Below are 57,671 nucleotides of genomic sequence, written 5' to 3' on the forward strand. Positions count from 1 at the left end.
GGAATTTGAAATAGTAATGGTACTCGATCCGGCTGCCGGTTTGTTGCAACCCACTATTTTCAAGGTGTGCCAAAGGAACAAATACCGTGGGTGCCATGGCGCCACGCATGGCTGTTTGTCCAGGTTGTGCGATGAGTTCTCCACTGATCGTAAAATTATTTGTTCCCAATTGAACCGAATCGCCTACCTCCGCATCATATTGTATCAGGAGTGTCTTCTCAACAAGAACTTCCGGCTCCTGTCCGAACCTTTTATAAGCATCGTTTGGGAGGGTTTCCAGGTTTCCATAGAATGGGAAGTCACCTGTTAAAGCACGGACTTGCACTAAACGCGAACCATCAGCTTTTGGAAAACGGATCATCGACATAAACCGCTCTTCGATTGCCATTTGTTCGCTTAAGTTCTTGATAGAATCAATGAAAGCTAATGTGGAGCTATCCGGTTTTCGTGTGCTCCGTAAATCTAGATCGGCGCCGATAAGCAGCGCGGCCTGTGTATCTATATCTCGTTTTAAATTTTCATTAAAGGATTTCATCGCGACCAGTGCAGCGATACCAAATACAATGGACGAAATGAAAAGCAGTAGCCTGGATCGGTTCTTTCGGCTATCCCGCCATGCCATCAGGAAGATCCAACGCCAATTCATGCTATCGTTCCTCCTTTAATAGGGATAATGCGCTGTGTTTTTGCCGCAAGTTCCATATCGTGCGTAACAACGACTAATGTCGTGCCTGATTCGCGGTTAAGTTCGAAGAGCATCTCTTCCACTATCTTACTCGTTTCTGCATCTAGGTTTCCGGTCGGTTCATCCGCAAATAGTATCTTGGGGCTGTTGGCAAATGCACGGGCTAAAGATACCCGTTGCTGTTCTCCACCAGATAGCTGCGATGGATAATGGTCGGCTCTCGTTGATAAACCCACTCGATCTAATAAAGTTATCGCCTTATCTTTCCTATTTCGCATGCCGCGCAATTCCATCGGAACCATTACATTTTCGAGTGCAGTGAGCGTAGGAAGTAACTGAAAGTTCTGGAACACGAATCCGACATGTTCATTGCGTACTTGTGCTAATTGATCTTCCGTAAGCCCGTTAAGTTTGATCCCATTCAAGATAATTGTTCCCTCACTGCTCTGATCCAATCCTGCACATAAACCCAGCAAGGTTGTTTTGCCACTACCTGAAGGCCCAACTATAGATCCGGTATCGCCGGTATTGATCGTAAAGCTGATATTTTTTAAAATAGGGATGACGGTATTGCCAAGATTGTAATTTTTAGAAACTTGGTTCAATTGTAAAATAGTGGATGCCATAGTTGTTTTTAGAGTAAAGGTTCTAGAACAGCCCATACATTATGTGCCAGGATTTTTTGTCCTTCGGCGGTCGGGTGCACTGCATCTGCTTGATTTAAGTCTCCTATACCCGCTACATTATCTAATAGAAAAGGCACTAGAACCATATCATATTGTTTGGCCAATCGGGGAAACAGGGTTTCGAATTCATTAAAGTATTCCTGCCCCATGCTAGGAGGGACTTTCATTCCTGCAAGTACTAATTTACACGCAGGGTTTGCTTTCCGTACTTTCTCTACAATATCGCTTAGATTTTCGTAGGTGGATGCTGTGGATACTCCTCGCAGTCCATCATTGGCACCGAGTTCCAATACAAATATATCAACCGGTTGCTGTAATAGCCAATCTATACGTTCTTTTCCTCCGGCGCTTGTTTCTCCGCTTAATCCAGCGTTTATGCAACGGTAGGGCAGGCCTAAGGAATCAATCTTTGCTTGTATTAGTGCGGGGAATGCTTCCTGCGGATCATCTAAACCATAGCCCGCTGTTAGGCTATTCCCGAAAAAAAGAATGTTGCGAATGGTTTTTTGTTCTGCGGAGGTTTCTTGCTCTTTTTTTTGGTCGTTTTTGTTTTCACCAGTATGTGATGTTCCATTGTTACAGGACAACAACAGCATGCCAAAAAATAAATGGGAATAACGTCTTAAAATATGAATCATAACACTAATTTTTCTTCGTCCCCGTAACATAAGGAGTTAAAATAGGAAATTATTATAAAAGAAACAATATTTTATAGTTAATGTTCCGGTTTACTCGTCATCTTAATGGTTGTGCGACCAACAGAAACTTGAAGCTTTTTTAAGTCCTAAATTTTAAATTATTGACTTACAAATCGTTTGTGTTTTTACTTTAAATATGTAGCAAAACGAGTTTGTGGATTTAAAAATATTGTTTAATATTGCACCCGTCAATCAGGAGCAATGATTTGTGAATTGCTTGACAGAAACAAAAATAAATTCCTGAATAGCTCAGCAGGTTAGAGCATCTGACTGTTAATCAGAGGGTCGCTGGTTCGAGCCCAGCTTCAGGAGCAAGCCACGGAGAATATCCGTGGCTTTTTTTATAACCGTGTTCGGATATATCTTTTTTTTATTTTTTTTTGGATATATAAAACGAAGCTGTATCTTTGTGTCACTTTAGAAAATCGCATTAAAAGCGGTTTAAAGTACAAAAATTCCTGAATAGCTCAGCAGGTTAGAGCATCTGACTGTTAATCAGAGGGTCGCTGGTTCGAGCCCAGCTTCAGGAGCTCATCAAAAAGCTGTTTTTCGATAAGAAAAGCAGCTTTTTCTTTTTTGTCATAGCAAATGCCGCATCTTGGCATACAAATGGTTGAAAGGTAATTACTTCTGTTCCAAACGTACATCTCTTTGCCCCATCTTGACATACAAATGGTTGAAAGGTAATTACTTCTGTTCCAAACGTACATCTCTTTGCCCCATCTTGACATACAAATGGTTGAAAGGTAATTACTTCTGTTCCAAACGTACATCTCTTTGCCCCATCTTGACATACAAATGGCTAAAAAGTAATTACTTCTGTTTCAAACGTACATCTCTTTGCTTCATCTTGACATACAAATGGTCGAAAAGTAATTGCCTTTGACGTAAAGGTAATGTCTTTTGGCTCAAAAGTACGTCACTTTGGTTAGTGAACACTCACTAAAAAATAGGCGCTTATAAGCCTTTAAACCCTGTTTTTTACGTAAAAATCAGCTCAAGGGGGCTAATCGCGTCACAACTATCCGGAGTTGGCCGAAAAGTTGACCCAAATAGCCCCCCTCTTCAGAAACCTCCTTTCCTATATTTGACGGATTAATTAATGGAAAAATGTAAATTTGTATATGGGGCAACCGACTTGCGGCGCCGGGCGTTGCCCCGTTCATTTATCTTCGTTAAATAAAGGAAGTCTATGTTTTTTCAACATGTATACGATAAAAGTTTAGCTCAAGGCAGCTATTTTATTGGCTGTCAAGTCAAAGGTGAAGCGATTGTTATCGATGCCCAAAGAGACATCGACGTTTACCTGGAAATTGCAAAGAAAAACAATATGAAGATCACTCATGTTGCGGAAACACACATTCATGCGGATTACCTTTGCGGTTCGCGGGAATTGATTGCCGTAACTGGGGCGGAATTATATCTGTCTGACGAAGGTGGTGAAGACTGGCAGTATCAATTTCCGCATATTGGACTAAAGCATGGCGATAAGGTCCAGGTTGGGAACCTAACGTTAAACATTCTTTATACGCCCGGGCATACGCCAGAAAGTATCAGTTTTCTGTTGACTGACCACCTGGCAACCGACAAGCCCGTAATGATATTTACGGGCGATTTCGTTTTCGTTGGAGATATAGGACGTCCAGACTTGTTGGAGAAAGCTGCCGGAATAATCGGAACGCAAGAAAAAGCAGCCAGACAGCTGTACGAATCTATTCAATATTTTGCCACATTACCTGACTATGTACAGGTATGGCCGGGACATGGTGCTGGATCGGCATGTGGTAAATCCCTGGGCGCGGTACCCAGTTCCACAGTCGGGTACGAAAAAATCCGTAACTGGGCTTTCCAATATGAAAATGATGAAGAAGGCTTTGTAGAATACTTGTTGGAAGGACAACCTGAGCCACCAAAGTACTTCGCGATGATGAAATATCTGAACAAGGTCGAACGTCCGTTGCTGGTGGAAGTCCCCAAGCATCCAAAATTGACAAGAGAACAATTTTTGAATGCTTATAAAAATGGATTAACCGTAATCGATGCTCGGAATAAAACGGAATTTGCAAAGGGTTTTATCCCTAATAGTATCAATATACAGGGGAATAATTCCTTTTCTACCTGGGCGGGGTGGTTGTTGAATTATCAAGAACAGTTTATACTGGTTACGGAAGATAATAGAATCGACGATCTCACGCGTAAACTGATGCGTATCGGCCTAGATAATATGTATGGTTATATTTCAGATATAGACGATTTGGGATTGGAATTGGAAACAGACGACATTATTGACATACAAGAGTTCCAGTCTTATGTTGGAAATCCGGATGCGCAGATCGTCGATGTAAGAGGATATACAGAGTATGAGCGTTATCATGTAGCAGGTGCAGAGAATATCTTTGTGGGAACATTGGCCGATAACCTAGACAAGTTTAACAAAGAGAAGCAGATTGTTGTCCATTGTCAAAGTGGAGACCGGGCGACGATTGCCCAATCAATATTGGCCAAGAACGGATTTAAAAATGTGAAAAACTACGTCGCAGGAATGGAAGAGTGGAGAGCGCTAGTCCCATAGCACGCTTAAAAAGCGGAAAGAATACAGCAGATGACATTTTAAATGAGCTTGCTGTATTCAATTTTAGCATGATGGCGGGGGTCTCTCGGCAATTGCTGGAATTTTACTGTCGTTACCTTAAATGGTAGTTGTTGAAGTTCTGCTAGTACCTGCTCCTTTATGGATTGCGTTTCCGCTGTTAGTTCAATAAATGCACTTATATCGGTGCCGTCAGAAAGAATCGTTCCCATTTCAACGCCGTCGATAGACTGCACGTAGTTTTCAAAAACAAAAGTAGACAACCAATGGCCGTCCTGTGCAATAAGCGTATTACACCTTCCTGTGAGGAAGAGGCGTTCATCTCGGATATAACCACTGTCACCGGTTCGATGCCAGTAGACGTCATCGATGAGGATTTTATTCGCCCGAAGGGCGTGTTCATTTTTATAATATTGTGCGAGCACATGGGGGCCGGCGACAATGATTTCTCCCCATACACCCTCCGGCTGTTGCATACGTTCAAATGCTTCCAAAGAAATATCGAAAAGCGGTTTATCTGTAATCGGAATAATCTTTACCTGTGTTTTATGAAAGATTGCACCGACCGGTATACCTCTTTTTAAGTTGAATGTAGAGGTTTCGGATGCCAGTTCCTCAACGGCAATGGAGCTAATAGGCTCGGCTTCCGTAGAGCCGTAGAGAATACGAACATTTTTAGTCGGGAATGCTTTGTTGTATAGTTTCGCTTCTTTTAAAAATACAGGTGCGCCACCGGTAAAGATATCGTTCAGTTCCGGCAATGAAATTTTATGTTCGTAAATGTGTTCGGCAATACGCTTGATAAAATACGGGGAAGCCACCAGTCTAGTAACCTGATAATTTAAAAGCTGTTTTATTATTCTTCGAGGCTGGATTTTCGTAGGTTTGGATGGGTTGAAATCAGCAATCACCGAAGTCGATCCCACGGCAAGATTGATAAGCAAAACAATAGGTAACACGGACATGTCTACGTCCGATGGCTTAGCTCGGATCTCCTGCTCCAGCGCTTTAAACTGTTCGTATAAAAAACCATGTGTCCGTAATGCTGCTTTTGGCGTTCCGGTACTGCCTGTCGTAAAGGTAATAAGTGCCGCATCTTTCAACGGTGTCTGACACATTTGGTCATTTTCCTTTCCAGAATAAGACAATCCTAACTTGATCGGAATCTGCCGGATGCCTTTAGAAAAGAAACGCAGCATATGGGCTTTCCAACTACCGACAAATGCTTTGCAATCCGCGATTCGACAACAGGTATCCAGACGATCTATCTTGCTCCATTGATCGACAAAAACGACGGTTGCTCCCAGATAGAACAGCGCCAGCACATTTCGGTATAGGTCAATGCCCATCGGTACAAACAGTAAAACCCGATCACCTTTTCGGATTCCTTTTCGTTTGAAGTAATTTGCCGTTAGCCGAACATGCTGTGCGAGTTCTGAAAAAGTAATTTTATCACCGTTTTTATCCCAGATAGCGGTTTTGTCAGGATACCTTTCGGCGTTATGTATAAACAGATCAGCGATGTTAAATGGATTTTCCATAGAGCGTGTAGGTTTTTAATAGGTGTCCATCGTACTGATCGGATAGGGGAGTCGCATCTCCCTCGTCAATCATCAAAGCATAAATAATCTGTTGATATTTTTTCGCTACGGCTTTTTGATAAAATTCATCAACTAATACTAATCCTAGACCCCGATATAGTCGTTTGGGACTACGGGCAAGTGTTTTGATGATTAAGGTTTTGCCAGCTCGGTTTAAAAGATCATCTGTGCCCAGCAGAACGCCGACGATTTCGCCCTCGTGTTCCGCAATTTGGACAAACTCGGGTTTCAATACAGATTGCAACGGTAGGTATTTTTCCAAAAAAGACGATTCGCTGATCGGGCTGTACAGAAAGTTCTGTTTAAAAGAGTCGTGTAAAAACGGGTGTAGCTTTTTTAAATCAGCCACGTAATTTTCCCTATCTAATCCCCGAATGATAACCCCATCACGAAGCAACCTGCTTTTTAACTTGTCAATTTTTTCATTTCGGCGTGGAGCAACGGCGGCTATGGCCGAATAATAATGTGCTATCGGCTCGAAGCCTATTGATTTCCACTGCTTGGTATAGTAAGGTTCGTGTTTCATCTCCATAAAAAACAAGGGTTTTTCGGGAAGATCATGAAAGCGGTAGTTTTCCCAGGTAGAACCGTTCATTGGACCGATAAGGAAATCTACGCCCTGTTCTTTAGCTTGTTTTTCGATGGTCTGAAACAGTTTCTGTACCGCCTCCTCGTTTTCTTGTGCCTCGTAAGCACCTACCAGCCCAACGTTTTTCTCTTCATAGAGAATCCCCTGATTTAAATACAAAGCGGCTTTTGCGAGATGAACACCTTGCTGTTTTACCGCGATGCCTGCATAGTAATGATCCGTGGGCATACGTTCATTCCCCTGCGATACATTTATTTGGGCAAATGTGTCGGATTGCTCTTTGGTATAGATTTCGGTGATCATTAGATTATCCATGATTGTGTCAATAACATACTCGCGATGACTGTAAACGGAATCGAAACGTTATCGTAGCCGTCCCGGCTGACGGCCTCGGCGATAGTAGACCATAATGCGATGAATGCGAAAGCGAGCACTTTACTCGTATTCATGCCAGATAAATACAGGTATCGCCAACTGATGACAGCAATCAAAAACGCACTGATAAAGAAGGCTAGGGATCCTGTTGCGGTTTTCGTAGCTCCAGCTATTCGATAAGAACCCCACGGCCATTTTTTGCCACACAATGCCGCCAAAGGGTCACTGATAGCGAGTATCATGATGGGAAGATAATAATAGATGTATTGATGTCCTTGATGGCTGTACGAAAGATAGCAACCATAAACGGCTACAGGATAGGCTAAGCTACCTACTGATTTGCGGTCGATTGCGTTGATAGATTTTAGCAGATTGAAGCGTAGCGAACAGATTAGTATGACCGCAAATGAAGCACACAATAACAGTACCCACCAATGGTTGTCCAGTAGTACAGGGAAAAGTAAGGCCAGCAGTCCAGTACCGAGATGCACAAACTTTCTTGTCAACTCGACTTTTACTTTCAGGACGTGATACAAGAACTCTCCGAGTGCAAAGAGTACGAGATAGCATCCTGCGAGGATAAGTGTATTTTTTAAGTTCGTTTCCATTACTTTTCTTCCACGATAAATTGATTGTAAAAGAAGCCGTTGTCATCCGCTGTCAGCTGCTGGGACAATTTGCTCAGATAGCGTACTTCGGACGGAAAAATGCCGGAGATACGGCGCGGTACCATCAGATTCCAGTAGCCTATTCTGCCACCATCTGCTAACAGCTTTATCAGTTTTTCCGCCGTTTCCGTAAAGAGGCTTTTATCCATGTATTCGAATATATTGGATAAATTCATGCTATCAAATTGTCCATAATCCTGGGCTACCTGCTCGGCAAATCCTTGACGGATAACCAAGCTGTCCAAATTACCTTTTATTTTATGATAAGATTCCGGTTGCAGATAATGGGGCAATAGTTCGCCGAAATTCCCTGTTAGGTTATAACGCAATATCGGATTTTGTTGGGCACCGACTTTTTTCAGCTGTTTTTCAGCTTTCTTGAAAATATAAGCAGAAACGTCTATCCCTACTTCTTTTAGGAACTGCGGATCACGTCCCCATTTCCCCATGACCAAACGGCTAAAAAAGATATTGAAGAATAAACGCCAACGCCAGCTATTCCATTTTTTGTGATAAAATTGGATTTGTTCCAATTCGTCCTTTGGTGCCAACAATTGCTCCACCCGTCCTTTACTGTGGATGAAAGGCAATACGCTTTTGGCAAACAGCTGAAAATACCGCTCGAATTTCCCTTGATGTATAATGCCTCGGGTTATTGTATCGGTATGTCGTTCCCAATATTGACGTACGTCAGCGGTTAATTCCTGTTTTAACTGTTGGAATAGTTTCAGTCTGTCTGCCCCTTCCTGAAAACCTAGAAAGACAAGTACATCGTCATAATCCAAAGAACGGATAGCAGCTTTCTTCAATTCTACGAGATACAGTTGCGTCAGATTTACGTCTACCGCAACCACCAGTTCGGGATCAGCGGTAAGTAAAGAAAAACTGTTGTCACCAGCGGAAGCGATAGATAAAATTTTCGAACCGTTTTTAGGAACCAATCCTTGGAGCAGTATTTCCGGATCTTCCCAACAATTGGCGTAGCGGATAATGCTAAAATCAACTCTTTTATCCAGATTACCCATGCTGGTGACGTTCTTGTGCTTCGTCCAAAATCTTGATTTCACCTGTACTTCCATCCATCTCGAGCCAATCACCTGTTTTAACACGGGACAATAGACCTGTTACACTGACAATACAGGGAATCCCCATTTCCCGGGAAACGATCGCCGAATGACTCAGTAGGCTGCCACGTTCCACAATGATGGCTCCGGCGCTGGGAAAAAGCGTTACCCATCCGGGGTCGGTACTGGTTGTCACCAGAATATCGCCATCCAGGGAGTTGATTTCGTTTGGATGGTGTACGACACGGGCTCTCGCTTTGACCTGTCCCGGACAGCAACCAATTCCTTTTAGGTCGCTTTCGGCTATTTCTATCTTACTCTTGCTATAAAAATCATTACTTTGGTACACAACGCCGTAAGTACCAATGCGTTCGGACGGCATAGGCATCTGGTGAAAGCGCTCGTGCTCTTCCTTGCGCACGGCAACGAGTGATTTGAGGTCGGTCGTTAAGCTCCGTCCTTCGATATAGGCAAAAATTTCTTCTTTGCTCAAAAAGAAGATATCACGATCAAATTCCAGTATATCTTCCTCGTAGAACCGCTTGCCGATATAGGTGAAAATCTCCCGTACAATCCCAAAACCTCTGGTTCGTTCATAGCGTAGGTTTTCGCGTGCACTCACCAAATCACGGGTGCGCTTCAATGTTTTCTTAAAAATCCATTTTTTGAGCGGCTTATGGCGCAGCGCCTTTTTCATAACAGCTTCCGCGTCTGTCCGGAGCTTTTCCTCGATTTGATTTGAAGTTTTAGCTGTTGTGATTCCCGACTCGACGTATGATTTCAGCACCTGCACAAATCGTGATGGATCCTGTGTATAGGAAATGGTTTCCAATTTTAACTCCCCAACACATCGCTCCCCAAAATCTGTTATATACTGTTCAATCATCTGTTTTGTTTTCTTGCTTTCGGGGAGATGGTCGTATAGCAAGAACTGCCAGATATCCTCGGGCGTTTCGCGGAGGAATACTTGTTTTAAATAGGGTGTATCTGAAATATAGGTCGCCATCTCGACACTGCGGTGGATTGGTTGTGTGGAGATAATGTCAGCACTACCGCATAAAAGATCGTTATGGATATTCGGATGGTTTTCTTTCGTGTATTCTTCACAACGTTTTTTGAGTAAACCAAACCATATCATTGCAAAAAAATCATTGAGTAGCGGCGCTTTCCACTGATGGAGAAGTGTCCGTTCGAAATGCAGATACAGATTCATCAGTTCGCTGGCGTCTTTTGATTGAAAATCTATTTTTTTGTATTTGTCGATCGTGCGATCCAACAAATTTTTAAATGCTATCCGCTGTTTAGGCAAGGTTCTGAAATGTCCGTACATTTTTACGATCATTTTCAAAATACGTCTCCATGCCTGTCCTTTTGATAATAGATAACTTTCGGGAACATCGAAACTCTCCTTAACGCCCATCATTTGCTCCATGAAACGTGCATTTAGACTGTACCCCGGTAACATGGCCAATAAATGATACCAGGAGCGTAAATTGTAATATACCCGACCGTTGATGAACCCGAGCATATTCGCAAATACACGTTGATGGCGATGGATTGTCTGCTCATCTACACCCAATATCGATACAAATATTTTATAAGCTGTTTCGTATGATTGGCTGATAAAAGAAAAGGTCAACGGTGTGGTTACACCGGGGTATGATTCCACAATATTACTGTTGTCCCATACGATGTATTCGCTGGTTGGATCGGGCAATTTGGAAAGTCCGGTTATCGGCCGCGTCTGTAAGATATACAGGTTGTCGTCCTTCACCGCAAATTCAACATCCTGATACAATCCGAATGCTTTTCTCAACTTGTTCAATAGTCGATCCAGTTGCCAAATAACACCATCTGAAATCGCTTGGTCATTCTGGTTAATTCTTGGTACATCCGATAATACCACTCCGCCTCTGCCATCTGGATTTAGTATCATTTGCTGTTTTTTGCGAACGGTTTGTCGGTCGAGACGTCCATTTGCAATGATATAGTTATCTGCTTCCAATTCCCCGGAGACCAAACCCTCGCCCACACCAAATACAGCCGATATGAGTTTCTCTTTCCGGTGTCCATTGACGGGATTTATGCCAAAAGCGACTCCCGCGGCATCAGCCTCAATCATTTCCTGTACAATAACGCCTATGCCCAGACTTGGACCGAGACGATTTGCCTGTCGGTAAGCATGCACACGTTCCGAAAAAACGGAGCGCCAGACATCCTTTATGCGCTCCAATACCTGCTCTTTTTTGACGTACAGATAGCTTTCAAACTGTCCGGCAAAAGAGTGTTGTCGTCCATCTTCGTCCAACGCAGAAGAGCGTACCGCCAAATAGGTAACCTCCGCGAACTGTGTATTTAATTCTGCTTGTACGACAGGCGGGAAGACATATCGGTCGATAGCATGCAATACATCTGTCGTGCGCTCGATGGAAGACACGTCCTTAAAAACCTCTGCAAGAAAATCAGCCGGCATTACGGCCCATTTCGGAACATGCAGACCTAACTGACCTAATTTCAGTAGATTTTTAGCTTTGCCGCCTATCGCCGGATGCTCTATATATTGATATTGATTACCTTGAATAAAAATCATTTGTTTCTTCTTTTTGAATGCAGGTTGTTATCCAAACAAGCGTTCCAACATGGGTACACCGCCCAAACTGAGATACATCGCAATTGTCCATCCTGCCGAAGTTAATTCAATCATTTTTGCACACTTACTTGACCTGTTGTTCATAAACAGAACGGCTGGAATACAACTCCATATAAATATAGCGGTTAAAATGATATAAGCAAGTATACCGTATCCGGCATAATACGATGCAGCTATACTTAACAGCCACGTAACGAACAAAATAAATATCCATAATCCTGTCGCTTTTTTAGCACCAAGCATATACGAATAGGTTTCTACACCAACTTTTTCATCGGATGGATTTCTTATTTTCCGACCAATTTCGAGCACGATGCCGTTCATAAAAGAAACCGCAAAAAAGAACAGCAGTCCTTTTGGCGCATCAACACCTGCCAACAACCAATCCAACCCGCTGGCGTAGATATCAATCAGTGGAATAATCAGCATGTGCGAAGTCACGTACCAAAAGGGACGCTTTTTCAGCCAATCTGCTACAAAAAACTCTTTGCCCATCAAACAGAGGTAAAAAATTACAATGCCATAAATAATTAGCATTTTGGGAAAGAAAATAAGATTGATGGCGATTTGCGCTAAGAACAGTACGATACCCACTAATCGCAGTTCTTGAAGGGAAATTAACCCACGTGGAACAGGTAATTCCTTACGGTACATCGCATCTTCTTTGGCATCCTTGAACTCGTCAAATATCCTAACCAGTAAAAAAAGTGTAACCGTGGTAAACACGCCGACCAAAAAATGTTGCCAGGAGATAAAACCCTCCACACCTCTAGAAATTCTGGAATAGGCTATTGCCGAAAAACTAAAGGCGCTAATCAAAATTCCGTGTGCCAACAAAGGAAAACGCTCCCGTTGATATATCCAGAAACGCTTGAAGAAAGAAGCGTTGTTTTCTTCTGGATTGCTGTATTCATTTTGTTGTGTTTTCATCCTAAAATCTTACAAATAAACTAGCCAAAAAATTGCTCCTGCAAAAATGAAACTGTCAAACCTGTCCAATACGCCGCCGTGTCCAGGGATAAGGTTGCTATAATCTTTTAAATTACACCGACGTTTGTACCAAGAAGCAAGGGCGTCGCCTACGAATGCCGCCGTACAAATGAGTAGTGGCGAAAATCCTATCGCATATCCCCACATATTCAGCCACTGCATGACAAACAATCCCGTAGCGATTCCCATGGCATATCCACCAACAACACCTGCTATAGTTTTGTCTGGACTAATTTTGGGCAACACTTTTTTCTTTCCAAAAAGCTGACCTGTAATTTGGGCAAATCCATCAAATGTAAAGACGATAGTATAAACGTATAATACCCGCTCTAAGGCGACTTGACTAGAAAATTGATAAAAGCAAAAAGCTAAGGCCATATAAGATAGGATGGATAGTCCTAAAAACAATACTCCCTTGTTTGACGAACGCCAACCCCCAACAATTTCATATGCACCAATGATCAGTAATACAATCGCCAGATAGCGCATAATTCCATATTGGATACACCAAACGGTTATGCTAACGGCAAGGAGGTAGAAGACATACTTCACCCAACGTGCTTTCCGTTGCTCAGCATCACTCTTCCTGTTGAGTACGAATATCGCTATCCCACCGATAGTGAAAAATATGACGATTATATAGAATAATGTCCAAAACATAATCTATGATATTTTTTGTCGAAAGACGAAGAATGCACTCTTTAGATTGGAACGTAGCTTGGGTAGTGATGCAACCAAGAGCAATTCCTCCAGATAAGATAAGCAGCTGACGACCAACATAAAATAAAAATAGGGTTTCCAAAAGCCAAAGAGAAAAAAGGTGAATATAAATATGCCTTGAACATACCCGACGGCCTTGCTTGACCATAAATGAAAGCTGGGAAAACGTCCAAACCGAAATAAAGCCAACAATTGTGGAAGGAACCATAATCCTATCAACAGTATAAATTCAAACCGATATTCTTCCACGAAATCTCGTTCCAGTACAATCATACCTACAAAAGCCATGATATAGGTCCCGATATCCGCTAAAGAATCCAGCCTTGCGCCCAGCTCGGTCTGCAGTTTGAAAGCGCGGGCAATCCATCCATCCAAAATATCCGTAATCAGATTAATGGATAGGAGGGTGATGAACAAATTTTTATCTCCGCTAACAATAGTGTATATAATAAATGGTAACGCTAAGATGCGGTAAGCAGAAAGTGCATTCGGCACATTCCAGATATTTTCCTTGTTGGTTGTCATGGCGGTCTATTTTTTTCGTCCAAATTTCTTGTGTGCCTGCGTGAAATGTCCGGCAGATAAAGCTGCGGCAATCGAAAGTTCGCCTGCCAGAACCAGTGCTCCACATATTTCGGCGAACTTCCGGGCTTTACCCGCACCATAACAATCCATCATCTCTAAGCATTCCCGTTGTGTAGGCAGATGAGTTCCGCCGCCTACCGTGCCTACTACCAAATTAGGTAACGTTACACTAGCATATAAAGACCCGTCTTTATTTAGCTCCATCCTGGTAATGCCGGTAGCGGCTTCTGCCACACAAGCAACATCTTGGCCGGTAGCTAAGAATAAAGCTGCTAATCCATTAGCATAATGCCCCTGTGCGCCAATTGCGCCACTCTGTATAATGCCTATAGTAGAGGAACGCCAATATTCGGCCATTAGTTCCGGTGTGGTTTTGAGAACCTTATTGACAATTTCCTCCGATAACACAATCTCGGCTGTCACTTTTTTTCCGCGGACATTGGTGAAGGACAAAGCCGTTGCTTTCTTGTCGCCCGAATAGTTACCTTCAATAAACCACAACGTGGGTTTGGTTGGACATTGTTCTACGATATATTGGCAAATGGCATCCGTACAGATCGTCACCATATTTTGTCCTGCCGCATCACCTGTATGATATTCCAAGGTTACGATGAGATGATTGCCTTCGATTTGGATTTTGATATCCATCAATTTGGCAAATCGACTGGTCTGTCCAACGATTTCTTTCAACTTGTCAACTTGTGGAAGGAGCCAAGCTACAAATAGTCCCAGATCGGCTATATTCTCGAATTTGAAAACCGGGCTACGTTGTACGCCCTCTAACAGACAAATAGAGGTGATTCCGCCCGCCATGGAACAAGCTTTTGCACCTCGATGGTACGAAGCGACTAAAGCGCCCTCACTCGTAGCCAATGGTACATAAAAGTCGCCTTGGGCAGATGAACCGATAACATTTAACGGACCGATAACACCTGTCGGAACACGGGTCATGCCGATATAGTTTTCGATATTACCGTTCAAAACGGCGAGATCTTCAAAGATTTTATTATCGATGAGGTGGGGAGCATGCCTAGCCGTTTTATTTTCTAAAAAGGTCTTTCGTTGCCGAACGCCATCTGCGCTTACCTCCGGTTCGAAGGGTAAGGTGTTTTCCTCGCTAGGTGTGGAAACTTGACGATTCCTAATATTTCCGATAATATGTTCCATCTTCTGCACGGTATTGATGATGTGCAGTGCAGTGCTTGCTTTCTCTATTGATGATGCCATGTTCTTTTTGTTTATAATTCAAGTCGGATCCCGTTAAACAAATATCTATATTGTATGTCGAGAATTGTATCCCTAGAATCAACTATTTTTTTATTTATCTACTTACAAATGTATTGTGTTTTTCACGTTAGCATTTGCGGTAAAAAATATTTTTTTGTTTTATATTTGTGATTATCGCAAAAATATGTATCAAGAGATCCTTATCAATACCATACGTAAGAAAATCGACGAACATAAATCGATCATTGAGGAAGTAGCAGGAGCATTGGATATCAGCTACGATGCAGCCCATCGGCGTATATCAATGAAAAGCAAGTTTTCGATAGAAGAAGGCGTCCAATTGGCTAATCATTATGGTATTTCAATGGATAAGCTTTTCCAAGGAAGCGATAGCGTATTGGTTAAGAAAACCAAAGATGTACAAAGCTTTGAAGGTTTAAGCCAATATCTCGAAAGTTCGTTTAAATATTTAAACGCACACGCCGCAGACAGGAATACATCGCTGTACTATTCGGCAAAGGATATTCCGCTATTTTATACCGTAAATACCGATTTACTGTCGAAATTCAAACTCTATGTATGGCTTTATTTACTGAATCTCGAAGATATGAATACATCTTTTGATGTCTTTTGTACCAAAGCACCTATTATCGATCATAGTCAGAAATTAACAACGTTCTACGCTTCGGTGCAGACAAACGAGATATGGAACGATACCACCATCAATAGCACATTACAGCAGATCATTTACTTCTTTCATTCGGGCTTGTTGTCCGGCGAACACGGAAAAACACTTTGTGACGGATTGAAAGAGCTGGTATTTCGGTTAGAGCAAAAGTGTACCGACAAAAACGATCAATATCGTTTATACTATCATGATTTGCTTATCTTGAACAACAATGTGCTCATTGCAGATCAACAGAAAAAATCGCTTTTCGTGCCATACACCATGTTAGGGTATTATATTACACATGATGAAAATACGTGTAAAACGGTGTATGATTTCTTTCAATATCAACTGAAAAACTCCAAATTGCTCAATACAGCAGGCATAAAAGACAAAAAAATGTTTTTCAATCGGGTGTATCAGAAGATCGATTTCTACAAAAACCAAATGACGGTTTTTCCAGATATGTTGTAGTATCTTTGGCAGTTTTTGTTATTATTAGTACATTCTTATACCTTTGTGTCGCTCTTTCAGCGTTAACAATAAAAAATTGAATATGAGTTTAGTAATTGTAGGTACAGTGGCCTTTGATGCCATTGAAACACCTTTCGGAAAAACCGATAAAATTGTAGGTGGCGCCGCTACATTTGCCGGTCTGGCAGCTTCATACCTATATAATAAAGTAAAATTAGTTTCTGTCATTGGAGAAGACTTTGGTGACGATAATCTGGATATTCTCCGATCGAAAGGGATTGATGTAGAAGGAGTGGAGATGGTGAAGGGTGGAAAATCGTTCTTTTGGTCAGGGAAGTACCACAATGACATGAATAGTCGTGATACGTTGGTAACCGAACTGAATGTATTAGCGGATTTTGATCCGAAACTTCCCGATTCTTATCAAGATTGTAAATATTTGTTGCTCGGTAACTTAACGCCTCAAGTACAGATAGCAACCTTAGACCGTTTACAACATAAACCGAAGTTGGTCGTTTTAGATACGATGAATTTTTGGATGGATGTGGCGTTAGAAGACTTGAAGGAGGTGTTGAAAAAAGTAGATGTTTTGACAATAAACGATGCAGAAGCACGCCAGCTTTCTGGCGAATACTCCTTAGTGAAAGCGGCACAGATTATATTGGAAATGGGGCCCAAATACCTTATCATTAAAAAGGGGGAGCACGGTGCTTTGTTATTTGGTGAAGGGCAAATATTTTCTGCTCCTGCATTGCCATTGGCAGATGTTTTTGATCCGACGGGAGCAGGTGATACATTCGCGGGTGGTTTTATAGGGTATTTGGCAAAAGTGAAATCGATTAATTTCACCAATATGAAAAATGCCGTTATTTATGGCTCAGCACTGGCGTCGTTCTGTGTGGAAAAATTTGGAACAGAACAGTTGCAACAATTATCGCCAACTGATATTGGTCAAAGGATTCAGCAGTTTATTACGTTGTCTAGATTCGAATTGATAGACGAAAAGTAAAATATAAAAAAAATGCCCAGTTCGGGCATTTTTTTTAACTGAATTTATAGGTGCTGAGTGTTTTTTTCATGACTTTACGTGCGACGTGAATACGGGTTTTTACCGTTCCTATTGGGATGTTCAGATGATCCGATATTTCATGATATTTATATCCTTCGAAATACATCGTGAATGGAATATAATAGTCCTCTGATAAGTTTGATAATGCATGATTGATATCTTCCATAACGAATTTATTCTCGCCCCCATTCTTTGTGGCAGAAACGACCAGATTCGCACTGGTAATTTCTTCCTCTTTTGTAATAAAAGAATTTGTTTTTACCACGCGACGGTAATTGTTGATAAACGTATTCTTCATGATGGTGTATAACCAGCCTTTGAGATTGGTGCCTTCTTTGAAGTTCTTAAAATAAGTAACAGCTTTCAAAAGAGTATCTTGCACTAAATCATTGGCATCATCCTGGTCCCTAGTGAAATTTCTGGCGTACGCTTTTAGTGATTCTGATTGTTGAATGACCAAAGTGTTAAATTGTAGTTTGTTCATATTAGACTGGATTAAAAAGTTTACACTGCACTAAGTGAACAACTTCCGTTCAATTAGCTATTTTAAGATAGTATTTCATTTACATGAACTACGGTTGCACTTCAAATTATGCAAATGGCGTGCTAAACTTTTTGATTATCGTTAAGTCTAAATGAATATATTATTAAATCTATCGGCTTAAAGTAGGGTCGTCCTTAAAATAACTCTTTAGATGCCAATAGAATAAGGGGGTGTTTCTGTTTTCCACAATTTAGATTCACAGTTGTTGAAAACTTTTAGAGAATATTTACTTCTCGTTCTAGCATAATTCCGAATTTTTTATAGACATCGTTCATTATTTTAGACGATGTTGCATAAATTTCTGAACCACTGGCATGGCCTAAATTAGTGATTACCAACGCCTGATTTTTCCAAATAGCTACGTTCCCATCTACTTTTCCTTTCCACCCACACTTTTCGATCAACCAACCGGCAGCAAGTTTGATATGACTGTCGTCAACCGCATAAAAAATAATATTTGGATATGCTTGCTGTAGTTCCTTAAATATATGGATTGGGATGATGGGGTTTTTAAAAAAACTGCCGGCATTGCCAATAGTAGAAGGATCAGGAAGTTTTTCTACACGAATATGTGACACTACTTCGGCAATATCCTGTATAGTAGGAGAGGAGATACCTCTTTTTTGCAGTTCCATATTGATAGCGCCATAGGCAGAATTGATCGTATGATGCAAACGTAATTTATAGGTAACAGAGGTGATGATGAAGCGTCCTTTGTAGGTAGATTTAAATATACTGTCACGATATGTAAACTTACAATCCTCGTTATGGAAAGTGGTAAACTTGCCGAGCGTGGTGTCAAAAGCTTGGCAGGAATAAAAAACATCCATGAGCTCCGTTCCATAAGCGCCGATATTTTGAATGGGAGAAGCGCCCACTGTACCTGGAATAAGTGCCATGTTTTCAATGCCGCCAAAATTATGTTTCACACAATACCAAACGAAATCATTCCAAACTTCACCCGCTTTTGCCGTGACATAAATAAAATTCCCCTCAATAAAATGACTAATTCCCTTGTTGCCCATTTGTATGATTAAACCGTCGTAATCTCTGGTGAACAGCACGTTACTGCCAGCACCCAGTACGAAGAATTTTTCGGAAAATTTACCATCTAGGAATAAGGAAGATAGTTGATTCTCGTCTGTGATCTGTACGAAATTTTTACAGAAAACCTCGATGCCAAATGTGTTGTAAGTTTTTAAGGAAATATCCCGCTGGATGGTGTTTGTCATTTTTTTGTAATGTCTTAACTTGACTAATCCTTTTAAAAAATCAAAAAAAGAATTAACTTTATAATATGGCTGTAAAGATAATATAAAGCCGAGTATTTCCTCTATAAAATAAGCCTTCAAAGGCACAGGAGAGCGAAATAAATTCATTTTATATAAACGCGCAATTAAAATTGCATATAAAATGAATATATTTAGGTTATAAATAATAAAATAGATGACTAAGAACGTTGATGTAAAGAGAGCAAAGATACTTGATGTAGCGAAACGGCGTTTTGCACATTTCGGGATGGCAAAGACCACGATGGCAGAAATAGCCAAAGATCTTTCCTTTTCGAAAGCATTGTTGTATTATTATTTTCCAGATAAGCACAGCCTATATACGGCCGTTTTAGAACATGTCATTAATGAGATGATTAACAAGGTAGAGGTATATATGACGAAAACTTCTAATGTAGCAGAAATTCTTTTATATGCAGTGGAGAGTCGGATGGTGATTATGCGTGAAAATTATAATTTATTTGAGTATTCTTCTTCCCAATTTGTTCAAAATCCGGGAGAAATGGGAAAAAATATTGGTCCTTTTTTTGAACGTATACGTGATCAGTACAGCCGAATCTTGAAAAAGGGTGTCGAAAATAATGAAATCGAAGTTGAGAATTTTAACGAAACAGCAGAATTGTTACTTTTTTCTTTAATGGGTATGCGTGTGGGTATTTTAAGTAAGGACTTGAACGATTGTCTTTTTCCTACGCCGGATGAATTCGAACTTATCCTGACCAAACAACAGAAGATGGTCAAGATTTTTCTTCGAGGTTTGCGCAGTAACTAGCGGTCTGTTCCAAAATATGTTGCATAATCATGTCCGCATGGATTCTGGAGTTTTCTATAAACCAGAGATGGGTGTTCAGACCACCACATACCACACCAGCTAAGTATAACCCCGGTATATTGGTTTCCATCGTTTGTGGGTTGTGTGCTGGAATCATAGGAGATTCATCAGGTATATCTATTCCGACTTTTCTTAAGAAATCAAAATTCGGACGATAGCCCGTAAGTGCAAGTACAAAGTCGTTTTCGAGCTTTACTGTGCCATCAGGTGTCAAGATTGTAACAGTATTCTCTTTTATTTCTATCAGCTGACTTTGGTAATACACATCAATTTCACCTAATGCAATTCTATTTTCTATATCTGGCCGTACCCAATATTTTACCCGAGGGCCGACTTCCGGTCCCCGAATAACCAAGGTTACTTTTGCTCCTTTTCTATAGGTTTCCAGAGCTGCGTCTACAGATGAGTTACTTGCACCGACAACCACTACCCGTTGATTCGCATAGAAATGTGGATCTCTATAGTAATGAGAAACTTTTGGCAGTTCTTCTCCCGGAATATTCAATAGCATAGGTATGTCATAGAAACCCGTTGCGACCACCACATATTGAGCGGTATATTGTCTTTTTGTCGTGGTTACGATAAAAACGCCTTCCTCTTTTTTTACACCTATTACTTCTTCAAACAGCTGTGTGTTTAAATCAAATTTTCCATTGATACGGCGATAATACTCTAATGCTTCCGCTCTTTTTGGTTTGGGAAGTGTTGTTACAAAGGGTGTATCACCAATCTCCAGACGCTCTGAAGACGAAAAAAAAGTCATGTTCAGTGGATAATTGTATAACGAATTGACCAAACAGCCCTTCTCTATAATAATATGTGATAAATTTGCTTTTTGTGCCGCTATGCCACAAGCTAGTCCTATAGGACCAGCACCTACAATTAAAACATCAACGTGACTATCCATTTACTAAATTTGCTGTTTCTTTATGTTCGACTTCTGCCATGCGCGTCATAAGCTGCTGGGCGACTTTATGTAAATCTCCTGAAATTTTACTTAAAAACTGTAATTGTTCCGTAATTAATTTGCCATCTTCGTCCTCATCGGTTACGACTTTAAGATTTGGAAAGTCCTCATCAGGATCAAACTCCTTTTCCTCGTCGGGAGGAGAAAGCAAGGCAACAGCCTTATGCAGATCGGACAGTGCTTTCTTCAATAACCGCACGTGTTCCCGGCTATAAGAGCTAATGTCGGCTTGATGGACTTGGACTAGTAAATTTGCGGCGTGGGACGACAAAATATGGTCGAGAATAACAAACCGGTTGACTTCCTTCGTGTATTTTTGCCGCCATTTGGGTTCTGTTAACATCCGTTGGAAGGTAGAGCCCATATTGGCAGAGGCAATATATACTTCCTTTCGCGAAAGCTTGTATGCTGTAATGGTTAACTGTTCTCCTGCAAGGATACGGATTGCTTGCGCAAGATAATTGTAATTGGCAATAAGTAAATTACGCATATTATCCCTAAATTGAATGCTTTCCCAATTCGGAAAAATAACATAGCTTGAGACAAACGCGATTAGTCCGCCTAGAAAAGTGTCAATTACCCGCTCAGTAACCATTTCCAGCGTATCCATGCCGTGGAAACTTAACATGATCAATATATAAGGTGTAATGAACATGACGGCCACAATATAGTTTAGCCGGAACAGACTGTAACCGCTGAGGAAAAAGAAAATAAGGAATATAAAACGTATTGTCACATCGTCAATTGTAAAAATGACAGCCGCTCCAATAATGCCGCCAATCAATGTGCCAATCAATCGTTGTGCATTCCGTTCTTGCGTAGAGCCAAAGCCTGGCTTAAGAATCACCATGATTGTTAACAAGGTCCAGTAAATCCCGTTGGGACTGAAATTTATGAGGTTAAGCGTGAGATAAGTTCCTGAGAGGACAATGGCCATGCGTAGTGCGTGGCGGAAAACCGATGACTGTAAGCTAAGGTTACTTCTGAATTTTTTCCAGTCGATCTGATCCCGTGTGATAAATTGGGAGGCCGAATCTATCTCTTCTTTTGGAATATTGGGTCCTACATTTGTAGAGTTATAGCTGTATATATTCTCGAGATATTTGATAATGCTTCGGATGTTGATAATAACCTTTTTCAGCGGAATGGTGTTGATGCCTTGCTTATCGAGTTTCTCCACAGATTCGCGCAGACGATCCATATCGTTTTCGAAGGCGTAGGTGGGTTTGGGTAACTTGTTTGCATTAATCGCATAGGCAATATTATCCAACTCATTGGTCACTTTGAGTATCGTATGTTTAAAGGGCATCAGTACGCCATATTGCCCGTAAGCAGATTTAATCGCGTTATAATCGTATTGGGTAGTCAAGCTTTGTTCAAAAAGATCAACAATATCAGAAAAAACCAACGTGAGATAACGCCCGATTTTAGTCGTATCCTTGATCGAACGTTTGCTTTGAAAAAGTGTGTCTCGAACTGATTCTTGATGCTTGTTGACTTCCACCTGTTTTTCAATTAACTTGAGGTAGTTCGTGTCAATATCGACATTGGGATCGTAGAAATTCGCTTTCAGCCGAATATAATCGGCTACATAGCGTATGGATTCCGATAGTTCCTGCTGGGCGATACGATAAGGACGAATCTTTAATGTCCACATGCTGATTGCCATGTACCAAAGGCCGCCGATGATGACTAATAAAAGATGGAGCCATACATTGCCGGCTGTGACCGCATGTTGTACATTAAAGAGCATCAAAAGCGTACACATGGCTCCAACAGTAGCGGCACGGGCATTAAAAACCGCAAACATGGCAAAAAAGAAGCTCAATACCGCTATGGCAATGGTGGTTAAGGGTACGGAAAAATTGATGGAAACAATAATGAGGTATGTTAAGATACCTAGGCCGATGGTAGATAACATCCCTAATCGGCGATGAGAAGGTGCGCCAGGTGTATCAGACAGCCCTATTAAGAGTGCACCAAAAGAAATTAACGTGCCTTCGTTCACGTAGCCTAAATACATGCATACGAGTAGCGGGATAATGCACCCCAATGTAATCATCAATCCTTCCGCAAAATATTGGCTGTAGAAAAAATGACTAATTTCTTTGGTTCTTTCCATGGAAAAAAAGTATGAACAAAGATAGTAAAAAATCACCCATGAAGCTTTGTGTTTTTGGTAATGAAAATCATGATTTCATATTTTAATCATACCAAAAAATTGCTTTTGTTGTGAAAAGTGCATATTTTAGTCCGATTCGAAATTTAATGTTTTCGAAATCTATAGCATTCCTTAATTTTTAACATGAAAGTAAGTCAAAAAAAATCTGTTTTTCACAATGAAGTCTTAACGCGCTTTGATTTATATAAAAGCCTTTTTTTAACGTTACCATTTCAAAGTGTAAAGCATACTGGTACGATTCTTCCTTTTTTTTCCACCCATTGTGAAAAAGGCGTGGAAGCAAAGTTAACGCCGGAAGATATTATCCAGAGCTTCTTTGGACAATATGAACAATATGTACAGGAAGAGGATCAAATCGATTTTCTCTTTCGAATTGTCCAGTATATTGAACGCCAAGTCGTGCTTTTTGATGCGGTGGAAGATTCTGCGTTTCAGTCAGTAGGTAAAGCGGATGATTCCGGTGTGTTGCAATCTCTATTCCGTAGTGCGCAGGACAATACGGAGCTTAAGAAAACGATTTTAGAGAAATTACATAATTTTTCCGTTAGACTCGTGTTGACGGCACACCCCACGCAGTTTTATCCGGGGCCGGTGCTCGCTATTATTACAGATCTAATCGATGCATTAAAAAGAAATGACCTGCATAATATCCAGTTATTACTACAGCAACTGGGTAAGACTCCGTTTATTAATAAAGAAAAGCCCACACCAGTTGATGAGGCTGCCAGTTTAGCGTGGTTTTTAGAGAATGTTTTCTATAAAGTGGCGTCCGAAATCCAATCAAATATAGATAGTGAATTGGAAGTGCCTCTCGACGATGTAAAACAACTGATTGAGCTGGGATTTTGGCCGGGAGGTGATAGAGATGGAAATCCAAATGTAAACGTAGAAAGTACCAAAAAGGTGGCCAGCATGTTGCGGACGATTTTATTCCGTTGCTATTATCGTGATTTTCGTTTGGTGAGACGCCGGATAACCTTCCGTGGAACACAGAAGTATTTGGATATCCTGCAAGATCTATTTTACGACAACAGCTTTAACCCGATAGAAAACCCCACCGATGATACGGCAAAGATATTAGAGAACCTCCACAATATTAAAGAGGTATTGAACACGATGCACGAGGGGCTTTTTGTGGAGTTGGTAGAAGACTTAATTCGTAAGGTTTCTACTTTCGGCTGTTATTTTACAACATTAGATATTAGACAGGATAGCAGTGTATTGCGAAAAGCATTTAATTATTTAGTAGAGCGGTATCCCGAAACCGGACTTGATCTGAAGGAGGTTACCGTCTCTGAAGCTGAAAAAGAAAAACAAATCGCTTTTAACGCCTTGAATTTGGAGGTGGAGAAGGATGCGGATGCGTTGGTCATCGATACGTTAGAGGTTATTAAATTAATTAAAGACATTCAAAAATCAGGTAGCGAGCGGGCAGCACAACGTTTTATTATCAGTAATTGTCAGCAAGCATCTGATATACTAGGCTTGATGCAATTATTCTTATGGTCCGGATGGAAAAAAGATGATCTAACGATTGATTTTGTGCCTTTATTTGAAACGGTTGACGATCTTTCGCGGGCAGCTGACGTCATGCGGAGTTTATATGCTAATCAAACGTATGCGGAACATATTAAACGTCGCGGAAACAAACAGACCATCATGCTGGGATTTTCCGACAGTACGAAAGACGGTGGATACTTAATGGCAAACTGGTCTATCTATCGGGCGAAAATTGAGCTGACGGCTATCGCGCGTGAGTATGATGTTGATTTGGTGTTTTTTGATGGTCGAGGCGGGCCTCCTGCGCGTGGAGGTGGAAAAACGCAACGTTTTTACGCCTCAATGGGTAAAGAAATTGCCAATGAACATATCCAATTAACCATTCAGGGACAGACTATTAGTAGCCAGTATGGCTCCTTAGAAACGGCAAAATATAATATCGAGCAACTTTTGCAGGCAGGAATTATCTCGGAACTTCAACAGAAAGACGGGGATACGTTGACTAGTAAGCAAAAAGAAGTGATTGATCAAATGGCGCATCAAAGTCATGATAAGTTTATGTCGCTTCGTAAAAACCCACTATTTCTGAAGTATTTGGAAACGTTGAGTCCGTTGAAACAACTAGCGGAGGTTAACATCAGTAGCCGTCCGGTAAAACGAAATTCGGGTAAAGAGTTACGTCTGGAAGATTTACGAGCGATCAGTTTTGTCACTTCATGGAGTCAATTAAAACAGAATATTCCGGGATTCTATGGTGTGGGTACCGCTTTACAATGGGCGGAGGAAAACAACCTGTGGCCTAATGTCAAGAATTTGTACGAAAATTCAGGTATGTTTAAAACCATGATGGATAACTGTATGATGTCCATGACAAAATCAAATTTTGATATCACGGCATATATGCAATACGACGAAACATTTGGAGATTTTTGGAGTATGCTGCGTGACGAATTTGAGTTGACAAAGCAATATCTTCTGAAGTTAAGCAATTCATCTGTATTGATGGAGAATTATCCGATAGAACGGGCGTCTGTCTTAGCTAGAGAAAAGATTGTGTTGCCGTTGCTAACGATTCAACACTATGCCATTCGGACAATGCTCAACAAGAAGCTTTCGCCAGAACAAGAGGCTGTTTATCGGAAGCTTATTGCTCGTACAATTTATGGTGTCGTAAATGCGGGGCGAAACGTTGCTTAAAGCGTAGTAAGTTGTTTATTTTAAATATGGAAGTCGATTATTTTTTTATTTTTGTAGCATAAATAGAAAAGAGATGAAATTAAATACTTTATTTGTTGTTGGTGTGTGCGCGAGCACGTTATTCGTGTCCTGTAATCCGAAGACTGCACAAGAGAATCAGTTAAGCTTGACACATACCTCGTTGGTGGACGGCGATGCCTATCGTTTTTTTCAGCTAGTAGGTGCCAAAGTGGTATATGAAAATGATTACGCTTCTTATGCAGCAAGCGTGGCAGGCTCTTCGCAAGCAAAACAACTTGCTGTGAAAACGCAAGAAGTATATAGTTCATTGATTCCGGGATTAGATAGTTTGGCTATCGCGAAACAAATCGATTTTCCAATTAAAGGAGCCGCGAAATATACAGCATCAAACGAAGTAGAAACGGTTGTAACGGTTCAGGAGGAATTAGCCGAGGATGACGCTGATACAACGGATGTAGAAGAAGTAGCTGTTTCTCATCAGACTTCTTCATCTTATTCAGATGAGGCGTATATTCATCATGTACAGCACGAGGCGGCTGTTGTGAAAGAGCAGCTTCAACGTATGACCCGTAATACGGACAAAGATGTACGAGCATTTGCGATGGCTAACTTGGAAAAGGTGGCAGAATTGTTTACGCTCGCAGGCGGTAAGGAAGACGCACACGCTCATCATTAAAACTCGTATTTACGATATATCGAACTAGTCAAAGGAATGCAGACAACTGCATTCCTTTTTTTATGAAAAATAGCTGTGGTATTGCAAAAAAAACTTTCAGGTTAAGTATATTTGTTATTCGAAATTTGATTGTTAATTTAAAACTAACCGTTTATGAATCGAATATTACAGCGTTTTTCTGTTCTTAATTTACCGTGGTGGAGCCTGAAGATAGGTTTTTATATTGTTTATTTTGCTTTTATTCAGATTACGAATAGTGGTGGAGAATCGGTCCTTGAAAATGTGTTTGTTAATACCGTGATGGTGATAGTTATGATCAGTATCATCGAAGTCAGTCAATACTGTCTTGCGCTATTCTTTTTCCAAAAGCGGTATCTGGAAGCATTTTTGAAAGGAAGCGCAAATTACATAACATTAGCTATAATCGGCTATTATTTCTTACATGAAAATGATAACGTCGTTTCGGCACAAATTTGGAATAAGGACATTGATGCGTCATGGGGTATGTTTCTGAAGAACTTTAGCAAGTTTTATTTGACGTTTGTTAAATATGCCGTCATTCTAACACTTCTAAGACAGGTGTTATCTTTTGTTCGGAAAAACGTTTATAAAGGAAAACGAATAGTCTCATTGGTTGATAGGAACAATCAAGAAACTGGTGATGTACCGACAGAACGTCCGAACGAATTTGAGTTTTTTTTTGAGGGTCATCGCACAATGAAATTTAAAGCAGGAAAAGAAGCGTATGTTATCGATATAGCGACCATAGTATATTTGGAAGTTAAGGACGAGAAAACGACTATCTATAGAGTGAGTGGTGCTCCTTTAGAAGTTAAAATACCATTATCTACGTTCCACGAATGGCTCCCCGAGGACAGATTCTTCCAAATACATAAAAGTAGGATCATCGCCATCAACTATTTTCTATTTGAAAAGATTGGACATGTTTATATGAATTATTATGAAAAGACACCATTGAAGTTAGGGAGCCAGAAAAGATATCCGCAATATAAAGCGTGGAAAGAACGCAATTTATTACAAAATAACAAAAAAAGGTTTTCAAACGGGGAGAATGAAAACCTTTAGCTAACCAATTATAAACCTAAATTATGATGATACAAATGTAGTGTGTTTTTTACACTTATGCAATTTTTTTTTAAAAAAAATATAAGTATCCTATAAATTTGACGCCGATACATGAAAAATACCTTGCTCGTGAAAACCGTAACGAATAGCGTTGATCGTGGTTGATTTCGTATCGAAACCTGTAAACAAACTGAAGGCAGGTAAAATAATTTGTTGTGCCGAGACAACAAAGCAAGGAAAGGTCATTGTTCTTTTCGTAGGCATTCGTACACTGATTCCTGGATGTACATGCCCGCTGATCGTATGAAAGTCAGTAATAGGAGAAGCCTGATGTGTGAAACAAACGTTGTCTAAATGCCAATCTTGATAGGTTTCGTGAATACCCAGTTTTTTCCATCGTTCATCAGCGAAGCGATCATGATTTCCCTTGATCAAAATAAATTTGACGTGCGGAAACTTGGCGATGAATTGCCGTAATAGATCGACTTCTGTGTTAGCACCTGCATGAATTAAATCGCCTACAATAATGACTTGTGCAACGGAGAAATACTGTATCAATTGTTCCAGACGTTGCAAATCCCGCAGTGTTACTTGTGTGGGAAGGGCAATGCCGTTTTTTCTAAAATGCGCCGCTTTACCTAAATGTAAATCAGCGAGAATAAGCGTGCTATGTTCTTTCCAAAACAATACACGTTGGTTTGTCAATGTCAATGATGTATCGGAAAAGGATATGTCTTGCGTAATAATATTCATCGTTTTTTTCTGGGAGACTTCCAATTGCTCTGTTGCAGTCTTTGAATACGGCTTGTCAGATCCTCACTTGATAAGGATTGCCGCAAACTATCTACTTTGATAGGAAAGCTCAATGGTGTAAATCCAGTTGCAAATTTATAAATGATTTTGCTATGATGTATCCGTTCAAATGCAGCTACCAATCGCGGCTCTTCCAATTGTTGGTTGAATACTTCCGCGTACGCTTGGCGCAGCAGTAGATTCTGTGGATCATGTTCTTCCAAAACTTGAAAAATAATGCCTGAAGAAGCTTGTAAAGACTTGTTGTTTTGTTGCTTTCCGTGTAGGTTTTGAACCACCATACCCGAAATGACGGCAATATCCCGAAACTTCCGCTTCGCCATTTCTGTAGCGTTAATGCTGCTGATTACGTCTTCCATCAAATGTTCCCGACGGAGAATTTTTTTTAGTTGAGATTCATCTATTGCGATTTCTGAATCAGAAAATAATTCGAATCCGTAATCGTTCATTGCCATAGAAAAACTTATCGGAATCAACAGACTAATGCGGTAGGCGATCAAGCTCGCCATAACTTCATGTACCAACCTCCCTTCAAATGGATACATAAAAAGATGGTACCCTTCTTTGGTATGGATAGACTCCACCAAAAATTCGTCTTCTGCTGGAATATGCGAATGTTCACTTTGTCGTGCGACCAAAGGATGTAAGAATTGCAGTTCTTTTTCACGGCTATCGGGATGTCTGGCACGTGCCAGTTTTTGTCGCAAGAACTGGCTTAAATTAGAACTCAACGGTAAGCGGCCGCCTAACCAACTTGGTGTAAAAGCTCGGCCTGAAGAGCTTCGAACATATGCCGTCATCTCTTTCACGCGAATAAGTTCGAGCACGCGGCCAGCTAGAACAAATTTATCACCGCTATGCAATCTCGAAATAAAATATTCCTCCACCATACCGATATAGCCTCCGGAAAGAAATTTGACTCGCATCATCGCATCGCTTACGATAACGCCCATATTCATGCGATGTAGCATAGCAATGCGTCTTTTCTCCACCACCAACATACCGTCTTCCTTAGGTGTAACTTTATGAAACTCTTCATAATTCTTGCCGATAGCGCCCCCCTGCGTGATGAAAAAGATACACCAGTCCCATTCCTCTTCGGTTATCTCCTGAAATGCGAATGTGTTTTTGATAACCGGGTAGAGGTCGTTGGCTTTAAAGCTGCCGCCTAAAGCGATGGTAACCAGAAATTGAACCAATACGTCAAACGTAAGTACCATCGGATCCCGGTTTTCGATGGTTTGTGTTTTGACAGCCTCTTTTAAGGCAGCCACTTCAATCAATTCCAACGAGTGTGTGGGAACAAAATAGATTTTGGATAGTTCGTGGGGAGAATGCCCGCTACGCCCCGCACGCTGCATAAAGCGGGCGACGCCTTTACTGGAGCCAACTTGTACAACGGTATCCACGGGTTTAAAATCTACGCCCAAATCGAGAGAAGAAGTGGCCACAACAGCTTTTAGCCTCCCTTCACTCAAGGCTTCCTCTATCCATTGTCGGATATGGCTGTCAATCGAACTGTGATGTAACGCAATTTGTCCGGCAAAATCGGGATGTGCTTCCAACAACAGTTGATACCACATTTCACTTTGGCTTCTGGTATTGGTGAAAACTAATGTTGACTTACTTTCCAAAATAATAGGCACAACCTCCTCGGCTAACTTGCCACCCAAGTGTCCTGCCCAGGGCAGTACTTCCACTTCTGTCGGAAAGACAGGAATAATGGCAATCTTCTTTTTCTCACGCGCAACAATTTTTATTTTTTTCTGCGTAGTAGGTATGAGCACCTCCATGGCTTCGTCTAGATTGCCAATGGTGGCCGTGATGCCCCATATTCGAAGATTTTGCTGTTGATGTTTTAGAAATCCTAACGCTAATTCTACCATCACACCACGCTTTGTTCCAAGTAATTCATGCCATTCGTCTACGGCTATGCATTGCAAAGCGTTGAAGAAACGTTGGCGGCCTTTTTGTGCCAGTAACAAATGCAGGCTTTCGGGTGTCACTAATAATACATCGGGCATCTGTCTGCTTTGCCGCTGCTTTATCTTGATGTCCGTATCACCATTCCGAACCTCTACTACCCAGTCTAGGCCAATCTCATCAATGGCTTCTTGCATGGCACGGGCTAAATCTTTTGCTAATGATCGCAACGGAGTGATCCATAATAATTTTAACCCGTTTTGATAACGGGAAGGGTTATTCATAAAATCGATCAATACCGCAAGAAAAATGGAGAAGGTTTTCCCAAATCCGGTAGGAGCGACCACCATGCCACTATACCCATTGCTGTATTTCTTCCATGCTTTTTCCTGAAAGCTAAAAGGTGTATTGCCTTTTTGCCGCATCCAGTCCGTGATAATGGTATAGCCTTCGGTATGTTGCCTGTTATTTTTCAAATCAATGAATCATTTTTTTGATTTCTTCAATATCATCGATATCTGCAACCGTTTTGTCCGTTCGCCACCGTGCGATTCGAGGGAAACGTAATGCCACGCCCGATTTATGTCGGTTGCTGAAAGCAATCCCTTCAAAAGCAATTTCAAATACCAGTTCGGGTTTAAGGGTTCGCACCGGGCCAAACTTTTCCAGGGCATTTTTGTTGACAAAACGGCTGACCTCTTTTATTTCCTTGTCTGTTAGTCCGGAATAAGCTTTTGCAATAGTGACTAAATTCTCACCATCCCTCACGGCAAAGGTATAATCCGTATAATAGGCACTTCGTCGCCCACTTCCCTTTTGGGCATAAATTAAGACAGCGTCAATCGTTAATGGATCGATTTTCCATTTCCACCAATCGCCTTTCTTCCGTCCAGTATGATAAAGAGACCCTTTGTGTTTTAGCATGATGCCTTCACTATTGATGGAACGGGCGTTTTCCCGAATGGCTTGTAACGCTTTCCAGTCATCAATAGTGATAACCGTGGATAACTGCAAGTGAGGAGAGGGATTAAGAAGGAATAACGATTCCAATTGTTTCCTTCTTTCCAACATACTTTTGTGTCGCCAGTCGTCGCCTTCCCACTCGATGAGGTCGTAGGCGTATACCTGAATAGGAAATTCCTCCAATAACTTTTTGCTAATCGTTTTCCGGTTTAATCGTTTCTGTAACGCCGAAAAATTCATCACTTCCTGTTCTTTTACGACCAGGATTTCGCCGTCGATGACAAAATTTCCCTGCCACTGTAGCAAAATATCCCGTATTTCCGGAAATTGATCAGTAACTAGCTCTTCGCCACGTGACCATATAAACACTTCTTCGCCACGTTTGATAAACTGTCCGCGGATACCGTCCCATTTGTATTCAATTTGCCAATCTTGCACGTCGCCCAGTTCATTCGATTCTTTTTCCAACGGGTATGCCAAACAAAAAGGGTAGGGCTTAGAAAGCTGTGTATCCGTATAATGACCCTTTATGAGATTATCAAACGTCACTTCGCCCATTTTCCAGTCGCCCATAACACTATGTGCCACTGCACTAGCATCCATCTGATAATGTTTCGCCAAAGCATTAATAAGTGTTTTGGAAGAGACACCTAATCGGAAACTGCCGCCTAATAATTTATTAAAAATAAAACGTTCCGTGGTAGGTAGGTTATTCCAAGCTTGCAGGACAAATTCTTTTTTTTCGGCCTCGGTACTGTCTTTCAATGCCATAATCCTATTCATCCATTCCGTTAACGTTCGATCGATGTAATCGGGGGCTTGTGGTAAAACCAACGCAATAGTTTCACCCAAATCGCCTACAGAGGCATAAGATTCTTGGAATAACCATTCGGGAATTGCTGCAACTTCGATCGCCCATTGTTTCATCAATGCGGTATTGACATTGCGTTTCGGGCGTTTTCCTGTGAAGAGAGCAAGAAACCATAGTTTGTCATTGTTATCGGCTTCATTAAGAAAACGGTCGATAGCCTCCAATTTTAAATTGGTTTTGTTGGTGCTATCCAAAGTATTGATTAAGGTGGCAAAGGCTCTCATAATTTTCTTGCTTCTGTTTCTTCCATTTCTTCTTCTTCATTTCCAAACGCTGTCTTAACCTCTTCTGCTAATATCCCGATTTCATTCAGATATTTAGTAAAAACAGCTGTTTGTCCATGTGTTATATATATTTTTTCAGCTTCCGTCGTCTTTATAGCATCCAAAAGCCCATGCCAATCTGCATGATCACTTATGGCAAAACCTGCATCGGCGCTCCGCCAACGGCGGGATCCTCGAACTTGCATCCATCCCGAGCAGATAGCGTTTGCCATATGGGGTATTTTATTGATTATTTTGGAGTCCGCCAAGGCAGGCGGAACAATGACAATACCCTTATCTACATGCTTGATATCTTCCTGGAAATTGATAATATGATAGGCCGGGAGCTTAACACCCGCACTTTCATAAGCTTCATTGAGTTTACCAATGGAATAATGTACATGTAGAGGGGAGATTCCTGCAAGTGCTTTCATGATACGTTGGGCTTTACCCAGCGAATAACCAATAAAAACAGATGTTTTGCCGTTTGCTTGGTTCTGTAAGACCCAATTTTGCATTTGTTGATTTTGTTGTTCCACCGACAACCAATTATAGATGGGCAATCCGAAAGTGCTTTCGGATACAAATTCATGGCATTTGATAGGCTCGAAAGGGGTTGATAGACCATCGTTTTGTATTTTGTAATCTCCAGAAACAACAGCTACTTTGCCTTTATATTCCATTCTGATTTGAGCAGAACCTACAATATGTCCAGCCGGATGCAACGATACCTTGACGTCATTGATATAAAGCGACTCGTTATAGGAAATACCTTGTACAGCAATATCATTCCCAATACGGCTTTTTAATATGGGTACCGTAAAATGATGGCATAAGTACTTTTTCATACCCCACCGCGCGTGGTCGGCATGGCCATGGGTTACTACAGCAAAGTCTACCGGCAGCCATGGATCGATGTAGAATTTGCCCGGTATACAATAGATACCTTCCTTTCTAAATTGTAGCATATTAATAAATAACCAATTTTCTGCCATTATGTTTTGGCTAAAAAAATTAGTATTTTTGTTTTATTATGCAGCGGATTGAAGAAAAACTAAAGATATTGGCGGATGCGGCCAAATACGATGTAAGCTGTAGCTCCAGCGGTAGTACGAGAAAGAATAAGGGTGGAATCGGTGATGCTTCGGCATCGGGTATCTGCCATACCTATACCGAAGACGGACGTTGTGTTTCCTTGCTAAAGATTCTATTGACCAATCATTGTATATATGATTGTGCTTTTTGCGTCAGTCGTAAAAGCAACGATGTGAAAAGAGCTGCCTTCACTGTGGAGGAAGTGGTAGACCTCACGATGAATTTTTATCGTCGAAACTATATTGAAGGACTTTTTCTAAGTTCCGGTATCTTCAAAAATGCGGATTTTACGATGGAGCGCATGTTGCGTATTGTGAAAAAGTTGCGACAGGAAGAGCGATATAACGGCTATATTCATCTCAAAACAATTCCCGGTGCGAGTGAGGAAATGGTTAAGGAAGCCGGGTTATATGTAGATCGAATGAGTATCAACTTGGAATTACCAACCGAAGCCGGACTTAAGTTGGTGGCCCCAGAGAAAGACCATGATTCGGTAAGGAAACCTTTGGCATTTGTAAATGAGCAGATGAAATCTTTTAAGGAAGAAAAGAAACTCATAAAACATACACCGATTTTTGTGCCCGCTGGTCAAAGTACACAAATGGTGATCGGTGCAACACCCGAAAATGATTTTGAAATCATGCAGGTTGCTAATGACTTCTACAAGAATTATAATCTGAAACGAGTCTATTACAGTGGTTATATTCCTATAAATAATGGCAATTCGTTGTTACCTCAAATTGGTTCAGCGCCACCTTTAGTACGTGAAAACCGGCTGTACCAAACGGATTGGTTGTTACGTTTTTACGGTTTTCAACTTGACGAAATTTTAAATCCTCAACACATACATCTGGATCTAGATATAGATCCTAAATTAAGCTGGGCATTACGTAATCCTCATTTCTTTCCAGTGGATGTGAATGCCGCTGACTTTAATGCCATCATTCGTATACCTGGAATCGGCAGGCAGTCGGCATTAAAGATCATACAGGCTCGAAAATTTGGCAGGTTGCATGCCTACCAACTGCAAAAAATCGGTATTGCCTATAATCGGGCAAAATATTTTTTGCGTTGTGCAGACTCTCCTTTTATGCTTGGGCATCCCAGCATGGAGTATGTTCGAATAGCTATTTTAAACGCCGGTAACCAGAAGAGTCGGCAACAGGTTTCCGCAGGACAATTAACGTTATTTTAATATGTACTATTTGTTTGACGGAACATATTTGGGGTTTTTATCCTGTGTATTTGAAAGCTTCGAAAGAAAAGAGGCAATTATTGTCCCGATTACGCCTGAGGATCATCAAATAGATTTCTTTAAAGACAGGAGAATCATCGTAACAGATAAGGGGAAAGCATTACGTGTCCAGAAAGGTTTACAGGAACGTGTCGGAAAAGTAGAAGCGATGGATTTTTATCGGGCGTTTCTTTCGGAAGACCGTAAAGCTTGGTTGGCTTCTTTTTTTATCTTGCGTCAAATCTTTATTGGTCGGGCAGACATACGGCAGCATTATGGCAACGACCATGTGCTGTACTTTTCGCAGATATTAAAAAAGGTGAGCCGCGAAAGGCATCGTATGAAAGCATTTATCCGTTTTAGTAAGAGTTCAGATGGATTGTTCTTTGCCCTGGTCGAACCTGATTTTAACGTGTTGCCATTGATTTCGGATTTTTTCCGGAAGCGATACGCAGATATGCCCTGGCTCATTTATGATATAAAGCGAAAGTATGGCTTGCTGTTTGATAAGCGACAGGTAGGAGAGGTACAGCTTAGCTCAGAAGAAGTACAAGGTGCTACCACGCCGGCAATCGCTATCGCGTTGGATGAACGTGATCAACTTTTCCAGCGCCTTTGGAAACAATATTATACCAGCACCAATATTGAGGCGCGAAAAAATATGAAATTACATCTTCAACATGTGCCCCGAAGATACTGGAAGTATCTGGTGGAGAAGAAATAGCGGTTGCTATGCGATCGGCTCGCTATTGCACATGGGATGGTACTTTGACCTCGTCTCCGATAATAAGATTATTAAATACAATGTTTTCAGCGTTAGTGAAACTGACAGCGGTCTTAGCCGTATCTATCTGAACATTCGAGAAGTATATGTCGCTCACTTTTTTGGTCGGATAGCCTTGAATCACCAAAGCCGCGTTATGCACTTTGCCGCAACGTAGGCTGTCGACAAAAATATTCCGTATATCCGTTTCATGACCCGATCCCTCGCCGTGATAATAAGATGTAATGAAGAAACAATCCTCTACGTCGCCAAATTCCACGTTATTGACATAAATGTCACGGATAAAACCGCCCCGGTCGGGGTTTGATTTCAGATAAATACCACGTTTGCAATATCCGCCGAACGTGCAATCTTCTACAAAAATATTTTGTACCCCCGCCGACATTTCACTTCCAATGACGACACCGTGTAAGCCCTTGAAGCGACAATTACGGATGATAATGTTTTCAGACGTAATTCCCGTTTTTCTGCCTTCGTGATCCCGGCCGGCTTTAATAGCGACATTGTCGTCGGCATTATTAAAATCAATATCTTCAATTAAAATATTCTTGGAATATTCCGGGTCGAATCCATCATTGTTTTTATTAAAGGCATCAAACTTCACCCTTCTGGCTGTAATATTTTCCGATTTTAATAGATGAACACACCAAAATGGTGAGTTGGCTAACGTAACATCTTCTATCAAGATATTTTTACATTCGAAAAACTGTACGAGATGCGGTCTTAAATAATGCCCTGCTCCAAATACACGTTCTTTTATCGGTGTATCTTCGTGATTCATTTTTCGACTTAGTGTTTGACTTGGCTTTTGCTTTGCATGCCACGTGCTGAAGGTATCCTTTGCGTTTCCATCAATTATACCTTCGCCAATGATCGCAACATTTTCCGCTTGATAGGCATAAATAAATGGACTGTAATTATACAGAAATGTTCCTTCCCAACTCGTCAATACGGCAGGTAGATAGTCTTCTGGATTGGAACCAAAAACTAATTTTGCTCCTTTTTGTAAATCGAGTGTAACGTTGCTGATTAAATGTATAGGGCCGTTTACCAGATAGATACCAGGAGAAACAACAATTCTTCCACCACCTAATGCTTTGCATTTTTCTAGTGCCTTGTCAAAAGCAGGTTTATTATCGGTCAATGAATCACCTAATGCTCCAAAATCTTTTATATTAATCAAATTAGTGGAAAGAGAAGGAGCGGTAATGAGGCTTAGAATTTGATCCCGCTTTTGTATCCTTGATTGATTTTCTGTTGTGCTGTTATTACAGGAAGAAATAATCAGCAAAATTAGGGTGAAAAAAGAAAGATTTTTGAACATAGCCATTGGATTTATTTAAAACTGCTAGGCCAAAAATAGTATTTCTCATTTGTTTATTGATAAATGGTAGTGGTTAAAATTTGTGTCGTTGATTATACATGGTATTTATAAAAAATATAACCCCTCCTAAAAATAACGCTGCGCCCGTAATAATAATAACCGGCCCAAGAGGATCATGAATATAGATCCAAGCCAACCGCATACATATACCACCGGTAAGAATAGCCATGCCTGCGAAGATCAGTTTTTTATTTCTCTTTATAGGATGTCCCTGTCGTTTCATGTTCTATAAGAACAATATATACGATAAATTGTTGCAAGATTAGTGTTCAGTACGATGCGGTTTATGAAGGTTTTTTAAACTTTTGGAAAGCCGAGTCGTTTATTAATTAAATGTAGATACTTAGTTTATAGCGTATGGCAAAGGATAAAGAAAATATTTTTAAATCCCACTTTACTATTTTAAAGAATACGGTATTGGGATTTACGAGTGAAGATAGTCTGAAGTACAGTGCTTCATTGGCGTATTATACCGTCTTTTCATTAGGGCCTATTTTGGTGTTGATGATTTCGCTTGCTGGAATTTTCTTAGGCGAAGAGGCTATCCAAGGAAAGGTTTTTGAAGAACTGCGTGGGTTCGTGGGAGCAAGTGCAGCCAGCCAGATTCAAGAAGTTATTAGGAATTTGTCGCTTTCTGGAAAATCAAATATAGCGTTGATTATCAGTGCGGTAACATTGTTGCTGGGAGCAACGACGGTCTTTGGCGATATCCAGAACTCCATTAACAAAATTTGGCATGTACGGCCTAAGGTAAAGAAAGGTTGGCTCAAGATGCTGAAAGATAGACTGCTGTCGTCTTCGTTGGTTATTGGGCTTGGTTTTCTACTCGTGGTTACATTGATTATTAATGGGACTATTTTGGCCTTTACAGATCGTTTGCAGCGGTTTTTTCCTGATGCTACGGTAATTCTGTTCAGTGGGCTCAATTTTTTCTTATCTTTTTGTGTCATCTTCGTTTTATTCGCGGTGATTTTTAAAGTATTGCCTGATGTCAATATACAATGGCGCACGGTAAGATCTGGTGCACTGTTTACAGCACTACTTTTTGTGTTCGGGCGTTTTTTGATTGGTATTTATATTGAAAGCTCGGATACCGAATCCACATACGGTGCTGCGAGTTCAATTGTGCTGATCTTATTATGGGTTTATTATACGGCGGCTATTTTATACTTAGGCGCTATCTATACACGGGAGTATGCTACATACAAAGGCGTGCCAATAGAACCCTCTGAATTTGCTGTACATATAGAGGTAAAAGAAATAGAGCGGGAGGTGGATGAGATTCCACCGGCACCTTTAACCGACGAAGAAAAAAATGTAGAATAAAAGATAAATCATTGGTCAGAACGAATAAAATCATATCAATTATGCAAGATTCAAGAAAACATAAATCCGAAAAAGAAGAAGATAAAGATCTGCCTGGGTATCCTCATTATCCCGAAAATGAAGATATCTTTGAGCAGGAAAAGCGAATTTTGAGTGATCGTGTTGAGCAGGAAGAAGAGGAGAGGGAGCGTTCATTGGATGAGGGGTTGGACGTCCCCGGATCTGAATTAGATGACGCCGAGGAAGAAATAGGTTCAGAAGACGAGGAAAATAATTATTACAGCCTAGGTGGAGACAATCATGAAGATTTAGAGCAGAGCGAAGATTTTTAATTATCTCTCCTTTGTCATTTGTTTGAGTGGATTACGATGCAAAGCGGAAGAGAGAATAGTTTTTTTCTAAATAATGCTTACCTTTGCAGCATCAATTCAAGCTATGAGTGACGCAATAAAACATGAGTGCGGAATAGCACTTGTTCGATTACTAAAACCCCTGTCTTATTATCAAGAAAAATATGGTACGCCCTATTATGGTGTCAATAAAATGTATCTTCTCATGGAGAAGCAGCATAATCGAGGCCAAGATGGAGCGGGTATAGCCACCATTAAATTTGATGTAAAGCCCGGTCATCGTTATATTTCCCGGTACCGCGCCATGGGCTCATCTGCAGTAGCGGATATCTTTGAATATATACAAAAGAAATTCGCTGCGGTAAACAAAGCATATCCGGTAGAGTCTAAGGATACGAAATGGCTTAAGCAGCATGTCAGTTTTACAGGAGAAGTGCTTTTAGGGCATTTACGTTATGGGACACATGGTAAAAACAGTATAGAAAGTTGTCACCCGTTCCTTCGACAGAATAACTGGATGACTCGTAATCTGGTCGTTGCTGGAAACTTCAATATGACAAATGTTGACGAACTGTTGCAACAATTGTACGAGTTGGGTCAGCATCCCAAGGAACAGGCGGATACGGTTACCGTACTAGAGAAAATCGGTCATTTTTTGGATGACGAGAATCAGGAACTGTTTGATAAATTTAAAGAAGAGGGGTATTCCAATATTGAGATAAGTGCATTGATTGCCAAAAATCTGGATGTTGCAAAAATATTAACACGCTCTGCAAAGACATGGGATGGTGGCTATACTATTGCTGGAATCTTTGGGCATGGTGATGCTTTTGTCATGCGTGACCCTGCAGGAATACGGCCTGCTTTTTATTACCAAGATGACGAAGTGTTGGTTGTTGCTTCCGAACGCCCGGTTATACAAACAGCTTTTAATATACCATTGGAAGCCGTCAAAGAAATTAAGCCTGGACATGCGTTGATAGCGAAAAAAGATGGCACGATTAAGGAAGAAATGTTTCGTCAACCTGTCGAGCAGAAATCATGTTCTTTTGAACGCATTTATTTCTCCAGAGGTTCGGATGCCGATATCTACAAAGAGCGTAAAGAATTGGGTCGTTTATTGTGTCCACAGGTTTTAAAAGCGGTGAATAACGACATCAAGAATACGGTATTCTCCTTTATTCCAAATACAGCAGAAGTATCGTATTACGGCATGATGGAGGGAATAAATACCTACGTGCGGAATTATCAGAAAGATGTTTTGTTGAATCGTGCAGATAAGATTTCAGACGCTGAACTGGAAGAAATGATTAACATTACACCACGTTTCGAGAAACTGAATGTCAAAGATGCCAAGCTTCGGACATTTATTACACAGGATGCTGATCGTACGGATATGGTGCAGCATGTTTATGATACGACTTACGGTATCGTACAGAATGATGTAGATACCATTGTGGCTATCGATGATTCCATTGTGCGCGGAACTACGCTTAAACAAAGTATCTTGACGATATTAGACAGACTGCATCCGAAAAAAATTGTAATCGTTTCGTCCGCACCACAAATTCGTTATCCGGATTGTTATGGGATAGATATGTCGAGAATGGGGGAGTTCGTCGCATTTGAGGCGGCTATAAACTTACTGAAAAGTGGTGGGATGGCACATGTTGTTGACGAAGTGTATCAAAAATGCCTGGCTTCTTTAACGATGCCAAAAGATCAAGTGGAAAATTATGTGAAGGCTATTTATGAACCTTTCACAGATGAAGAAATTTCTGCAGAGATCGCGCGCATTATTTGTCCACATCATCTAGAAGCAGAATTAGAAGTCGTTTATCAGACTTTGGATAACTTGCACAAAGCTTGTCCGAATCATTTGGGAGATTGGTACTTTTCGGGCAATTATCCCACACCGGGAGGAAATAAAGTGGTTAATAGAGCCTTCATGAATTGGGTAGAAGGGAAGAATGTACGCGCTTATTTCAGTAGTTAATTGTTTGGACTAGAAAGTTGGAAGGTTAAGCTTATTTTAGAAAAAATAATTTTGACTTTTTAATTTTTAAGCCTACATTTGCAACTTATTGGAATATTAACAAATTATATTAAATAACAATGTACGCAATAGTAAATATAGCAGGACAGCAATTTAAGGTTGCAAAAGACCAATATCTTTTTGTACACCGTTTACAGGGAGATGAAGGCGCTAGTATTGAATTTGACAATGTATTGTTAGCAGAAGACGCGGGTAAATTCACGGTAGGTACGCCTACTATCGAAGGAGCAAAAGTTTCAGCTACGATTTTGTCTCATTTAAAAGGTGATAAAGTTATCGTTTTCAAAAAGAAACGTCGTAAAGGCTACAAAAAGAAAAACGGTCACCGTCAGCAATTTACCAAAATCCAAATCACAGGAATTAACCTGTAAAACGAATTAAGAATTTTTAATCTGACTTTACGTCATAAATTAAGATAAAAAATGGCACACAAAAAAGGTGCGGGTAGTTCCAAGAACGGCCGTGAGTCACACAGTAAGAGATTAGGCGTTAAAATTTTTGGTGGTCAGCAAGCTATCGCTGGTAACATTATCGTTCGTCAGCGTGGTACAAAACACAATCCTGATAAAAACGTAGGGATAGGTAAAGACCATACATTACATGCTTTGGTTGACGGTACCGTCGTTTTCCGCAAAAAAGCCGACAATAAATCTTATGTATCTGTAATTCCTACGGAACAAGCAAACTAAGGTTGTTGTAATAGTAAAAAATTTAAAAGCCGCTGCGTATTCACGCAGCGGCTTTTTTGTCCATCCTATTTTTTCCTCAAAAAAAGAGGCACATGTTATTGCGCCTCTTTCCTGTTTTATATAATACCGTTGATTAGATAATCAACATAGCATCGCCATAGGAGTAAAATCTATATTTTTCTTTTACAGCCACTTCGTAGGCATTCATTACATTTTCGTATCCACCAAATGCGGCAATCATCACAAGGAGCGTAGATTCTGGTGTATGGAAGTTTGTGATCATTGAATTCGCTATACTGAAATCATAAGGTGGGTAGATGAACTTGCTCGTCCAATCATTTGCTGCTTTTAGGTGTTTGTCAGCCGAAACAGATGATTCAATAGCCCGCATGGAAGTTGTTCCAACGGAGCAGATACGTCTCTTTTCGTCGATACCCTTGTTTACCGTGCGTGCAGCCTCTTCGCTAATAATAAATTGCTCCGAGTCCATTTTGTGCTTGGTGAGATCTTCCACTTCCACGGTACGAAAAGTTCCGAGTCCGACGTGTAATGTCACCTCTGCAAATTCGACACCCTTTAATTCCAATCTTTTCATCAATTCGCGCGAGAAATGGAGTCCAGCAGTAGGTGCTGCGACCGCACCCTCGTTTTTGGCATAAATGGTTTGATAACGGAATTTATCTTCCGGTGTTGCTTTACGTTTTATGTATTTGGGTAGTGGCGTTTCTCCTAAAATTTCAATGTTCCGGCGAAACTCTTCATCCGTGCCATCGAAAAGAAAACGGATTGTACGACCGCGGGAAGTCGTATTGTCCACAACTTCAGCAACCAATAGGTCGTCCTCACCAAAGTATAATTTATTGCCTACGCGAATTTTGCGTGCAGGATCAACCAGTACGTCCCACAAGCGTAGCTCTTTGTTTAATTCTCTTAGCAAGAACACTTCAATCGTAGCGCCAGTTTTTTCTTTATTTCCGTACATACGTGCAGGAAATACCTTGGTGTTATTTAAAATCATGACGTCTTTGTCATCGAAATAATCCAATACGTCCTTGAAAATTTTGTGTTCTATCTTTCCGGAATCACGGTGTAAAACCATTAGACGTGATTCGTCACGCTGTTCTGATGGTTCGGTTGCCAACAATGATTCTGGTAAATTGAATTTAAACTGTGATAATTTCATCTAATTATTTTTTTCATCTGTTGATGAAAACGCCATGTAAATATTTTTCGTACGAAGGCATTATTTACATTTCGATTTCACCGCTATATTTTGTTCTGTTGAAACCTTAACAAATAAGTACAGTTTCGGTTTCAAAAATGCTTACAAAGTTAAGCATAATAAACGGAAAAAAATATTTACTTTTATCGGTATATATGTTTTTGATCGTTACCCTTATCAAAGAAAGTTTTTTGTTTGCGTTATCGGCATTGCGGGATAACCGTACGCGTACATTATTGTCCTTATTAGGGGTAACCATAGGGATCATGACAATTATTAGCGTTTTTTCGGCGGTAGACACTTTGCGCAATAACTTAGAAGAATCTGTGCGCAAAATAGGCAGTCGTACATTATACGTCGAAAAATGGCCATGGGGTGGCGGTGGCGACTACCCTTGGTGGCGATATGTGAATCGTCCCGAACCAAAATATGCCGATTTTGAAGCCGTGAAAAATAGGATGACAACAGCAGAAGAAGTTGCCTATTCCATTAATATCTCTAATTCCACGGCTAAATACGGAAATAATTCCGCTTCGAATATTAATGTGACAGCGGTAACGCATGAGATGTATTCCATCCGAAACCTTGAAGTAGTTGACGGACGCTATTTCACGGAACAGGAATCGCGTGCGGGAAGCCATCGTGTTATTTTAGGGGCCACGATAGCAGAGGGGCTATTCCCCAATACGACGCCTATTGGTAAATATGTGACGTTGTTGGGAAGAAAAATGCAGGTGATCGGCGTATTGAAAAGGGAAGGGTCCGGGGTACTTATTAATGTATCCAATGATGAGGTGGCCTACATACCGTTTACGTTGGCTCGTAATCTGGTAAACTACGAACATTATGGCCCGAGTATAGCGATTGAGGTTAAACGACAATATGCGCTAGAAGAGGCTGAAAGCGAGCTGATCGGTATTATGCGGTCCTCCCGTCGTCTGCCCCCCCAGCGGGAAGACAATTTCTCGGTTAATCAAACGACCCTTATTACGGCGCAACTTGACCAAATGTTTGCGATTATCAACCTTGCCGGTTTTTTCATTGGCATCTTCTCGATCCTTGTAGGAGGCTTTGGAATTGCCAATATTATGTTCGTCAGCGTAAAAGAACGTACGAATCTTATTGGTATACAGAAGGCATTGGGTGCGAAACAATTTTTCATTCTTTCGCAGTTCCTGATCGAAAGTATCCTGTTATGTCTTATTGGCGGGGGAATCGGTCTGTTGATTGTTTATGGTTTGGCAGCGTTAGTGGGCGCATTGACCGGTGTGGTTATCGTAGTCAGTGTGAAGATGGTGATTTTGACCACGGTGTTGTCTACGCTTATTGGATTAATTGCGGGTATAGTACCGGCTATCCAAGCGGCTAAACTTGATCCGGTAGAAGCCATTCGCAGTAAATAATGGGATGTATCATTTCCCCGTCTTCAGCTCACCGGGGGAGATACCGAAGTATTTTTTAAAGGCACTGCTAAAATTATTCTGATGTCCGTAACCGGTGTGTATAGCGACTTCGTAAACTGATATTTTTTCTTCCAAAAGTAAGATACGCGCTTTTTCCATCCGAATGCGTGTAAGATAATCATGTACCGTTACAGAAAAATATTCCTTGAAATCTTTTCTTAACTTACTTTCACTCATAAAAACTTCCTGTGCCAATTCTTTTTGATTGGGCGGGTTGGCCATCCGTTGTTCCAGTATTTGTCGGGCCAGCTCTAACTTTTTGACATTATCTTCATCATATAGCGATGAAGAACCCTTATTATTGTGTTTTTCGTTGTATTGTTCGAACTGGTACATGAGCAACTCTACAATATGCGACTCCGTATGCAACCTACGGATTTCGCCCCTCTTTTTCGAATCTATCAGTTCGCGGATGGTTTGCTGCATTTCGTATGTTGCCATTTGGTCTTCGTCGGCAAAAGAAGTATAATGGCCTTTCTCAATTTGCTCTACAAAGTGTTTGTGCAGCAGCGAATCTCTTTTTATTAAATTGAGATAGTATTCTTTCGATATAACGGCAATAAAGTACGTGTATGCTGTGCCAGCTTTGACTTCGTGACTATTTTTTACGGTAGGGATATAGCGGATATTATGACGACTCATGCCGTATGGAAGCTTACTATTGGGGGGCTTGAAAAAGATAAATTGACTGGTAATCGCTTCCCCTTCGATTTCTGTGTAGATATGGGCGGGGCGATCGGCTTGCATTTCGGTGTATAAAATGAAGAGACCACTTGTTGATAGTTGGAAATTATGCATAATAATGGGACTCCGTACAATTTCTTCCCGTTTTTCTACCAGCGGTTTATCGGGTTGATATTGATCTGGAATCTCCTCTATAAAGAGCCACTCGTCTAATTCTATGATTTTACTTTTTATCAACATATACCTACGTCATCCGGATACTAGCGAAATATACTGTTTTGTTTTTGGTTTTCAGCTATACTGTTTGTCATTATTTCTCTTAGATTTGGGTGTGGTTGGCACTCCAGGAATCTTCTGCAGGAGCTGGGGTTTGTAGTGAAGAATTGAAAAATGGCGGTTCAATCTGCATTTCTTTAAAAAAGATATGGGGTTTTAACGAATGATTGTCTAAGCTTATCGAAGATTCTACCGAGAAGATGGTGTAAATATTTTTGTTGTTCAATACCTCATTTGGTGTGCCATCCAGCCATTTACGGCCGTTTTTAAGCATGATAATCCGATCGGCGTATAAAGAGGCCATATTAATATCGTGCAAGATGACCAAGACCATAAAGCCTTGGCGAGAAAGGTTTTTTGCGATGGAAAGTACCTTCTGTTGGTAATGTAGGTCCAAAGCTGAAATAGGTTCATCTAATAATAGTAGTGCATCGGGATTATCCCATAATTGACTGAGCACACGTGCTAATTGTACACGTTGTTGTTCACCACCAGATAAACTGAGGTAAATGCGATCGGCAAAATCGGTGACACCACAGATGTCCATCGTTTCCTGTACAATTTTCCAGTCTTTTAGTGAGGGAGACGACTGGAAATGCGGATATCGTCCCATAACTACTAGTTCTTTTACGGTATATGCCATAGAAATGGCGTGCTGCTGACTGAGCATGGCACGACCTTGTGCCAATCTTTTGTTATCATATTTATCAATGCGTTTATCAAGTAATGTGATATTACCCGAAGACGGCTTTAATTCGCCGGAAATAAGCCGCATCAATGTGGATTTACCCGCTCCGTTTGCTCCTAACAACGCCACGACTTCTCCTTTGCGTACCTGCAGAGATACATCCTTTAGCACGCGATGACCCTTTATTTCATATGATAATTCTTCTATACGTAGCATATACTTTAGATCTAAAATATTTGTTATTATTTATTCTCTTTTATGAGAATATAAAGAAAAACAGGTGTTCCGAGTAGCGCTGTAATGACACCGATAGGCAGTTCTATTGGTGCGACTAATGTGCGCGATAGCACATCAGCCAGTGTTAATATCATGGCGCCGAGCAGCATGGATCCGGTTAGTACATATTTATAATCTACTCCACCCAACAACCTCACCGTATGGGGAACCAGTAAACCGATAAAACCGATAATACCTGATACAGCAACAGATGCACCAACCGCTAACGTAGAGAATAAAACGACCCATCGTTTTGTGTAATCGGTGTTAATACCCAATAAAGCAGCTTGTTCCTCTCCAAGAGAAAAAGCATTAAGTGCTTTACCAAAGAAAGGAAGGGAAATCAGGGGAAGCAGGATGAACGGAAATATGGCACGGAGGTTTTCCCATGTTGCACCGCCTAAGCTCCCCAACATCCAAAAAGTAATTGTACGCAATTGTTGCTCTGTGGCCATATAGGTCATTAGTCCCGTCAAAGCTCCGGCAAGGGCATTGATCGCAATACCCGCCAACAACATGGTGGTGATGTTGGGACGACCATCTTTTTTTGATAGCTGATAAACGACAAATGCTGTCAATCCAGCGCCCACAAAGGCACCGAATGCTAACAGGTAATATCCCAATAGTTCGGAAAGCCCTACAAAAAGTAGCGTCTCGAAAGCTATAATTAACACCGCAAAAAGTGATGCGCCGGCCGATATGCCGATAAGGCCCGGCTCGGATAATGGGTTGCGGAATATTCCTTGGATCGCAGCGCCCGATATTCCCAGTGCTGCACCCACTAGCATTCCCAGTAATACCCGTGGCATGCGTATAGCGAAAAGCACATCTGCATACATCTCATCGGCAGTTGCATTTTGTGAAAACCCAATTTTGTCTGTTAATGCATTAAAAACCTCGTTGATAGGGATATTGAATGCCCCTAATCCTAAGGCGATAATCGCTGTTATTACCATCGTGATGAAAAGAACCACGAGTATAATTCGTTGTTTGAGCACCATCTTGTCTGTTACTTATACACAGCTTTCATTGCGGAATGAAGCTCCTGTATAGCTTCGGGTAACCTATTCGAAAAATTAATGAGTAATGAACCATTCATCTGGATGATTCTCTTATTTTTTCCGGCGTTGGTAAGCTGTACTCCTGGTAGCTTGAGCATCGCTTCTATTCCGCCGAGACTACTGAGCCCAAAATCAAACATCAAGATGATATCCGGGTTCGCGCTGACCAATGCTTCTGTCGTATAAGGCTTAAAGTCGGCAAATTCCTGTACGGCATTTTGAGCTCCCGCCAATTTTATAATTTCATCTATACTGCTTCCTTTTCCGGCTACACTCATGGTTCCCGTTCCTCTGGCATAGATAAAAAGCACTTTAGGCGGTTTAGCAAACGATTGTTTTTTGATGGTAAGCTCGACTTCCTGCAGTGCTTTTTGTGTGGTATTCACTAAGGTTTTTCCCCGATCTTCTTCATTCAGTGCATTAGCAACGTCCTGTATGAAATTTAAGGCACCTTTACTGGAGTACTGCTGGCGGATCGCCACGAATTTGATACCAGCTGCTCCCAGCTGTTGTATAACGGCGCGGGATACCTCCCCCTCGATTGCTAATACAATATCCGGTTTATAACGAAGTAGACCTTCAGACGATACCGACCTGTTTTTACTGACTTTTGGTAATTTCGTCGCTGCTGCTGGTGATTCGCTCGTCACATCGGTCGCCACTACCGAAGAGCCGAAACCTAAGGCAAAGACGGTTTCTGTTAGCGCACTATTTAAGGTAATGATACGCTTTGGAGCTGCTTCTACCCAGAACACCAACGGAAGCAGGAATAGTATCAAACTATATTTTTTTACTGTTAATCGCATACCTATTTTGTTTTCTTGATACAAAGCAAAGCAATAATCAGTCTAAATACAAGTAGTCGATAACTACAGGTATAGGTTGGATTGCTTTTTTTGATCTTTAAACGGTTAAAAAGTAGTGTTTTATTGGCTTTTTTATCAAACTGGTATTTTCAGTTATATCAGTTTTCATATACAATATGACGGAAATCATATAAATTTCTCAATTTCATTTAGTTGTTTTGCAATTGTTATTTAGAATAATTAAAAATAAATGTTTGGTCGATTAGAGGTCTTAAAAAAGTTTCTTTTATTGATGTTACCGTTGCTTCCCATAGTTGCATTCTCTCAAGAGAAATATGCCATAACAGGAGAGGTACGGTTAGGGGACAGCGGGGAGACTGCTGATCAAATCATCATAACCCTATGGCCCGACCAAAAGATTTTGAAGCCCAATAAAGAAGGACACTTTAGATTTAGTGAACTTTATGAGGGATCTTATAGACTACGGGTGGAATACGTTGGCTATGTTTCGCAAGAACTTGACGTTATGGTAGAGGGGGACAATGTGAATTTGGATATCCTACTGGAAATGGAAAGCTATGGGATAGCAGAAGTTGCCGTGCAGGGGAAACAAATGGCAGTCGACAATCTGGTGAAGGCCGAAAATGCAGCGATGCCCGTCACGGTTATTACGCGTAGGGAAATCGAATTAATGGGTAGCAGACGATTGGATGAGATCATGAAAGAGCAGACTGGCGTAGCGGTGGTCAACGATATTGCTAGCGGATCGCGTGCTATCGGGGTGCAGGTGCAGGGTTTTAGCAGTAGTTATGTGATGGTGCTGATCGATGGACAGCCTATGTTGGGGAGAAATAATGGCAACTTTGATTTGTCCCGCATCTCGGTGACGAATGTGGAACGTATCGAAGTGATAAAGGGAGCTTCTTCGTGTTTATACGGGAGTGATGCATTAGGTGGGGCAATCAATATCATCACACGACATGGAGCCATTACACCACAGGCACATGGTTCTCTATTGTATGGTAGCTTAAATACGGTGGATGCTACCGTGGAAGCAGAAACACCTTTTGCAAATCAACGCGGCTCCGTTGTTATTTCGGGTAACTATTACAAGACCGATGGTTTCAATACAGATTCGAAGTATATGATTGGGGGAACTACGATACCGCCTTATAGTAATTATAGTTTTCAAGGACGGGCGCGGTATCGATTATCCAGAGATGGTACATTGGGAGTAACTGCACGATACACCGAGGGGAACTCCGAAATGATTAATATGTGGTCCGATGAATGGATTAATGAAGATAGACAAACGGATCGTGATTTAAATCTATCCGCCAGCTACGACCATAACTTTGCCAATGGTGTACGAAGTATGAGCCGTTATTATTTTACCCGATACGAAAATGAAATGCAAGCTAACTGGATTAACCAAAACGCGCTAATCGGAGCAGAAATGTTTGGGCAGCAAGTACATCGATTGGAACAACAGTTTGCGTATGCACCTATTCGTAGCATTCAATTGACTGGTGGAATAGGTGGGAGTTTGGAACTGATGGATAATAAAGATTTAGGTCAAGAAAGAAATCTAAATACAGCGTTTGCTTATCTACAGACCGAATGGCAGCCCTTAGCAAAACTACGAACAACGACTGGATTAAGATATGATCACACGAATGTCTATCGTGGACGCTTGAGTCCGAGTCTGGGGCTGCAATATAGTCTATCTGAAGAATGGTTGATGAAGGCAGGTATTGGAGCTGGTTTCAAAGCTCCAGATTACAAGATGCGCTATCAAGTTTTTTATAATCCGTCTGCAAATTATATGGTTGTCGGTACCGATCAAGTGCGCGAAGTGATGGAGGCGTTAGATAGAAATGGTGAACTGAGCTTTCAAAATTCCTATATGCTTAATTTGACTGCAGGTAATCTGAAAGCGGAAAATAGCCTATCGAGTAATTTCGGTTTCATCTGGAATCCGAGTACCCGTTTGCGTGCGGAAGCTTCTGTTTTTTATCACCGTATTGCTAATCAGATCAATGCGGTAGCGGTCGGGAACGGAACCACGGTAGGACAAATTTTTACGTATCGCAATTTGCCCCGTGCGGCGAATAAAGGTTTTGAACTGTCTGTTGGTTATCGCCCCTTGGAAAGTCTGAACTTATCTATAGGATACCAATATCTAGTTGCAAAGGATTTGTCGGTATTGGATAGTATCCGTGCGGGTAACTATCCATATAACCAAATGATCAACAATCCAATAACCGGCGAATCGCGACCTGTGACGACAGGAGATTATTGGGGGATTGAAGATCGCTCGCGCCATATGATTAATTTAAAAGCCACGTATGAATATCAACCCTGGAACATGACTTTAAATCTGCGGGCAAATATTCGTGGACGCTATCCCTTCCAAGAAATTAACGGTAATCAGTTTATTGACGAATATGATGCCTTTGTACCAGACCATACCTTATTAAACTTAACGCTGGAGAAGAAGCTTTGGAGGAACAAGTTAACGCTTCGCCTTATAGCAGACAATCTATTGGGATTCACACACCGGTATATGCCTGGCCAGCCGGGTAGGGTCATATTAGGAGGCCTAAGTTATCGATGGTTTAAGGAATAATCGTTTTAAAGGAGCTATAAAAATAAAATACAAAGGAACATGATGAAAACAAGAGATATCATTATCAACGAATTAAAATCCATTATTGCATTAGGGAAATGGGGTAGATGTCTGTTCGGTATCATTGTATTGCTTGGAATGCAAGCCTGTGGAAAGGATAACGATGTCGCGCCACCGTTAGAGGACGGCCGTAGCATAGTGATTTACGATCTTCCAGGAGATACTGAGGCCTCTATGGGAGAAGATGTCGATGGAAAGGAACAGCGAGATGCCTATACCTTTCTATTCCGGTTTCGTGACCAAAGACAAATATGGATTAAGACGAAAGAAGATTCGTTGAAATGGCTGAAAACATTAGATTGGGATATTGCCTTCACAAGAGAGTATAATTCGGAAGTACATATCAATAATGCGCAGCATACACGGAGCCCGGGGTTTGAAGGACCGGCGACAAACACGGCAGTCGTTATGATTAATCAATCCTATGATGCGGTAACTACGGCCCCGAGCGATGCGGAATTTGATAAAAGTGATGTCGATCGTATAGGATGGGCTTTTTCCGAATCGTCCAGTGGCTGGTTTAGATATAGTTTAGATACACACCTCATGCAGCCATTACCTAATCGTACTTATGTTATTCGACTGCCTGATGGTAAATATGCAAAACTACAATTGATCAATGCTTACAAAGGAAATCCACCGGTTGTAACGAATATGAATTGGCCGGCACCTTATTTCACCTTTAAGTATTACGTGCAGGAGGATGGAAGTAAAAATTTAAGAACAAGCGAATAATTTACTGGTTTTCGAAACCACATTTTGATAACTTTTAACTATTTTATAATGAACAAACTATTTAGAATTGCAGCACTAACATGCTTTGTGGCGGTTGGCTTCACGGCGTGTGAAAAGGATAATAGCATGCCGGATGAGGATACTGATCAAGGGCATCAACCAAAAGTCATTGTCCAAGATGGCCAAACGAAAGATTTAACAGATGTATCAACTACATCAAATACGCAAGGGACAATTAGTCGGGACGGAGAACGTTATGCTCTGCGTAATTTCCGACAATTTGTCGTTGAAGACGGTAAGACAACGGAAAACGTGGCGACAACATTCTATTTCGATTTTAAAGAGAATGACGCGGTTGCAGCGGAGGATGCACCTCTTACCTGGATTGCAGAAGCAAAGGAAATGGGCGTTCAACCCAATACGGCAAAAGGATATACGTTATCCTATATAGACAAAAGATTTGGAGCGGTGACAGCTGACGATGAGTTTACAACGGTAGAGAAAATAGGAATTGCTTTTGCTCCGGGAGCTATTGGTTGGGCGACATATAACATGCAGACACATACTATAGAGGCCGTGGCAGGCCGTACATTGGTACTTTCAAAAGACGGGGAGCCACAGTTTAAATTTCAGATAAGGAGTATCTATTCCGATGAAACGCCGAATAAAGAAAGCGGTCCAACGAATTATATCTATTATACGGTCGATTACCAAGATATTAATAAGACTGGTGAAAATGATGATATACAAGATAACGAAAACTATTACAAACTTATCCGTGTTGAAAATCTGCCTATAGCTCCAACCGACGAGGGATCTGAACCGAACGAATCTGGCTTTTATTTTTACAGCTTGTCGGAAAATAAATCGATACCACAGGACGCGGTTAAGTCTATGAAGTGGGATTTAGCTTTTGGAGGTATGTTTACAAGCTTCTTATCGGGTAACAATGGAGTTGACGGAAACCATGGTGCGGGAAGTAATGCAATAGGCGGAATTGCCATCGTAGAAAGTACGTTTGATGAAGTTGAACAACTCCCGGCGGGTATCGAATTCAAGACGGGTAAAGATGTAATAGGTACCGATGATCAAGGTTCCTTTGGTGCAGGAATGGGCTGGTATTTATACGACTTTGATGGAAAGCTGGTGCGCGAGGGGGCGGAAGAAGATAAACACGTAGCCTATGCACTAGCTGAACCGATTACCAAAAAAGATGGAACTATTATCAATCCACGTACTGTTATCGTGAAAACAGCTAACGGTGATTATGCAAAAATAAAAATGATTTCTTGTTACAAAGGCTTGTTTAACCAAGAACAATGGAAGCGCGGAGAAGCGATTATGTATGCCACATTTGAATATGTTTTGATCCCTGGCGATAAAAATACTTTTGAGATTCGATAGTGATATGAAATGTCGTTTTGCAGACATAAAACGTCAGATTTCAGCATTCAATAAGAGAAATTAATACTAATCTTTGTATAGAATCAGTTTATAATAGAAAAGATATGTTAAGTCAAAATATCAAGGAAAACACAAAAGAGGCGCACCAAACTTTAGAGGGTGTGGTGGTAAGACAGCTTAAGGCAGTTCAGTCGGATGCGGATTATGCGGAAGTACTTAAGAATTTTTATACTTATTTTAATGCGGTGGAAAAAAATATCACACCGTTTATAACACCAGAAGTATTGCCTGATTATACGGAACGTCGTAACGCATCACATATCAAAGCCGATATCGAAGAGCTTGGCGGGAATGTCAATGACTTGCCTATAGCGACAGCACCGGTCGTAAACAACGCATTGGAAGCGTTGAGCGCCCTATACGTATTGGAAGGCTCCATTATGGGTGGCCCATATATCGTACAGATGTTGAATAAATATGGTGTTACGAAAGGAACATCTTTCTTTTCGGGTTATGGAGAGGATACGGGCAAGATGTGGGGCAAATTTGTTGCCGTGCTAAATCAATATGGCGAAAATCCTAATACGCATAACCGCGCGATTGAAGTTGCCAATGAGACGTTCTCGCGTTTTGGCGACGTATTTAAAGGCGTAACCGTCTAATAATTTTAACGCTTTAATTAAGATCCCCGCCTTGGCGGGGATTTTTTTTGTTTTCTTTTTTTTAAAAATTATTGTACTTTAATAGCACCGTAAAATCAATACTAAATTAAATAAATAGAAAAGAGTATGGCTGAATCCCAAAAAAAAGGAGAGATTGCTACGGATATATTAGAGGAGGAAACACTAGATAATATCCATCACGTCAACAACCCTGTGCTTGATGTGCCCGCAGTAGAAAAAAAATATTTGAATAAAGTTCTTTCGTATGTGAAGCAAGGTAACGTATTTGTCTTTACAGATGGAAAAGCCAGTATAGAAGTAAAGGTGTTTTCGGACGAAATCATCCGGGTGCGTTTGGCACCAAGAAGCTTGTTTCTGGATGATTTTTCTTATGCTATTAAGAAAGATTTGGATATACATCCTACTTCTTTTTCCATTGTAGAAACAGCGGATGCGTTTATTATCAAGACCAGTGTAGTCATTTGTCGCATACAAAAAGAAGGTTTTCTAGTCTCGTTTGAGAAGCTGGATGGAAAGGTGATGAATGCCGACCAACAGCCTATGCATTGGGAAGAGAACCCCGATTTTGGAGGTTACTACGTATACTGCACGAAAGATACACCTGCAGATGAAGCCTTTTTTGGATTAGGTGATAAATCTACGCATCTGAACTTACGCGGAAAAAGATTTCAAAATTGGAATTCGGATACCTATGGTTTCGGCTTTAACCAAGATCCGCTCTATAAGACTATCCCGTTTTATATCGGTGTAACAGGCGGCGATGCCTACGGTATTTTTTTCGACAACACGTTTAGAACGTATTTTGACTTTGCCGCCGAACAGGTTGACCAGGTCAGTTTTTGGTCGGAAGGAGGAGAGCTACAATATTATTATATCCATGGACCACAGATGATGGACGTTGTGAAACGTTATCACGAACTGACAGGGACACATTATATGCCGCCCTTGTGGGCAATCGGATACCATCAGTGTCGATGGAGCTATTACCCGGAAGCCAATGTGCGCGAAGTTGCCAACCAGTTCCGCAAACGGCAGATACCCTGTGATGCCATTTATCTGGATATTGATTATATGGACGGTTACCGTTGTTTTACCTGGAATAAACGCTATTTCCCCGATCCGCGGAAAATGATCTCTGATTTAGCGGCGGATGGTTTTAGAACGGTTGTCATGATCGATCCGGGTATTAAAGTCGACGAAGATTATTGGGTATTCAATGAGGGTAAAGAAAATAAATATTTCTGCCGTCGAGGAGACGACTATTATATGGAAGGGTATGTATGGCCGGGTCGTTGCCAATTTCCGGATTATACCAATCCCAAAGTACGGGAATGGTGGGGAACCCTATACCGTGGTTTGGTGGAAGATGGGGTAGCCGGTGTATGGAATGACATGAATGAACCCGCTGTTTTTGGCCGCGGAACATTTCCAGATGATGTGCGGCATTATTTTGAAGGATTACGAGGCTCTCACCGGAAGGCACATAATATATATGGTATGCAAATGGTGCGCTCGACGTATGATGGATTAAAAAAGCTTCAGAAAAATAGACGTCCATTTACGATTACCCGTGCCGCCTATGCCGGCGTACAACGTTATTCATCAGTATGGACCGGGGACAATATCGCAACCTGGGAACATTTAAAGATAGGCATACTTCAGTTACAGCGCTTGTCGATTTCGGGTTTGTCTTTTTGTGGTACTGATATCGGTGGATTTACCGGCGAACCGGATGGCGAACTTTATACCCGTTGGATGCAATTTGGTGTGTTCTCTCCATTTATGCGGGTTCATTCCGCAGGCGATACCCGCGATAGGGAGCCCTGGAGCTTTGGTCCCGAATGGGAAGCCATCTGCAAAAAATTCATTGAGCTTCGTTACAAATTATTACCTTACATCTATACGGTGTTTTGGCGACAGCATAAATACCGGGAACCGATTTTACGGCCTATTTCATTATTGGAACAACATAAGCCCGAAAATCTGCTGCGCGAGGAGGAATTTGCCTTTGGCCATCATATTCTTGTTTCGCCGGTTATTCAACCCGGTCAGCAATCCAAGATTGTGTATCTGCCCGAAGGTAACTGGTATTATTATTTTGACCATACCATGCTGGAGGGTGGACAGGAGCACAACGTGAAAACGCCATTAAACGAGATGCCGATTTTTGTTCGTGGAGGAAGCGTTATTCCCGAATTTCCGGTGATGCAATATACGATGGAGAAGAACATTGATACCTTAAAATTAAATGTCTTCTGGGGGCAGGGACGATATGAATCCCATGTTTACATCGACCATGGAGAAACCTTTGCTTACGAACAAAGTGTATACAACGAAAAATATTTTATAGTCGAGGGAGAACAAAATAGCTTAACGATCGTCCAACATATAGAAGGGTTGTATCACGAACGTTTTGATAGCTACAAAATATACATTGTCGGACTTCCATTCGATGTCCATCACGTAGAGGTAGATGGCGATATATTAGAGACATTGGTGGATGAAGAAGGGAAGCATTATATCATCGTTGAAAAAGAATTTAGACGGTTAACCATTTCGTGAATTTAAAAATAAGTGAACATAACATTATAAACAACTTAAATTATGAGGCAGGCAGTAGAAGTATATTCGTTATTCACGGACTTCGATATTAGCTTATTTCGTGCCGGAAGACACTTTAAACTGTATGAAAAGTTCGGTTCACATACGGTGACGCACAATGGTAAAGAGGGCGTACATTTTGCTGTCTGGGCACCCAACGCAGCATCGGTTTCGGTCATCGGTAATTTCAACGGGTGGAATCCTCATAGCCATCCATTATTTGTCCGGTGGGATAGTAGTGGTATTTGGGAGGGATTTATTGAAGGATTGAAGTTGGGCGAGGTCTATAAATACCATATCCATTCGAATACCGGCGAGCGTCTTGAAAAAGCAGATCCATTTGCCTTGGTGAACGAACAGCCACCGCATACCGCGTCTGTCGTCGGTACGACTTGGTTCCAATGGAATGACCAAACCTGGATGCGACAAAGACAGGCGCATAATGCACTTGACAAACCCTTTGCCGTGTACGAAATGCACTTAGGTTCCTGGCTACGCGACCCGTCGGATCCCGAACGTTTTCTGAGCTATCGGGAGATTGGCGATAAATTAGTGCCTTACCTGAAGGAAATGGGGTTTACGCATGTGGAATTTATGCCGATCATGGAACATCCGTTTTATCCTTCCTGGGGATATCAGATTACCGGTTATTTTGCGGCTTCTTCCCGTTATGGGAGTCCGCAGGATTTGATGTACCTTATCGAAAACCTGCATAAAAATAACATTGGCGTTATCCTGGACTGGGTTCCATCCCATTTTCCGGGGGATGCACATGGCTTGTATAAGTTTGACGGTTCACATCTCTTCGAGCACGAAGACCCTCGCAAAGGATTTCATCCGGATTGGAAATCGTATATCTTCAATTATGGACGAAATGAGGTCCGCTCGTTCTTGATTTCCAATGCATTTTTCTGGCTAGATCGATATCATATCGATGGTTTACGGGTAGATGCCGTCGCGTCTATGCTCTATCTGGATTATTCCCGCAACGAAGGGGAGTGGATACCGAACGAATATGGCGGACGGGAAAATTTAGAAGCTGTTCATTTTCTGAAGGAATTTAACGAAGCAGTATATGCGCATTTCCCCGATGTACAGACGATTGCAGAGGAATCAACATCCTGGCCGGGTGTGAGCCGCCCAACTTTCGCGAACGGGCTGGGCTTCGGCATGAAATGGATGATGGGCTGGATGCATGATACGCTAAACTATTTTAAGGAGGATCCTATTAACCGTCGGTATTATCATGATAAGATAACCTTTGGCACAGTATATAGCTTCCATGAGAACTTTATGCTGCCGTTATCACATGACGAAGTAGTACACGGCAAACAATCTCTTATATATAAGATGCCGGGCGATGAATGGCAGAAGTTTGCCAACCTGCGGGCACTCTATTTATATATGTACACCTTTGTCGGGACGAAGCTACTGTTTATGGGGGGAGAGTTTGGCCAAACCTCCGAATGGAATGTTAACCAGTCGCTCGACTGGCATCTCACCCAATTTGAATCCCATCGAGGTATGCAGCAATTTGTGAAAGACCTCAATATGCTGTATCGGGCACAACCGGCTTTATATGAACGAGCTTTTAGTCCGGATGGTTTTCAATGGTTGGAATACGGTGACCAGGAGAATAGTGTGTTTGTCTACCTGCGCCGGGGAAATGCCGCGTCCGATGATGTGTTGGTTGTACTTAA

48 protein-coding genes and 2 tRNA genes (2 of these 50 cut by a window edge) are annotated in these 57,671 nt (G+C 41.2%); 23 read left to right on the plus strand and 27 right to left on the minus strand.

Features of this window, described 5'->3' with window-relative positions; all coding sequences use genetic code 11:
• The 3 genes in view from H8B06_RS18235 to H8B06_RS18245 are tightly spaced (at most 8 nt apart) and all read right to left on the minus strand, a layout consistent with a single transcriptional unit that may run on beyond the window.
• A protein-coding gene (locus H8B06_RS18235) for an ABC transporter permease (protein WP_190995640.1) crosses the window boundary here: on the minus strand, nucleotides 1-646 show its beginning. It extends 1,886 nt beyond the left edge of the window; 646 of the gene's 2,532 nt are visible here — the first part of the coding sequence; the start codon lies at nucleotides 644-646; its stop codon lies off the left edge, out of view.
• Entirely contained in the window at nucleotides 643-1,311 is a 669-nt protein-coding gene (locus tag H8B06_RS18240) for an ABC transporter ATP-binding protein (RefSeq protein ID WP_190995641.1), read from the minus strand. The genes H8B06_RS18235 and H8B06_RS18240 overlap by 4 nt, the downstream gene beginning before the upstream one ends.
• A gap of 8 nt (nucleotides 1,312-1,319) precedes the next feature.
• Nucleotides 1,320-2,009 (minus strand): arylesterase, encoded by a 690-nt coding sequence (locus H8B06_RS18245; RefSeq protein WP_190995642.1) that lies wholly within the window; start codon nucleotides 2,007-2,009, stop codon nucleotides 1,320-1,322.
• A 298-nt stretch (nucleotides 2,010-2,307) separates the two neighbouring features.
• On the opposite strand from H8B06_RS18245, the gene H8B06_RS18250 reads away from it, so the two are divergent.
• The 3 genes from H8B06_RS18250 to H8B06_RS18260 all read left to right on the plus strand — a co-directional run bounded on the left by H8B06_RS18250 (nucleotide 2,308) and on the right by H8B06_RS18260 (nucleotide 4,641).
• Nucleotides 2,308-2,381, plus strand: a tRNA-Asn gene (locus H8B06_RS18250).
• 144 nt (nucleotides 2,382-2,525) lie between these two features.
• Nucleotides 2,526-2,599: transfer RNA gene (locus tag H8B06_RS18255), tRNA-Asn, on the plus strand.
• A gap of 662 nt (nucleotides 2,600-3,261) precedes the next feature.
• A complete protein-coding gene (locus H8B06_RS18260; RefSeq protein WP_190995643.1) occupies nucleotides 3,262-4,641 on the plus strand; it encodes an MBL fold metallo-hydrolase in 1,380 nt (459 codons plus the stop codon).
• A gap of 38 nt (nucleotides 4,642-4,679) precedes the next feature.
• Here the strand turns inward: H8B06_RS18260 and H8B06_RS18265 are convergent, their stop codons facing one another.
• From H8B06_RS18265 to H8B06_RS18305, 9 genes are read right to left on the minus strand one after another with little or no spacing between them, the layout of a single operon-like run.
• On the minus strand, nucleotides 4,680-6,200 hold the full coding sequence (locus tag H8B06_RS18265; RefSeq protein WP_190995644.1) for an AMP-binding protein: 1,521 nt from the start codon (nucleotides 6,198-6,200) through the stop codon (nucleotides 4,680-4,682).
• Entirely contained in the window at nucleotides 6,184-7,164 is a 981-nt protein-coding gene (locus H8B06_RS18270) for a hypothetical protein (RefSeq protein ID WP_190995645.1), read from the minus strand. The genes H8B06_RS18265 and H8B06_RS18270 overlap by 17 nt, the downstream gene beginning before the upstream one ends.
• Entirely contained in the window at nucleotides 7,152-7,832 is a 681-nt protein-coding gene (locus H8B06_RS18275; protein ID WP_190995646.1) for a diacylglycerol/polyprenol kinase family protein, read from the minus strand. Before H8B06_RS18275 ends, H8B06_RS18270 begins: the two co-directional genes overlap by 13 nt.
• Nucleotides 7,832-8,959, minus strand: a complete 1,128-nt coding sequence (locus tag H8B06_RS18280) for a DUF3419 family protein (RefSeq protein WP_317170959.1) — start codon at nucleotides 8,957-8,959, stop codon at nucleotides 7,832-7,834. Before H8B06_RS18280 ends, H8B06_RS18275 begins: the two co-directional genes overlap by 1 nt.
• Nucleotides 8,910-11,546, minus strand: coding sequence for a PEP/pyruvate-binding domain-containing protein (locus H8B06_RS18285; protein WP_190995647.1), 2,637 nt, complete (start codon nucleotides 11,544-11,546; stop codon nucleotides 8,910-8,912). Before H8B06_RS18285 ends, H8B06_RS18280 begins: the two co-directional genes overlap by 50 nt.
• A 27-nt stretch (nucleotides 11,547-11,573) precedes the next feature.
• The gene (locus H8B06_RS18290; RefSeq protein WP_190995648.1) at nucleotides 11,574-12,536 is read right to left on the minus strand and encodes a UbiA family prenyltransferase; all 963 of its coding nucleotides are present in this window, start codon (nucleotides 12,534-12,536) and stop codon (nucleotides 11,574-11,576) included.
• 9 nt (nucleotides 12,537-12,545) lie between these two features.
• Nucleotides 12,546-13,256, minus strand: a complete 711-nt coding sequence (locus tag H8B06_RS18295) for a phosphatidate cytidylyltransferase (protein WP_223857769.1) — start codon at nucleotides 13,254-13,256, stop codon at nucleotides 12,546-12,548.
• 3 nt (nucleotides 13,257-13,259) lie between these two features.
• Nucleotides 13,260-13,841 (minus strand): CDP-alcohol phosphatidyltransferase family protein, encoded by a 582-nt coding sequence (locus tag H8B06_RS18300; RefSeq protein WP_190995649.1) that lies wholly within the window; start codon nucleotides 13,839-13,841, stop codon nucleotides 13,260-13,262.
• Between the two features lie 6 nt (nucleotides 13,842-13,847).
• Nucleotides 13,848-15,128: a hydroxymethylglutaryl-CoA reductase gene (locus tag H8B06_RS18305; protein ID WP_223857770.1), complete on the minus strand. Its 1,281-nt coding sequence runs from the start codon at nucleotides 15,126-15,128 to the stop codon at nucleotides 13,848-13,850.
• A 184-nt stretch (nucleotides 15,129-15,312) separates the two neighbouring features.
• On the opposite strand from H8B06_RS18305, the gene H8B06_RS18310 reads away from it, so the two are divergent.
• Nucleotides 15,313-16,269, plus strand: a complete 957-nt coding sequence (locus H8B06_RS18310; RefSeq protein ID WP_190995650.1) for a hypothetical protein — start codon at nucleotides 15,313-15,315, stop codon at nucleotides 16,267-16,269.
• Nucleotides 16,270-16,351: 82 nt separating this feature from the next.
• Nucleotides 16,352-17,278, plus strand: coding sequence for a PfkB family carbohydrate kinase (locus H8B06_RS18315; RefSeq protein WP_190995651.1), 927 nt, complete (start codon nucleotides 16,352-16,354; stop codon nucleotides 17,276-17,278).
• Between the two features lie 34 nt (nucleotides 17,279-17,312).
• On the opposite strand, the gene H8B06_RS18320 is transcribed toward H8B06_RS18315, so the two are convergent.
• Both H8B06_RS18320 and murB read right to left on the minus strand, forming a co-directional pair.
• Nucleotides 17,313-17,822, minus strand: coding sequence for an RNA polymerase sigma factor (locus tag H8B06_RS18320; protein WP_130139555.1), 510 nt, complete (start codon nucleotides 17,820-17,822; stop codon nucleotides 17,313-17,315).
• 275 nt (nucleotides 17,823-18,097) lie between these two features.
• Complete coding sequence (gene murB, locus H8B06_RS18325; RefSeq protein ID WP_190995652.1) at nucleotides 18,098-19,114, minus strand: UDP-N-acetylmuramate dehydrogenase; 1,017 nt, start codon at nucleotides 19,112-19,114, stop codon at nucleotides 18,098-18,100.
• 214 nt (nucleotides 19,115-19,328) lie between these two features.
• On the opposite strand from murB, the gene H8B06_RS18330 reads away from it, so the two are divergent.
• Nucleotides 19,329-19,943, plus strand: a complete 615-nt coding sequence (locus H8B06_RS18330; protein ID WP_190995653.1) for a TetR/AcrR family transcriptional regulator — start codon at nucleotides 19,329-19,331, stop codon at nucleotides 19,941-19,943.
• Here H8B06_RS18330 and H8B06_RS18335 read toward each other — a convergent pair.
• Together H8B06_RS18335 and H8B06_RS18340 are read right to left on the minus strand one after the other, a co-directional pair.
• Nucleotides 19,909-20,910 (minus strand): YpdA family putative bacillithiol disulfide reductase, encoded by a 1,002-nt coding sequence (locus tag H8B06_RS18335; protein WP_190995654.1) that lies wholly within the window; start codon nucleotides 20,908-20,910, stop codon nucleotides 19,909-19,911. The genes H8B06_RS18330 and H8B06_RS18335 overlap by 35 nt on opposite strands.
• The gene (locus tag H8B06_RS18340) at nucleotides 20,903-23,092 is read right to left on the minus strand and encodes an FUSC family membrane protein (protein ID WP_190995655.1); all 2,190 of its coding nucleotides are present in this window, start codon (nucleotides 23,090-23,092) and stop codon (nucleotides 20,903-20,905) included. Before H8B06_RS18340 ends, H8B06_RS18335 begins: the two co-directional genes overlap by 8 nt.
• Before the next feature lie 183 nt (nucleotides 23,093-23,275).
• Here H8B06_RS18340 and H8B06_RS18345 point away from each other — a divergent pair, with 183 nt between their 5' ends.
• The 3 genes from H8B06_RS18345 (at nucleotide 23,276) to H8B06_RS18355 (ending at nucleotide 27,632) form a co-directional block, all read left to right on the plus strand.
• Nucleotides 23,276-25,849, plus strand: a complete 2,574-nt coding sequence (locus H8B06_RS18345) for a phosphoenolpyruvate carboxylase (RefSeq protein ID WP_190995656.1) — start codon at nucleotides 23,276-23,278, stop codon at nucleotides 25,847-25,849.
• Between the two features lie 73 nt (nucleotides 25,850-25,922).
• Nucleotides 25,923-26,546, plus strand: a complete 624-nt coding sequence (locus tag H8B06_RS18350) for a hypothetical protein (protein ID WP_190995657.1) — start codon at nucleotides 25,923-25,925, stop codon at nucleotides 26,544-26,546.
• A gap of 153 nt (nucleotides 26,547-26,699) precedes the next feature.
• Nucleotides 26,700-27,632: a LytTR family DNA-binding domain-containing protein gene (locus H8B06_RS18355; protein WP_190995658.1), complete on the plus strand. Its 933-nt coding sequence runs from the start codon at nucleotides 26,700-26,702 to the stop codon at nucleotides 27,630-27,632.
• A gap of 90 nt (nucleotides 27,633-27,722) precedes the next feature.
• On the opposite strand, the gene pdeM is transcribed toward H8B06_RS18355, so the two are convergent.
• Genes pdeM through H8B06_RS18375 form a run of 4 tightly spaced genes read right to left on the minus strand, consistent with a single transcriptional unit; the run spans nucleotide 27,723 to nucleotide 33,460 of the window.
• Nucleotides 27,723-28,385, minus strand: coding sequence for a ligase-associated DNA damage response endonuclease PdeM (gene pdeM / locus H8B06_RS18360; protein WP_190995659.1), 663 nt, complete (start codon nucleotides 28,383-28,385; stop codon nucleotides 27,723-27,725).
• Nucleotides 28,382-30,844 (minus strand): ligase-associated DNA damage response DEXH box helicase, encoded by a 2,463-nt coding sequence (locus H8B06_RS18365; protein ID WP_223857771.1) that lies wholly within the window; start codon nucleotides 30,842-30,844, stop codon nucleotides 28,382-28,384. The genes pdeM and H8B06_RS18365 overlap by 4 nt, the downstream gene beginning before the upstream one ends.
• Nucleotide 30,845: 1 nt before the next feature.
• Entirely contained in the window at nucleotides 30,846-32,426 is a 1,581-nt protein-coding gene (locus tag H8B06_RS18370; RefSeq protein WP_190995660.1) for an ATP-dependent DNA ligase, read from the minus strand.
• Nucleotides 32,423-33,460: a ligase-associated DNA damage response exonuclease gene (locus H8B06_RS18375; protein WP_223857772.1), complete on the minus strand. Its 1,038-nt coding sequence runs from the start codon at nucleotides 33,458-33,460 to the stop codon at nucleotides 32,423-32,425. The genes H8B06_RS18370 and H8B06_RS18375 overlap by 4 nt, the downstream gene beginning before the upstream one ends.
• Before the next feature lie 35 nt (nucleotides 33,461-33,495).
• On the opposite strand from H8B06_RS18375, the gene H8B06_RS18380 reads away from it, so the two are divergent.
• Both H8B06_RS18380 and H8B06_RS18385 read left to right on the plus strand, forming a co-directional pair.
• Nucleotides 33,496-34,755, plus strand: coding sequence for a putative DNA modification/repair radical SAM protein (locus H8B06_RS18380; RefSeq protein ID WP_190995698.1), 1,260 nt, complete (start codon nucleotides 33,496-33,498; stop codon nucleotides 34,753-34,755).
• A gap of 1 nt (nucleotide 34,756) precedes the next feature.
• A complete protein-coding gene (locus tag H8B06_RS18385; protein ID WP_190995661.1) occupies nucleotides 34,757-35,518 on the plus strand; it encodes a TIGR03915 family putative DNA repair protein in 762 nt (253 codons plus the stop codon).
• Nucleotides 35,519-35,540: 22 nt separating this feature from the next.
• Here H8B06_RS18385 and H8B06_RS18390 read toward each other — a convergent pair whose 3' ends face one another.
• Together H8B06_RS18390 and H8B06_RS18395 are read right to left on the minus strand one after the other, a co-directional pair.
• Nucleotides 35,541-36,908, minus strand: coding sequence for a glycoside hydrolase family 28 protein (locus H8B06_RS18390; RefSeq protein ID WP_223857774.1), 1,368 nt, complete (start codon nucleotides 36,906-36,908; stop codon nucleotides 35,541-35,543).
• Between the two features lie 67 nt (nucleotides 36,909-36,975).
• The gene (locus tag H8B06_RS18395; protein ID WP_190995662.1) at nucleotides 36,976-37,185 is read right to left on the minus strand and encodes a hypothetical protein; all 210 of its coding nucleotides are present in this window, start codon (nucleotides 37,183-37,185) and stop codon (nucleotides 36,976-36,978) included.
• A gap of 134 nt (nucleotides 37,186-37,319) precedes the next feature.
• Between H8B06_RS18395 and H8B06_RS18400 the strand changes: the two genes are divergently transcribed.
• The 5 genes from H8B06_RS18400 to rpmA all read left to right on the plus strand — a co-directional run bounded on the left by H8B06_RS18400 (nucleotide 37,320) and on the right by rpmA (nucleotide 41,383).
• Complete coding sequence (locus H8B06_RS18400; protein WP_190995663.1) at nucleotides 37,320-38,288, plus strand: YihY/virulence factor BrkB family protein; 969 nt, start codon at nucleotides 37,320-37,322, stop codon at nucleotides 38,286-38,288.
• A gap of 41 nt (nucleotides 38,289-38,329) precedes the next feature.
• Nucleotides 38,330-38,620, plus strand: coding sequence for a hypothetical protein (locus H8B06_RS18405; RefSeq protein WP_190995664.1), 291 nt, complete (start codon nucleotides 38,330-38,332; stop codon nucleotides 38,618-38,620).
• 103 nt (nucleotides 38,621-38,723) lie between these two features.
• Nucleotides 38,724-40,634 carry an amidophosphoribosyltransferase gene (locus H8B06_RS18410; protein WP_190995665.1) on the plus strand — a complete coding sequence of 637 codons (1,911 nt, stop codon included), beginning with the start codon at nucleotides 38,724-38,726 and terminating at the stop codon, nucleotides 40,632-40,634.
• 119 nt (nucleotides 40,635-40,753) lie between these two features.
• The gene (gene rplU, locus H8B06_RS18415; RefSeq protein ID WP_190995666.1) at nucleotides 40,754-41,065 is read left to right on the plus strand and encodes a 50S ribosomal protein L21; all 312 of its coding nucleotides are present in this window, start codon (nucleotides 40,754-40,756) and stop codon (nucleotides 41,063-41,065) included.
• 51 nt (nucleotides 41,066-41,116) lie between these two features.
• Nucleotides 41,117-41,383: a 50S ribosomal protein L27 gene (gene rpmA, locus H8B06_RS18420; protein ID WP_190995667.1), complete on the plus strand. Its 267-nt coding sequence runs from the start codon at nucleotides 41,117-41,119 to the stop codon at nucleotides 41,381-41,383.
• A 133-nt stretch (nucleotides 41,384-41,516) separates the two neighbouring features.
• Here the strand turns inward: rpmA and queA are convergent, their stop codons facing one another.
• The gene (gene queA / locus H8B06_RS18425) at nucleotides 41,517-42,566 is read right to left on the minus strand and encodes a tRNA preQ1(34) S-adenosylmethionine ribosyltransferase-isomerase QueA (protein WP_130139575.1); all 1,050 of its coding nucleotides are present in this window, start codon (nucleotides 42,564-42,566) and stop codon (nucleotides 41,517-41,519) included.
• A gap of 194 nt (nucleotides 42,567-42,760) precedes the next feature.
• On the opposite strand from queA, the gene H8B06_RS18430 reads away from it, so the two are divergent.
• Nucleotides 42,761-44,008, plus strand: a complete 1,248-nt coding sequence (locus tag H8B06_RS18430; protein WP_190995700.1) for an ABC transporter permease — start codon at nucleotides 42,761-42,763, stop codon at nucleotides 44,006-44,008.
• Nucleotides 44,009-44,017: 9 nt separating this feature from the next.
• Here the strand turns inward: H8B06_RS18430 and H8B06_RS18435 are convergent, their stop codons facing one another.
• The 4 genes from H8B06_RS18435 to H8B06_RS18450 all read right to left on the minus strand — a co-directional run bounded on the left by H8B06_RS18435 (nucleotide 44,018) and on the right by H8B06_RS18450 (nucleotide 47,859).
• A complete protein-coding gene (locus H8B06_RS18435; protein WP_190995668.1) occupies nucleotides 44,018-44,992 on the minus strand; it encodes a helix-turn-helix transcriptional regulator in 975 nt (324 codons plus the stop codon).
• A gap of 79 nt (nucleotides 44,993-45,071) precedes the next feature.
• Entirely contained in the window at nucleotides 45,072-45,932 is an 861-nt protein-coding gene (locus H8B06_RS18440) for a heme ABC transporter ATP-binding protein (RefSeq protein WP_190995669.1), read from the minus strand.
• Nucleotides 45,933-45,958: 26 nt separating this feature from the next.
• Nucleotides 45,959-46,993 (minus strand): FecCD family ABC transporter permease, encoded by a 1,035-nt coding sequence (locus H8B06_RS18445; RefSeq protein ID WP_190995670.1) that lies wholly within the window; start codon nucleotides 46,991-46,993, stop codon nucleotides 45,959-45,961.
• An 8-nt stretch (nucleotides 46,994-47,001) separates the two neighbouring features.
• Complete coding sequence (locus tag H8B06_RS18450) at nucleotides 47,002-47,859, minus strand: heme/hemin ABC transporter substrate-binding protein (RefSeq protein ID WP_190995671.1); 858 nt, start codon at nucleotides 47,857-47,859, stop codon at nucleotides 47,002-47,004.
• Nucleotides 47,860-48,151: 292 nt separating this feature from the next.
• Between H8B06_RS18450 and H8B06_RS18455 the strand changes: the two genes are divergently transcribed.
• From H8B06_RS18455 to glgB, 6 genes are all read left to right on the plus strand, one after another.
• Nucleotides 48,152-50,488, plus strand: coding sequence for a TonB-dependent receptor (locus H8B06_RS18455; protein WP_190995672.1), 2,337 nt, complete (start codon nucleotides 48,152-48,154; stop codon nucleotides 50,486-50,488).
• 39 nt (nucleotides 50,489-50,527) lie between these two features.
• Nucleotides 50,528-51,283, plus strand: coding sequence for an HmuY family protein (locus tag H8B06_RS18460; protein WP_190995673.1), 756 nt, complete (start codon nucleotides 50,528-50,530; stop codon nucleotides 51,281-51,283).
• Between the two features lie 48 nt (nucleotides 51,284-51,331).
• Nucleotides 51,332-52,687: an HmuY family protein gene (locus tag H8B06_RS18465; protein ID WP_190995674.1), complete on the plus strand. Its 1,356-nt coding sequence runs from the start codon at nucleotides 51,332-51,334 to the stop codon at nucleotides 52,685-52,687.
• Between the two features lie 104 nt (nucleotides 52,688-52,791).
• Nucleotides 52,792-53,349, plus strand: a complete 558-nt coding sequence (locus tag H8B06_RS18470; RefSeq protein WP_190995675.1) for a biliverdin-producing heme oxygenase — start codon at nucleotides 52,792-52,794, stop codon at nucleotides 53,347-53,349.
• Between the two features lie 126 nt (nucleotides 53,350-53,475).
• Nucleotides 53,476-55,932, plus strand: coding sequence for a glycoside hydrolase family 31 protein (locus tag H8B06_RS18475; RefSeq protein ID WP_190995676.1), 2,457 nt, complete (start codon nucleotides 53,476-53,478; stop codon nucleotides 55,930-55,932).
• 42 nt (nucleotides 55,933-55,974) lie between these two features.
• A protein-coding gene (gene glgB, locus H8B06_RS18480) for a 1,4-alpha-glucan branching protein GlgB (protein WP_190995677.1) crosses the window boundary here: on the plus strand, nucleotides 55,975-57,671 show its 5' portion. Its footprint extends 208 nt past the window's final position; only the first 1,697 of its 1,905 coding nucleotides appear in the window; the start codon lies at nucleotides 55,975-55,977; its stop codon lies off the right edge, out of view.

The organism is Sphingobacterium micropteri (genome assembly GCF_014692515.1).
GTDB lineage: Bacteria > Bacteroidota > Bacteroidia > Sphingobacteriales > Sphingobacteriaceae > Sphingobacterium > Sphingobacterium micropteri.

Bases quoted from the DNA above. Each gene is read 5' to 3' on its own strand.
- H8B06_RS18370 (WP_190995660.1), bottom strand. From the start codon at position 32,426: ATGAGAGCCTTTGCCACCTTAATCAATACTTTGGATAGCACCAACAAA.
- H8B06_RS18405 (WP_190995664.1), top strand. From the start codon at position 38,330: ATGCAAGATTCAAGAAAACATAAATCCGAAAAAGAAGAAGATAAAGAT.
- H8B06_RS18385 (WP_190995661.1), top strand. From the start codon at position 34,757: ATGTACTATTTGTTTGACGGAACATATTTGGGGTTTTTATCCTGTGTA.
- H8B06_RS18455 (WP_190995672.1), top strand. From the start codon at position 48,152: ATGTTACCGTTGCTTCCCATAGTTGCATTCTCTCAAGAGAAATATGCC.
- H8B06_RS18375 (WP_223857772.1), bottom strand. From the start codon at position 33,460: ATGGCAGAAAATTGGTTATTTATTAATATGCTACAATTTAGAAAGGAA.
- H8B06_RS18350 (WP_190995657.1), top strand. From the start codon at position 25,923: ATGAAATTAAATACTTTATTTGTTGTTGGTGTGTGCGCGAGCACGTTA.
- H8B06_RS18290 (WP_190995648.1), bottom strand. From the start codon at position 12,536: ATGAAAACACAACAAAATGAATACAGCAATCCAGAAGAAAACAACGCT.
- H8B06_RS18475 (WP_190995676.1), top strand. From the start codon at position 53,476: ATGGCTGAATCCCAAAAAAAAGGAGAGATTGCTACGGATATATTAGAG.
- H8B06_RS18445 (WP_190995670.1), bottom strand. From the start codon at position 46,993: ATGGTGCTCAAACAACGAATTATACTCGTGGTTCTTTTCATCACGATG.
- H8B06_RS18320 (WP_130139555.1), bottom strand. From the start codon at position 17,822: ATGAACAAACTACAATTTAACACTTTGGTCATTCAACAATCAGAATCA.
- H8B06_RS18330 (WP_190995653.1), top strand. From the start codon at position 19,329: ATGACTAAGAACGTTGATGTAAAGAGAGCAAAGATACTTGATGTAGCG.
- rplU (WP_190995666.1), top strand. From the start codon at position 40,754: ATGTACGCAATAGTAAATATAGCAGGACAGCAATTTAAGGTTGCAAAA.
- H8B06_RS18400 (WP_190995663.1), top strand. From the start codon at position 37,320: ATGGCAAAGGATAAAGAAAATATTTTTAAATCCCACTTTACTATTTTA.
- queA (WP_130139575.1), bottom strand. From the start codon at position 42,566: ATGAAATTATCACAGTTTAAATTCAATTTACCAGAATCATTGTTGGCA.
- H8B06_RS18335 (WP_190995654.1), bottom strand. From the start codon at position 20,910: ATGGATAGTCACGTTGATGTTTTAATTGTAGGTGCTGGTCCTATAGGA.
- H8B06_RS18440 (WP_190995669.1), bottom strand. From the start codon at position 45,932: ATGCTACGTATAGAAGAATTATCATATGAAATAAAGGGTCATCGCGTG.
- H8B06_RS18305 (WP_223857770.1), bottom strand. From the start codon at position 15,128: ATGGCATCATCAATAGAGAAAGCAAGCACTGCACTGCACATCATCAAT.
- H8B06_RS18395 (WP_190995662.1), bottom strand. From the start codon at position 37,185: ATGAAACGACAGGGACATCCTATAAAGAGAAATAAAAAACTGATCTTC.
- H8B06_RS18345 (WP_190995656.1), top strand. From the start codon at position 23,276: ATGAAAGTAAGTCAAAAAAAATCTGTTTTTCACAATGAAGTCTTAACG.
- rpmA (WP_190995667.1), top strand. From the start codon at position 41,117: ATGGCACACAAAAAAGGTGCGGGTAGTTCCAAGAACGGCCGTGAGTCA.
- H8B06_RS18465 (WP_190995674.1), top strand. From the start codon at position 51,332: ATGAACAAACTATTTAGAATTGCAGCACTAACATGCTTTGTGGCGGTT.
- H8B06_RS18245 (WP_190995642.1), bottom strand. From the start codon at position 2,009: ATGATTCATATTTTAAGACGTTATTCCCATTTATTTTTTGGCATGCTG.
- H8B06_RS18470 (WP_190995675.1), top strand. From the start codon at position 52,792: ATGTTAAGTCAAAATATCAAGGAAAACACAAAAGAGGCGCACCAAACT.
- H8B06_RS18460 (WP_190995673.1), top strand. From the start codon at position 50,528: ATGATGAAAACAAGAGATATCATTATCAACGAATTAAAATCCATTATT.
- H8B06_RS18435 (WP_190995668.1), bottom strand. From the start codon at position 44,992: ATGTTGATAAAAAGTAAAATCATAGAATTAGACGAGTGGCTCTTTATA.
- H8B06_RS18315 (WP_190995651.1), top strand. From the start codon at position 16,352: ATGAGTTTAGTAATTGTAGGTACAGTGGCCTTTGATGCCATTGAAACA.
- H8B06_RS18430 (WP_190995700.1), top strand. From the start codon at position 42,761: ATGTTTTTGATCGTTACCCTTATCAAAGAAAGTTTTTTGTTTGCGTTA.
- H8B06_RS18295 (WP_223857769.1), bottom strand. From the start codon at position 13,256: ATGTTTTGGACATTATTCTATATAATCGTCATATTTTTCACTATCGGT.
- H8B06_RS18310 (WP_190995650.1), top strand. From the start codon at position 15,313: ATGTATCAAGAGATCCTTATCAATACCATACGTAAGAAAATCGACGAA.
- H8B06_RS18240 (WP_190995641.1), bottom strand. From the start codon at position 1,311: ATGGCATCCACTATTTTACAATTGAACCAAGTTTCTAAAAATTACAAT.
- H8B06_RS18285 (WP_190995647.1), bottom strand. From the start codon at position 11,546: ATGATTTTTATTCAAGGTAATCAATATCAATATATAGAGCATCCGGCG.
- H8B06_RS18410 (WP_190995665.1), top strand. From the start codon at position 38,724: ATGAGTGACGCAATAAAACATGAGTGCGGAATAGCACTTGTTCGATTA.
- H8B06_RS18340 (WP_190995655.1), bottom strand. From the start codon at position 23,092: ATGGAAAGAACCAAAGAAATTAGTCATTTTTTCTACAGCCAATATTTT.
- H8B06_RS18300 (WP_190995649.1), bottom strand. From the start codon at position 13,841: ATGACAACCAACAAGGAAAATATCTGGAATGTGCCGAATGCACTTTCT.
- H8B06_RS18275 (WP_190995646.1), bottom strand. From the start codon at position 7,832: ATGGAAACGAACTTAAAAAATACACTTATCCTCGCAGGATGCTATCTC.
- H8B06_RS18355 (WP_190995658.1), top strand. From the start codon at position 26,700: ATGAATCGAATATTACAGCGTTTTTCTGTTCTTAATTTACCGTGGTGG.
- H8B06_RS18390 (WP_223857774.1), bottom strand. From the start codon at position 36,908: ATGGCTATGTTCAAAAATCTTTCTTTTTTCACCCTAATTTTGCTGATT.
- pdeM (WP_190995659.1), bottom strand. From the start codon at position 28,385: ATGAATATTATTACGCAAGACATATCCTTTTCCGATACATCATTGACA.
- H8B06_RS18270 (WP_190995645.1), bottom strand. From the start codon at position 7,164: ATGGATAATCTAATGATCACCGAAATCTATACCAAAGAGCAATCCGAC.
- H8B06_RS18260 (WP_190995643.1), top strand. From the start codon at position 3,262: ATGTTTTTTCAACATGTATACGATAAAAGTTTAGCTCAAGGCAGCTAT.
- H8B06_RS18450 (WP_190995671.1), bottom strand. From the start codon at position 47,859: ATGCGATTAACAGTAAAAAAATATAGTTTGATACTATTCCTGCTTCCG.
- murB (WP_190995652.1), bottom strand. From the start codon at position 19,114: ATGACAAACACCATCCAGCGGGATATTTCCTTAAAAACTTACAACACA.
- H8B06_RS18265 (WP_190995644.1), bottom strand. From the start codon at position 6,200: ATGGAAAATCCATTTAACATCGCTGATCTGTTTATACATAACGCCGAA.